The 54,513-nt window shown below is 64.7% G+C and carries 54 protein-coding genes and 3 pseudogenes (1 of these 57 running past the window's edge); 33 read left to right on the forward strand and 24 right to left on the reverse strand.

The annotated features are described in order from the left end of the window. Positions 1 to 113 precede the first annotated feature (113 nt). Positions 114 to 605, forward strand: coding sequence for a hypothetical protein (locus IVA93_RS03530; protein ID WP_085361101.1), 492 nt, complete (start codon positions 114 to 116; stop codon positions 603 to 605). 47 nt (positions 606 to 652) lie between these two features. On the opposite strand, the gene IVA93_RS03535 is transcribed toward IVA93_RS03530, so the two are convergent. Next, positions 653 to 1,201 (reverse strand): TetR/AcrR family transcriptional regulator, encoded by a 549-nt coding sequence (locus tag IVA93_RS03535; protein WP_018453212.1) that lies wholly within the window; start codon positions 1,199 to 1,201, stop codon positions 653 to 655. Between the two features lie 109 nt (positions 1,202 to 1,310). Between IVA93_RS03535 and IVA93_RS03540 the strand changes: the two genes are divergently transcribed. The 3 genes from IVA93_RS03540 to IVA93_RS03550 all read left to right on the forward strand — a co-directional run bounded on the left by IVA93_RS03540 (position 1,311) and on the right by IVA93_RS03550 (position 2,977). Next, complete coding sequence (locus IVA93_RS03540) at positions 1,311 to 1,739, forward strand: acyl-CoA thioesterase (protein ID WP_018453213.1); 429 nt, start codon at positions 1,311 to 1,313, stop codon at positions 1,737 to 1,739. A 3-nt stretch (positions 1,740 to 1,742) separates the two neighbouring features. Beyond that, complete coding sequence (locus IVA93_RS03545) at positions 1,743 to 2,219, forward strand: PaaI family thioesterase (protein WP_018453214.1); 477 nt, start codon at positions 1,743 to 1,745, stop codon at positions 2,217 to 2,219. Positions 2,220 to 2,317: 98 nt separating this feature from the next. Beyond that, positions 2,318 to 2,977, forward strand: coding sequence for a DsbA family protein (locus IVA93_RS03550; protein ID WP_026232486.1), 660 nt, complete (start codon positions 2,318 to 2,320; stop codon positions 2,975 to 2,977). Between the two features lie 77 nt (positions 2,978 to 3,054). On the opposite strand, the gene IVA93_RS03555 is transcribed toward IVA93_RS03550, so the two are convergent. The 3 genes from IVA93_RS03555 to IVA93_RS03565 all read right to left on the reverse strand — a co-directional run bounded on the left by IVA93_RS03555 (position 3,055) and on the right by IVA93_RS03565 (position 5,414). Continuing rightward, entirely contained in the window at positions 3,055 to 3,261 is a 207-nt protein-coding gene (locus IVA93_RS03555) for a hypothetical protein (RefSeq protein WP_018453216.1), read from the reverse strand. 82 nt (positions 3,262 to 3,343) lie between these two features. Next, entirely contained in the window at positions 3,344 to 4,414 is a 1,071-nt protein-coding gene (locus IVA93_RS03560; protein ID WP_018453217.1) for an alpha/beta hydrolase family protein, read from the reverse strand. Positions 4,415 to 4,442: 28 nt separating this feature from the next. Next, complete coding sequence (locus tag IVA93_RS03565; protein ID WP_018453218.1) at positions 4,443 to 5,414, reverse strand: S1C family serine protease; 972 nt, start codon at positions 5,412 to 5,414, stop codon at positions 4,443 to 4,445. Between the two features lie 283 nt (positions 5,415 to 5,697). Here IVA93_RS03565 and IVA93_RS03570 point away from each other — a divergent pair, with 283 nt between their 5' ends. From IVA93_RS03570 to IVA93_RS03595, 6 genes are all read left to right on the forward strand, one after another. Next, positions 5,698 to 7,116, forward strand: a complete 1,419-nt coding sequence (locus IVA93_RS03570) for a M20 family metallopeptidase (RefSeq protein WP_018453219.1) — start codon at positions 5,698 to 5,700, stop codon at positions 7,114 to 7,116. A 261-nt stretch (positions 7,117 to 7,377) separates the two neighbouring features. Next, positions 7,378 to 9,168 (forward strand): peptide ABC transporter substrate-binding protein, encoded by a 1,791-nt coding sequence (locus IVA93_RS03575; protein ID WP_026232487.1) that lies wholly within the window; start codon positions 7,378 to 7,380, stop codon positions 9,166 to 9,168. Positions 9,169 to 9,196: 28 nt separating this feature from the next. Beyond that, positions 9,197 to 10,156 carry an ABC transporter permease gene (locus IVA93_RS03580; protein ID WP_007597394.1) on the forward strand — a complete coding sequence of 320 codons (960 nt, stop codon included), beginning with the start codon at positions 9,197 to 9,199 and terminating at the stop codon, positions 10,154 to 10,156. After that, the gene (locus tag IVA93_RS03585; RefSeq protein WP_007597392.1) at positions 10,122 to 11,039 is read left to right on the forward strand and encodes an ABC transporter permease; all 918 of its coding nucleotides are present in this window, start codon (positions 10,122 to 10,124) and stop codon (positions 11,037 to 11,039) included. Before IVA93_RS03580 ends, IVA93_RS03585 begins: the two co-directional genes overlap by 35 nt. Continuing rightward, a complete protein-coding gene (locus IVA93_RS03590; protein WP_018453221.1) occupies positions 11,039 to 12,034 on the forward strand; it encodes an ABC transporter ATP-binding protein in 996 nt (331 codons plus the stop codon). Before IVA93_RS03585 ends, IVA93_RS03590 begins: the two co-directional genes overlap by 1 nt. Then, the gene (locus IVA93_RS03595; protein ID WP_007597389.1) at positions 12,031 to 12,999 is read left to right on the forward strand and encodes an ABC transporter ATP-binding protein; all 969 of its coding nucleotides are present in this window, start codon (positions 12,031 to 12,033) and stop codon (positions 12,997 to 12,999) included. Before IVA93_RS03590 ends, IVA93_RS03595 begins: the two co-directional genes overlap by 4 nt. 24 nt (positions 13,000 to 13,023) lie before the next feature. On the opposite strand, the pseudogene IVA93_RS03600 reads toward IVA93_RS03595, so the two are convergent. From IVA93_RS03600 to IVA93_RS03610, 3 genes and pseudogenes are all read right to left on the reverse strand, one after another. Next, positions 13,024 to 13,671, reverse strand: a pseudogene (locus IVA93_RS03600) (HAD family hydrolase). A 65-nt stretch (positions 13,672 to 13,736) separates the two neighbouring features. Beyond that, positions 13,737 to 15,641, reverse strand: coding sequence for a sensor domain-containing diguanylate cyclase (locus IVA93_RS03605; RefSeq protein ID WP_018453223.1), 1,905 nt, complete (start codon positions 15,639 to 15,641; stop codon positions 13,737 to 13,739). A 158-nt stretch (positions 15,642 to 15,799) separates the two neighbouring features. Beyond that, a complete protein-coding gene (locus IVA93_RS03610) occupies positions 15,800 to 16,021 on the reverse strand; it encodes a dodecin (protein WP_018453224.1) in 222 nt (73 codons plus the stop codon). Positions 16,022 to 16,323: 302 nt separating this feature from the next. Between IVA93_RS03610 and IVA93_RS03615 the strand changes: the two genes are divergently transcribed. Continuing rightward, entirely contained in the window at positions 16,324 to 17,325 is a 1,002-nt protein-coding gene (locus IVA93_RS03615; protein ID WP_018453225.1) for a glycoside hydrolase family 16 protein, read from the forward strand. 72 nt (positions 17,326 to 17,397) lie between these two features. Here the strand turns inward: IVA93_RS03615 and IVA93_RS03620 are convergent, their stop codons facing one another. The 8 genes and pseudogenes from IVA93_RS03620 to IVA93_RS03655 all read right to left on the reverse strand — a co-directional run bounded on the left by IVA93_RS03620 (position 17,398) and on the right by IVA93_RS03655 (position 26,099). Beyond that, the gene (locus IVA93_RS03620; protein WP_007597381.1) at positions 17,398 to 17,955 is read right to left on the reverse strand and encodes an HNH endonuclease; all 558 of its coding nucleotides are present in this window, start codon (positions 17,953 to 17,955) and stop codon (positions 17,398 to 17,400) included. Between the two features lie 214 nt (positions 17,956 to 18,169). Then, the gene (locus tag IVA93_RS03625) at positions 18,170 to 19,147 is read right to left on the reverse strand and encodes a peptidyl-alpha-hydroxyglycine alpha-amidating lyase family protein (protein ID WP_018453226.1); all 978 of its coding nucleotides are present in this window, start codon (positions 19,145 to 19,147) and stop codon (positions 18,170 to 18,172) included. A gap of 52 nt (positions 19,148 to 19,199) precedes the next feature. Further along, positions 19,200 to 20,980: pseudogene (locus IVA93_RS03630) on the reverse strand (flavin-containing monooxygenase). Between the two features lie 253 nt (positions 20,981 to 21,233). Beyond that, entirely contained in the window at positions 21,234 to 21,863 is a 630-nt protein-coding gene (locus tag IVA93_RS03635; protein ID WP_018453227.1) for a general stress protein, read from the reverse strand. Positions 21,864 to 21,875: 12 nt separating this feature from the next. Further along, a complete protein-coding gene (locus IVA93_RS03640; protein ID WP_026232489.1) occupies positions 21,876 to 22,196 on the reverse strand; it encodes a hypothetical protein in 321 nt (106 codons plus the stop codon). Between the two features lie 179 nt (positions 22,197 to 22,375). Further along, the gene (locus tag IVA93_RS03645) at positions 22,376 to 23,884 is read right to left on the reverse strand and encodes an acyl-CoA synthetase (protein ID WP_018453229.1); all 1,509 of its coding nucleotides are present in this window, start codon (positions 23,882 to 23,884) and stop codon (positions 22,376 to 22,378) included. Positions 23,885 to 23,906: 22 nt separating this feature from the next. Then, positions 23,907 to 25,091, reverse strand: coding sequence for an ABC transporter substrate-binding protein (locus IVA93_RS03650; protein WP_018453230.1), 1,185 nt, complete (start codon positions 25,089 to 25,091; stop codon positions 23,907 to 23,909). A 33-nt stretch (positions 25,092 to 25,124) separates the two neighbouring features. Further along, positions 25,125 to 26,099 (reverse strand): NAD(P)H-dependent flavin oxidoreductase, encoded by a 975-nt coding sequence (locus tag IVA93_RS03655; protein ID WP_018453231.1) that lies wholly within the window; start codon positions 26,097 to 26,099, stop codon positions 25,125 to 25,127. Positions 26,100 to 26,276: 177 nt separating this feature from the next. On the opposite strand from IVA93_RS03655, the gene IVA93_RS03660 reads away from it, so the two are divergent. After that, positions 26,277 to 27,164, forward strand: coding sequence for a LysR family transcriptional regulator (locus IVA93_RS03660; protein ID WP_018453232.1), 888 nt, complete (start codon positions 26,277 to 26,279; stop codon positions 27,162 to 27,164). Between the two features lie 98 nt (positions 27,165 to 27,262). Here IVA93_RS03660 and IVA93_RS03665 read toward each other — a convergent pair whose 3' ends face one another. Further along, a complete protein-coding gene (locus tag IVA93_RS03665) occupies positions 27,263 to 27,916 on the reverse strand; it encodes a DNA-3-methyladenine glycosylase family protein (protein ID WP_085361089.1) in 654 nt (217 codons plus the stop codon). Between the two features lie 223 nt (positions 27,917 to 28,139). Between IVA93_RS03665 and gluQRS the strand changes: the two are divergent. Both gluQRS and IVA93_RS03675 read left to right on the forward strand, forming a co-directional pair. Next, a pseudogene (gene gluQRS / locus IVA93_RS03670) lies at positions 28,140 to 29,010 on the forward strand (tRNA glutamyl-Q(34) synthetase GluQRS). A gap of 104 nt (positions 29,011 to 29,114) precedes the next feature. Then, on the forward strand, positions 29,115 to 30,416 hold the full coding sequence (locus IVA93_RS03675) for an ATP-binding protein (protein ID WP_026232491.1): 1,302 nt from the start codon (positions 29,115 to 29,117) through the stop codon (positions 30,414 to 30,416). On the opposite strand, the gene IVA93_RS03680 is transcribed toward IVA93_RS03675, so the two are convergent. Then, a complete protein-coding gene (locus IVA93_RS03680; RefSeq protein ID WP_026232492.1) occupies positions 30,343 to 31,236 on the reverse strand; it encodes a YihY/virulence factor BrkB family protein in 894 nt (297 codons plus the stop codon). The genes IVA93_RS03675 and IVA93_RS03680 overlap by 74 nt on opposite strands. Before the next feature lie 204 nt (positions 31,237 to 31,440). On the opposite strand from IVA93_RS03680, the gene IVA93_RS03685 reads away from it, so the two are divergent. The 6 genes from IVA93_RS03685 to IVA93_RS03710 all read left to right on the forward strand — a co-directional run bounded on the left by IVA93_RS03685 (position 31,441) and on the right by IVA93_RS03710 (position 35,444). Beyond that, the gene (locus IVA93_RS03685) at positions 31,441 to 31,635 is read left to right on the forward strand and encodes a twin transmembrane helix small protein (RefSeq protein WP_018453237.1); all 195 of its coding nucleotides are present in this window, start codon (positions 31,441 to 31,443) and stop codon (positions 31,633 to 31,635) included. A 1-nt stretch (position 31,636) separates the two neighbouring features. Further along, positions 31,637 to 32,209 carry a cob(I)yrinic acid a,c-diamide adenosyltransferase gene (locus tag IVA93_RS03690; RefSeq protein ID WP_018453238.1) on the forward strand — a complete coding sequence of 191 codons (573 nt, stop codon included), beginning with the start codon at positions 31,637 to 31,639 and terminating at the stop codon, positions 32,207 to 32,209. 124 nt (positions 32,210 to 32,333) lie between these two features. Then, positions 32,334 to 33,083: an electron transfer flavoprotein subunit beta/FixA family protein gene (locus tag IVA93_RS03695; RefSeq protein ID WP_018453239.1), complete on the forward strand. Its 750-nt coding sequence runs from the start codon at positions 32,334 to 32,336 to the stop codon at positions 33,081 to 33,083. Next, positions 33,083 to 34,027 (forward strand): electron transfer flavoprotein subunit alpha/FixB family protein, encoded by a 945-nt coding sequence (locus IVA93_RS03700; protein ID WP_018453240.1) that lies wholly within the window; start codon positions 33,083 to 33,085, stop codon positions 34,025 to 34,027. The genes IVA93_RS03695 and IVA93_RS03700 overlap by 1 nt, the downstream gene beginning before the upstream one ends. A 192-nt stretch (positions 34,028 to 34,219) precedes the next feature. Next, positions 34,220 to 35,101 carry a 3-hydroxybutyryl-CoA dehydrogenase gene (locus IVA93_RS03705; protein WP_018453241.1) on the forward strand — a complete coding sequence of 294 codons (882 nt, stop codon included), beginning with the start codon at positions 34,220 to 34,222 and terminating at the stop codon, positions 35,099 to 35,101. 148 nt (positions 35,102 to 35,249) lie between these two features. Then, positions 35,250 to 35,444: a hypothetical protein gene (locus IVA93_RS03710; protein ID WP_007615312.1), complete on the forward strand. Its 195-nt coding sequence runs from the start codon at positions 35,250 to 35,252 to the stop codon at positions 35,442 to 35,444. An 11-nt stretch (positions 35,445 to 35,455) separates the two neighbouring features. Here IVA93_RS03710 and tlpA read toward each other — a convergent pair whose 3' ends face one another. After that, entirely contained in the window at positions 35,456 to 36,145 is a 690-nt protein-coding gene (tlpA, locus tag IVA93_RS03715; RefSeq protein ID WP_026232493.1) for a thiol:disulfide interchange protein TlpA, read from the reverse strand. Positions 36,146 to 36,251: 106 nt separating this feature from the next. Here tlpA and argH point away from each other — a divergent pair, with 106 nt between their 5' ends. The 3 genes from argH to lysA all read left to right on the forward strand — a co-directional run bounded on the left by argH (position 36,252) and on the right by lysA (position 39,323). Next, entirely contained in the window at positions 36,252 to 37,649 is a 1,398-nt protein-coding gene (argH, locus tag IVA93_RS03720; RefSeq protein WP_018453243.1) for an argininosuccinate lyase, read from the forward strand. A gap of 94 nt (positions 37,650 to 37,743) precedes the next feature. Then, positions 37,744 to 38,034 carry an LPS translocon maturation chaperone LptM gene (gene lptM / locus IVA93_RS03725; protein ID WP_007615309.1) on the forward strand — a complete coding sequence of 97 codons (291 nt, stop codon included), beginning with the start codon at positions 37,744 to 37,746 and terminating at the stop codon, positions 38,032 to 38,034. A gap of 23 nt (positions 38,035 to 38,057) precedes the next feature. Further along, positions 38,058 to 39,323 (forward strand): diaminopimelate decarboxylase, encoded by a 1,266-nt coding sequence (gene lysA, locus IVA93_RS03730; protein ID WP_018453245.1) that lies wholly within the window; start codon positions 38,058 to 38,060, stop codon positions 39,321 to 39,323. A gap of 56 nt (positions 39,324 to 39,379) precedes the next feature. Here the strand turns inward: lysA and IVA93_RS03735 are convergent, their stop codons facing one another. Then, positions 39,380 to 39,898 (reverse strand): SRPBCC family protein, encoded by a 519-nt coding sequence (locus IVA93_RS03735; RefSeq protein ID WP_026232494.1) that lies wholly within the window; start codon positions 39,896 to 39,898, stop codon positions 39,380 to 39,382. Positions 39,899 to 40,080: 182 nt separating this feature from the next. Between IVA93_RS03735 and IVA93_RS03740 the strand changes: the two genes are divergently transcribed. Then, positions 40,081 to 40,779 (forward strand): winged helix-turn-helix transcriptional regulator, encoded by a 699-nt coding sequence (locus IVA93_RS03740; protein ID WP_018453247.1) that lies wholly within the window; start codon positions 40,081 to 40,083, stop codon positions 40,777 to 40,779. A 131-nt stretch (positions 40,780 to 40,910) separates the two neighbouring features. After that, positions 40,911 to 41,237: a DUF1330 domain-containing protein gene (locus tag IVA93_RS03745; protein ID WP_018453248.1), complete on the forward strand. Its 327-nt coding sequence runs from the start codon at positions 40,911 to 40,913 to the stop codon at positions 41,235 to 41,237. 400 nt (positions 41,238 to 41,637) lie between these two features. On the opposite strand, the gene IVA93_RS03750 is transcribed toward IVA93_RS03745, so the two are convergent. Together IVA93_RS03750 and IVA93_RS03755 are read right to left on the reverse strand one after the other, a co-directional pair. Then, a complete protein-coding gene (locus tag IVA93_RS03750) occupies positions 41,638 to 42,534 on the reverse strand; it encodes an NAD(P)-dependent oxidoreductase (RefSeq protein WP_018453250.1) in 897 nt (298 codons plus the stop codon). A 217-nt stretch (positions 42,535 to 42,751) separates the two neighbouring features. Beyond that, complete coding sequence (locus IVA93_RS03755) at positions 42,752 to 43,135, reverse strand: carboxymuconolactone decarboxylase family protein (protein WP_007597318.1); 384 nt, start codon at positions 43,133 to 43,135, stop codon at positions 42,752 to 42,754. A 166-nt stretch (positions 43,136 to 43,301) separates the two neighbouring features. Between IVA93_RS03755 and IVA93_RS03760 the strand changes: the two genes are divergently transcribed. Together IVA93_RS03760 and IVA93_RS03765 are read left to right on the forward strand one after the other, a co-directional pair. Further along, the gene (locus IVA93_RS03760; protein WP_018453251.1) at positions 43,302 to 45,248 is read left to right on the forward strand and encodes a TIGR02302 family protein; all 1,947 of its coding nucleotides are present in this window, start codon (positions 43,302 to 43,304) and stop codon (positions 45,246 to 45,248) included. Continuing rightward, positions 45,236 to 46,399: a DUF4175 family protein gene (locus IVA93_RS03765; protein ID WP_085350740.1), complete on the forward strand. Its 1,164-nt coding sequence runs from the start codon at positions 45,236 to 45,238 to the stop codon at positions 46,397 to 46,399. The genes IVA93_RS03760 and IVA93_RS03765 overlap by 13 nt, the downstream gene beginning before the upstream one ends. 135 nt (positions 46,400 to 46,534) lie before the next feature. Here the strand turns inward: IVA93_RS03765 and IVA93_RS03770 are convergent, their stop codons facing one another. After that, the gene (locus IVA93_RS03770) at positions 46,535 to 46,909 is read right to left on the reverse strand and encodes a response regulator (protein ID WP_018453253.1); all 375 of its coding nucleotides are present in this window, start codon (positions 46,907 to 46,909) and stop codon (positions 46,535 to 46,537) included. A 59-nt stretch (positions 46,910 to 46,968) separates the two neighbouring features. Beyond that, positions 46,969 to 47,841, reverse strand: coding sequence for an MJ0042-type zinc finger domain-containing protein (locus tag IVA93_RS03775; protein WP_026232495.1), 873 nt, complete (start codon positions 47,839 to 47,841; stop codon positions 46,969 to 46,971). Positions 47,842 to 48,032: 191 nt separating this feature from the next. On the opposite strand from IVA93_RS03775, the gene ftsE reads away from it, so the two are divergent. From ftsE to IVA93_RS03795, 4 genes are all read left to right on the forward strand, one after another. Next, a complete protein-coding gene (ftsE, locus tag IVA93_RS03780) occupies positions 48,033 to 48,692 on the forward strand; it encodes a cell division ATP-binding protein FtsE (RefSeq protein WP_008135325.1) in 660 nt (219 codons plus the stop codon). Then, positions 48,685 to 49,653: a cell division protein FtsX gene (locus IVA93_RS03785; protein ID WP_007597308.1), complete on the forward strand. Its 969-nt coding sequence runs from the start codon at positions 48,685 to 48,687 to the stop codon at positions 49,651 to 49,653. Before ftsE ends, IVA93_RS03785 begins: the two co-directional genes overlap by 8 nt. Positions 49,654 to 49,930: 277 nt before the next feature. Beyond that, positions 49,931 to 50,635 carry a YdcF family protein gene (locus IVA93_RS03790; protein WP_018453256.1) on the forward strand — a complete coding sequence of 235 codons (705 nt, stop codon included), beginning with the start codon at positions 49,931 to 49,933 and terminating at the stop codon, positions 50,633 to 50,635. A 33-nt stretch (positions 50,636 to 50,668) separates the two neighbouring features. Continuing rightward, positions 50,669 to 51,442: a lysophospholipid acyltransferase family protein gene (locus tag IVA93_RS03795; protein ID WP_085361285.1), complete on the forward strand. Its 774-nt coding sequence runs from the start codon at positions 50,669 to 50,671 to the stop codon at positions 51,440 to 51,442. Here IVA93_RS03795 and IVA93_RS03800 read toward each other — a convergent pair. Beyond that, positions 51,439 to 52,050: a gamma-glutamylcyclotransferase gene (locus IVA93_RS03800; protein WP_018453258.1), complete on the reverse strand. Its 612-nt coding sequence runs from the start codon at positions 52,048 to 52,050 to the stop codon at positions 51,439 to 51,441. The genes IVA93_RS03795 and IVA93_RS03800 overlap by 4 nt on opposite strands. Before the next feature lie 110 nt (positions 52,051 to 52,160). On the opposite strand from IVA93_RS03800, the gene IVA93_RS03805 reads away from it, so the two are divergent. Together IVA93_RS03805 and IVA93_RS03810 are read left to right on the forward strand one after the other, a co-directional pair. After that, a complete protein-coding gene (locus tag IVA93_RS03805; protein WP_247789703.1) occupies positions 52,161 to 53,345 on the forward strand; it encodes a DUF2125 domain-containing protein in 1,185 nt (394 codons plus the stop codon). A 242-nt stretch (positions 53,346 to 53,587) separates the two neighbouring features. Further along, positions 53,588 to 54,513, forward strand: partial view of a GDSL-type esterase/lipase family protein gene (locus IVA93_RS03810; RefSeq protein WP_247299294.1) — the 5' portion only. 418 nt of this gene lie beyond the right edge of the window; the window shows 926 of its 1,344 coding nt (coding positions 1–926); its start codon is at positions 53,588 to 53,590; the stop codon falls past the right edge of the window.

Here is a 54,513-nt window from a genome sequence, read left to right on the forward strand (position 1 = left end):
TCACTATATTTTGGCGGCAGCAGCCATCGCTTCCTTGTCGCGGGCGGGCGGCACGCTAGGATAGCAATCCTCGGTTCACTTCCCTCGGGGGAAGATCAAGGAGGAGACCAAGGATGACCATTCAATCAAAGTTGCTATGTGCAGTTGCGCTGTCGGGCTTTGCCGCGCTGGTGGCAAGTGCGCCGGCGCAGGCGCTGACCTCGCAGGAGTGCAGCGCGAAATACCAGGCCGCCAAGAAGGACGGGTCGCTCGGCACCACGAAGTGGAATGACTTCCGCAAGGCCCAGTGCGGCGCGGACGCGACGCCAGCGGCTGCGCCGACCGCGGCCGCTCCTGCTGCGCCCGCCGCTCCCGCCGAGCCGAAGCAGGCGAAGAAGGAGGCCGCCCCGGCTGCTGCCCCGACCCTGCCGGCCGGCCCCGCGATCTATCCGAACGCGGTCGATCCGAAATACGCCAAGGAGACCCCCGGCAAGGGGCGCCTGCACACCTGCGTCGACCAGTACAACGCCAACAAGGCCACCAACGGCAATGGCGGCATGAAGTGGATCGAGAAGGGCGGCGGCTATTACAGCGAATGCAACAAGAAGCTGAAGGGCGCCGCCTGACGCTTCAAGACGACGCAGAGGCCGGAGCCAAGCTCCGGCCTCTTGCTTTAATCCAGGAGCTTCTCGGCCGATTTTGCCACGAGCTGCGATCGCTTGCGCGGGCCGCGCTCGACGAACAGCAGGCTCTGGCCGAAGATGAAGCAGTAGAACAGGAAGGCCTGCGCTTCGGCTGCCTCGGTATCGAGGCCGGTCGCGCGATAGAGTTCGGCGACGTGCTTCAGCCGCGCGGCGTCCACGTTCGCCACCGCTGCCGCGGCGCCCTCGTCCGAGCGAGCCCATTGCCGGATCGCAAGCTCGATTGCCATCCCGTCCGGATTGAGCCGCTCCGAATAGAGCTGGATCACCGCCCGCAGCCGTTCACGGGGCTCTTGGCCATCGAGACTCGTTTGCTGCGCGATCGCCGTTGAGCGCCCCTCGCGCCAGCGTTCCAGCATGGCACCGAGCAGTGCGGCACGGTCGGCGAAGCGGCGGTAGAAGCCGCCCTTGGTGACGCCCAGATTCTTGGCGAGCACCTCGACCCGAACCCCCTCGACTCCCGATCGGGCGAGCTCGGTGAGCCCTGCCTCGACCCAGACATCGCCTTTGCCGTCACTCATGCAGGCAGCCTCGCCGATTCTTGATACGGTGCCGTATTGCTAACGCGGGAGGAGGTTGATACGCTACCGTATCGACAATCAAAGGCAGAAAAGGCCAGGGAGAATTGCGATGGAGCAGGAGGCGACCTATCGCGGCACGGTCTATCCATGGCAGTGCGATCACGTCGGCCATATGAACATCATGTGGTATGTCGGCAAATTCGACGAGGCCAACTGGAATCTGTTCGCTCGCCTCGGGCTGACGCCGAGCTATCTGCGCGGCTCCGGCCGCGGCATGGCCGCCGTGCAGCAGAACATCACCTATAAGCGCGAGCTGCGCGCCGGCGACATCGTCGAGATCCGCAGCCATCTGCTTGAGATCCGCGACAAATCGATCCGCTTCCGGCACGACATGACCAATGCCGAGACCGGCGAGATCGCCGCGTTCTGCGAGATCACGGGCGTGCACATGGACCGGAGCCAGCGCAAATCGGTGCCGTTCACGGATGCCATCCGCGAGGTGGCCTTGAGGCACCTCGCCGAGAAGGCGGAGGCCTGAGCCATGGCTGCATATGAGCCGAAGAACCCGGGCTATCGCGCGGCTGGCATCGCCATGTTCGACGGCCAGCCGGCGATGCACACGCTCGGTATCGTGATCGTCCGCCTTGCGCCGGGCGAGGCTGAATTAGCCATGCTGCATTCGCCGGCCCTCACACAGCAGAACGGCTTTGTCCACGCCGGCATCATTACCGCAGGCCTCGACAATGCCTGTGGTGTCGCCGCCTTCACCCTGATGCCGCGCGAGGCCGATATCCTCACCGTCGAGTTCAAGACTACGCTGCTCGCGCCGGCACGGGGCGAGCGTTTCGTCTTCAAGGCAGAGGTGGTCAAGCCCGGCCGCACGCTGACCTTTTGCGAGGCCAGGGCGTTTGCCGAGCACGAGGGCAAGGTCACGTTGATCGCCACGATGACCGGCACGCTGATGGCAATGCTGCCCCGCGTTGCCGCTTCCCAAGCGCCGGCCCCGATACCGGCATAGCGTGGCGATGACATCGGCGCCGCGACACTCTATATGACCTGTAACAATTCCCAGTCTCGGACCGTATCCACGGAAATGGGACCGAAATGGAACGAGATATGGCTGGATTCAGGAATAAGAGCCTTGTGCCGACGCGGCGCGCGGCGCTGACGCTGATTGGAGCGGGCGCCCTTGTCGCCGGTGGGATCACCGCGGCGCGGGCGGCAACCGACGAAGACGAGGTGCTGACCGAAGCCAAGGTGCTGCGCGATCCCGACGTTCCCGTGGCCGGCAATCCCGACGGGAATATCAGCATCATCGAATGGTCCGACTATAACTGCCCCTATTGCCGCAAGCTCGAGCCCGAGTTGCGTCAGGTCATCCAGGACGACGGCAAGGTCCGGCTGGTGATGAAGGACTGGCCGATTCTCGGTCCGGTTTCGGTCACGGCCGCGCGGACCGCGCTGGCGGCGAAATTCCAGGACAAATACCACCAGGCCCATGACGCCATGATGGGCGTCAGCTCGCGCCTGACGGAGCCGCGCATCAACGAACTGCTCGCGGCGGCCGGCGTCGACATGGATCGGTTGAAGCGCGATCTCGCCGATCACGCCAAGGACATCGACGCCGTGCTCAAGCGCAACAACGAGCAGGCCGAAGCCTTCGGTTTCCGCGGCACGCCGTCCTTCATCGTCGGCAAATACCGCGTGCCCGGCGTGCTCAGCATGAACGAGTTCGAGCAGGTCATCGCCGACGCCCGCAAGGCCAAGATGAACTGAGCCGAGCGATATTCACCGCGCAATACGAAGGCGCCGCCGCGGACCCGCGACGGCGCCTCATTCATGATACCACATCGTTACTTGGAGGAGATGCGGACCCAGTCCTTGTGCGCGCGATCGCGCAGCGCGTCCCAATCGGCTTTGGCGACATCCCAGTTTACGATGGTGCGATTGGTCGTCGCGACCTCGCCATGAGCAACCGACGACGTCTGCATGGAGTCATAGACATACACGCCGCAGGCAAGCAGCAGCGCGCCCAAAATCATTCCAAGAAACATCCGCATGGCGAAACCTCCGATGACGGGCGATAACGTCGGCCCGGATCGATTGTTCCGCGGTAGTAGGGCGCAGGGAAGGAGAGGTTGTTCATTCTCCATTCAGCCACTGCACCAGCTCCGCGTTGATCTCGCGAGGATAGGTGTGGCTGAGGTCGTCGATCTCGCGATAGGTGACGTCGGCGCCGGCGGCGGCGAGGGCCGCCTGCGTCTGCCGCGCGGTCTGCACCGGAAACATCCAGTCGAGCTTGCCGTGCGCGATGAAGATCGGCAGGCGCTGCAGACGCGCAGCGTCAGCCATTTCGACCCTCAGCGGATGGAAGGTCGCCGACACCGGCGCGAGATGCGTGAAGGGCGAGGCGCCGTCGAGGCCGGTGACATAGCAGAAGGTGCCGCCGTCGCTCATGCCGGTGAGCAGCATGCGCGAGGCGTCGATGGTCCAGCGGCTGCGCACGGTTTCGAGAATGCGCATGAGGTTGGGCGTGTCGGAATCGTCACCCATCAGCGCCCAGGTTGGGCCGGTCGCGGTCGGCGCCACCAGGATCGCACCAAGACTGCGGGCATCGCGCAGCCAGCTCCACAGGAAACCGCGGCCGTTGCCGCTGCCGCCGTGCAACGCCATCACCAGCGGCATGGCGCGATCGGGCGTATAATATTCGGGCACGTAGACCGAAAAGCCACCGCGGCTGCCGGGCTCGTTGTGATCGTGGATGATGCCGGTGTGCGCGTCCGCGCCGGCTTCGAGCCGCGACAACAGGTCGGCATTCTCGCGATTCGCTGCGTTGAGGAAGAAACTGCTGACCGGCGGAAACCGCACGGCCAGCGGATAGAGTGCCTCCTGCGCGCGCGGCACATGACGTAGTGCGCGGAAGACCGCGACGAGGTCGCCATTGCCACGTTCGACCTCGCGCAGGCCGGCAAAGGCGGCGAGCGTCTCGTCGCAGGCACGATCGAGCCGCTCGCGCAGTCCGGTGAACTCCTCCGGCCATTCTCGGATTGCCGCGCGCGCCGTTTGCAACGCCTCGTCGGGAGCGCCAATCGCATTCATCACGGAGCCGAAGGCCGGCGGGTGCAGGTTGCGCTGAAAAAAGGCGAGCGCCTCCAGCGCATTGAGCAGCGGCGGCAGCACGGCCACGATATCGTCAACGACGGCCTCGCTCATCGTCGCTTCCTTGCGTCAGTTCTGATCGTCAGTGCAGCTTCGGCGCCTTCAAGAGCTTGTAGCGATCGGTCGAGGTCACCGTGACGTCGAAGGTGACGCCTTCATGATGTACCGTCAGCGGCACGTCGACGCCGGCAGCGCCGAGGCCCCACAGCTTCTTGTAGAAGCCGGTTTGGCTCGTGACCTTCTCGCCGTCGACCGCGAGGATGACGTCGCCGGTCTTGAGCTCGGCACGGGCGGCGGGACCATTGGCGGAGATCCCGATCACAACCACGCGGTTGTCGATCTCGGTCGAAAACAGTCCGAGCCACGGCCGTGCCGGCTTGTTGACGCGGCCGAATTTGCGCAGATCGTCCAGGATCGGTTTCAACAGGTCGATCGGCACGATCATGTTGACGTGCTCGGCCTTGGCCTCGCGCTCGCGTTCGAGCTGCAGCGAGCCGATGCCGATCAGCTCGCCGCGCTCGTTGAGGAGCGCCGTGCCGCCCCAATTCGGGTGCGCGGGATGGGTGAAGATGGCCTCGTCCAGCAGATATTCCCAGTAGCCGGCGAATTCCTGCTTGGCCACGATCTGGCTCGCGACCGAACGCGTGCGTCCGCCGGCGCCGCCGACCACGACGCGGTCGCCGAGCCGGGTCTCGGCCGAGATCCCGAGCGGCAAGGGGGCGACATCGAGCTGGCCGAGCGCCTGCACCAGGCCAAAGCCGGTGACGGCATCGAAGCCGAGCACATGTCCCTCCACTACGCGCCCGTCTCCGACATGCAGCCACACCGACTCTGCTTCGGTGATGAGGTAGCCGATGGTGAGCACCAGCCCGTCGTCGATCACGACGCCGTTGCCGGCGCGTTCAGTCCCCAGTGTCTCGGCGCTGAAGGCGTCCGGCGGGATGATGGCATGCAGGCCGACGACGGAGGCGAGCGCGCGGTCGAGATCGAAACCGTAATCGCTCGCACGCGGCTGATTGGCCGGTGGCACTCTCCATTCGGTCAGGGCGGGCATGGAGTTCTCCTGGCTGAGAGCATCGCTCCGCCGATTAGCGGAACGACGCGCGAAGCACGGATAATTTAGGCCGGAGGAGGCCGTCTTGAAAGCCTCGTTCCCCAACTATTCCCGAGGCACCGGATGAAATCTTTGAAAGGCGCGGGAAGGCTTGATGCACGGTCGGTCGAGCGGGCCTCCGGCATTGGCCGCATGGCTGCTGTCCGGCGAGGTGCTAGGCGCGGTACAATGAAGCTGCTAACCATTGCCGCTTCGTTTGACCGAGGGATCACGGGGCCGAAGCATGGACAACCGCAGCGACATCTGGCGTGGCATCGACACGATCAAGGCACGTTTCATCGACCTCAGCGACAAGGTCTGGGGCATGCCCGAAGTCTGCTACACCGAGGCGCGATCCGCCGCCGAGCATCTCGCCGAGTTGCGTCATCAGGGTTTCCGCATCACCGAGCAGGTCGCGGGCATTCCGACCGCGGTGATGGGCGAATGGGGCGAGGGCGGACCGGTCATTGCCTTCATGGGGGAATATGACGCGCTCCCGGGCCTGAGCCAGGAGGCCGGCGTCGCGGAGCATCGTCCGGTCGAGACTGGCGGCCACGGCCATGGCTGCGGTCACAATCTGCTGGGTTCCGCAGCTCTCCTCGCCGCGACGGCGGTGAAGGACTGGCTTGCCGAGAACAAGGTGCCGGGCCGCGTGCGCTATTACGGCTGCCCCGCGGAGGAGGGCGGCGCGGCAAAAGCCTTCATGGTGCGCTCCGGTGCATTCGAAGACGCCGACATCGCCATCACCTGGCATCCGCACAGCTTCTGGGAAGTCGCGGTGACGCCGTCACTCGCCAACACCCGCGCCGATTTCATCTTCACCGGCCGTACCTCGCATGCGGCGGCCTCGCCGCATCTCGGCCGCTCCGCGCTCGACGCCGTGGAGCTGATGAATGTCGGCGTGAACTATATGCGCGAGCACATGCCGAGCGACGCGCGCGTGCACTACGCGCTGCTCGACACCGGCGGCATCGCCCCGAACGTGGTGCAGGCGCATGCGCGCGTGCGCTATTCGATCCGCGCCCGTGATCTGCCCGGCATGAACGAGCTGGTCGGACGCGTGAGCAAGATCGCGGACGGCGCGGCGCTGATGACCGAGACCAAGGTCGAGATGAAGATCATCTCCGCGGTCTCCAACATCCTGCCGAACACGCCGCTGGAGCAGGCGCTGCATCGGGTCATGGAAGAGCTCGGACCGCCGCATTTCGACGACGTAGACAAGGGCTTTGCCACGGAGATCCGCGCAACGCTGAGCGACAAGGACATCGAGTCGGTCTATTACGCGATCGGCATGGAGCCGACCGACCGGCCGCTGGCTGACTTCCTGGTGCCACTGGATGCCAAGCGCAATCCGCTGGTCGGCTCGACCGACGTCGGCGACGTGAGCTGGGTGGTGCCGACCGTGCAGGTCCACGCACCCACGGTTGCAATCGGTACGCCCTTCCACACCTGGCAGGTGGTCGCGCAGGGCAAGAGCGCGCATGCGCACAAGGCCATGGTGCAGGCCGCCAAGGCGATGGCCGGCATCGGTATCAAGGCGCTGACGGACCCGGAGCTGATCAAGGCTGCCACGGCTGACCTCCAGAAGCGGACAGCCAAGACGCCTTACGTCTGTCCGCTGCCAGACCACGTCGCGCCGCCGCTCGACATGTCCGTGGCGTAGAATTTCGCCTCGATACTTCGTCTGATGCGGCGATCAAATTTTCTGCAGTGCAGCGCGGAATTCAGCGTGTTTTGATGCTGGATTGCCGATCGGATGGGCTGCGGAATATGGTTTTGCCCAACAGACAGTCAGAAGACCGTTTGCATACACACGGTCGCAGTTGACGCGCACCCCATTCGGTGTGCCATCTACCGCCAGCCAAGCCCGGTGGTCGCCTCGCGCGACCGCCTGCATCCATACGGGAACCAGACGGGGACAACCATGCTGGATAAACAACTGCGTTCGATGATCGGTGACGTGAAGGACGGGCGGATGGATCGCCGCGGCTTCATTCAGCGTCTTGCCGCCGTGGGTCTCACCGCGCCTTTGGCCAACCAGATTCTCGCCCTTGGCGGCGTCGCCATGGCCGAGGGCGCCTCGACCTACAAGCCGACCAAGCGCGGCGGCGGTGGCGCGCTCAAGCTGCTGTGGTGGCAGGGGCCGACCCTGCTCAATCCGCATTTCGCCACCGGCACCAAGGACCAGGACGGCGCGCGTCTGTTCTACGAGCCGCTCGCCTGTTGGGATCCCGACGGCAACATGAAGCTGGTCCTGGCCGCCGAAATTCCCTCGATCCAGAACGGTGGCCTCGCCGCCGACGGCAAGTCGGTGACCTGGAAACTCAAGCCCGGCGTCAAATGGCATGACGGCACGCCGTTCACGGCCGACGACGTCGTCTTCAACTGGGAATATGCCAAGGATCCGGCGACCTCCGCACTGACCATCGCGACGCTCCGCGACATCACCGTCGAGAAGGTGGACGACCTCACGGTCCGCATCCTGTTCAACAAGCCGACGCCGTTCTGGGCCGACGCTTTTGTCGGGGCTCCCAATACCATCATCCCGAAACATCTGTTCAAGGACTATATGGGGTCCAAGTCGCGGGAGGCGCCGACCAACCTCTCGCCGGTCGGTACCGGCCCCTACAAGTTCGTCGAGTTCAAGCCGGGCGATCTTGTCCGCGGCGTGATCAATCCCGATTATCACATGGCCAACCGCCCCTATTTCGATTCGATCGAGATGAAGGGCGGCGGCGACGCCGTCTCTGCCGCGCGCGCGGTGATCCAGACTGGCGAATATGATTTCGGCTGGAACATTCAGGTCGAGGACGACGTGCTGCTGCGCCTGGAGAAGGGCGGCAAGGGAAAAACCGTCTACGCCGTCGGCGGCGACACCGAATTCATCGCGCTGAACTTCACCGATCCCAACACCGAGGTCGATGGCGAACGCTCCTCGATAAAGACCAAGCACCCGCTGTTTTCTGATCCAGCGGTGCGCAAGGCGCTCTCGCTGCTGATCGATCGCGAATCGGTCAAGAAGGCCATCTACGGCCGCGCCGGCCGCACCACCGCCAACTTCCTCAACGGGCCCGAAAAATTCGTGTCCAAGAACACCTCGTGGGAGTTCAGCGTCGAGAAGGCCTCGAAGATCCTCGACGACGCCGGCTGGAAGCCGGGCGCCGACGGCATCCGCGAGAAGGACGGCAAGAAGCTGAAGCTCCTCTACCAGACCGCGATCAACGGGCCGCGCCAGAAGACGCAGGCCATCGTCAAGCAGGCCTGCCAGAAGGCGGGTATCGACGTCGAGCTGAAATCGGTCGTCGCCTCCGTGTTCTTCTCCTCCGACGTCGGCAATCCCGACACCTATTCCAAGTTCTACGCCGACATGGAGATGTTCCAGATCCCGCTGAGCCAGCCCGATCCGTCGCAGCACATGCGTCGTTACCTTTCGAACCTCGTCGCCACCAAGGAGAACAAGTGGCAGGGCACCAACTTCCCGCGCTGGGTCAACAAGGAGTACGACGCGACCATCCTGGCCGCCGACGGCGAAATGGATCCGGTCAAGCGCGCGGCGCTCTACATCAAGGCCAATGATCTCATGTACCACGACATCGTTTTCATCCCGGTGCAGCACCGTCTGAAGGTCGAGGCGGCCGCCAACAATCTGCGCCCGGTCGTTTCCGGCTGGGCCAACGAGACCGACAATTTGTTCGACTGGTACCGCGAAGAATGATCACGCACGCCTAGAGCGGTCCTTCTTCATGAGCCAGTATGTCCTGCGTCGCCTCCTGATCGCGATTCCGAGCCTGCTCGGAATTTCGCTCGTGCTGTTCGTCGTGCTCGCACTCGCCCCGGGCGATCCCTTCTCCGAGCTAGCGACCAATCCGAACGTGCCGCCCGAAGTCGCTCTCGCGCTTCGGGCGAAGTTCGGCCTCGACGATCCGATCTACCTTCGTTACCTGCACTGGCTCAACGCCATGCTGCACGGCGACTGGGGTTTCTCCTTCGTCAGCCGGATGAACGTGGACACGCTCATTCTCCAGCGACTGCCAACGACGCTGTACGTGATCGGCTCGGCGCAGATCCTTGCGCTCCTGATCGCGATCCCGGTCGGGGTCTACGCCGCGACGAAACCTTATTCGCTGTTCGACCAGGTCGCCAACACGCTCGCCTTTGTCGGCTTCTCGCTGCCGACCTTCTTCACCGGCATCCTGTTCATCCTGATCTTCTCGGTCACGCTGGACTGGCTGCCTTTCGTCTACACGACCGACATCAAGGGCACGGGGATTCACTGGGTGCTGGAGATGATCCGTCAGGCGATCATGCCGGTGGCGGTGCTCGGCCTGTTCCAGGCTGCGTCGATGACGCGTTTCGTGCGCTCGGCGATGCTCGACGTGATCCGGCTCGACTACGTCACCACCGCGCGCGCCAAGGGCATCGGCCAGAGGCGGGTGATCATCAAGCATGTGATGCGCAACGCGATGATCCCGGTCGTCACGTTGATTGCGTTGCAAATCCCGGCGGTGTTCGGCGGCGCCATCGTCACCGAGCAGATCTTCCGCATCCCCGGCATCGGCTCGCTGCTGATCTCCTCCATCCTTTCCAACGACACGCCGGTGGTGATGGCCGTCACCTTCGTCTTTGCGTGCCTGGTCGTGCTGTTCAATCTCATCGCGGACGTTCTTTATGGCTGGCTTGACCCTCGCATCTCCCTCCGCTGAGCGGCGCGTCTACTCGCCCTGGCGCGAGACGTGGCGGCGCTATAGCCGCCACAAGCTTGCCGTGGTCAGCGCGTTCCTGCTCCTCGTTCTGATCCTGGCGGTGGTGGTCGGCCCCTTTATCTGGCGGGTCAAGATCGACGACATCGACATCGTGGCGGGCATGCAGGGGCCGTCGCTGGCCCATCCCTTTGGCACCGACGATCTCGGGCAGGATATCCTCGCCCGCATGATCTATGGCGGGCGCATCTCGCTCGCGGTCGGTCTCGCCGCGATGCTGGTCTCGGTCTTTGTCGGTGTGCTGATCGGCGCGCTCGCCGGCATGTCGCGCGGCGCGCTCGGCCATGGGCTGATGTGGCTCACCGATCTCTTTTTGTCGCTGCCGCAATTGCCCCTGCTGCTGCTGCTGATCTATCTCTTCCGCGACGGGCTGAAGGCAGCGTTCGGCCCCGAGGGCGGCATTTTCATCCTGATCGTGCTCGTGATCGGTGGCTTGCGCTGGATGCCGGTCGCCCGCCTCGTTCGCGCCCAGTTCCTGTCGATCCGCGAGAAGGAATTCGTCGAAGCCGCGCGCGCTCTCGGAGCCAGCCCGGTACGGCAGGTGGTGCGCCATATCCTGCCCAATGCGCTCGGTCCGGTGATCATCGCCGGCACCATCGACGTGGCCGCAGCCATCATCGCGGAATCGACGCTGTCCTTCCTCGGCCTCGGCTTCCCGCCGGATACGCCGACCTGGGGCCGGCTGCTTTATGACGCGAAAGACTTTCTCGACATCGGCCCGCACTGGGCGCTGTTCCCGGGCGGCGCGATCTTCATCGCAGTGGTCGCCATCAATTTTATCGGCGACGGCCTGCGTGACGCGCTCGATGCGCGGCGGGTGATCTGATGGCGCTGCTGCTCGAGATCAAGGGACTGAAAACCCACTTCTCCACCGACGACGGCATCCTCCAGGCGGTCGACGGTGTCGACATCTCCATCAACCGCGGCGAGACGCTCTGCGTCGTCGGCGAATCCGGTTGCGGCAAGACCGTCACCGCGATGTCGATCCTGAAGCTGATCGCGATGCCGCCGGGCCGCATCGCGGCAGGCGAGATCATCTTCGAGGGCCGCGATCTCGTGCCGCTGACGAGCAGTCAGCTCGACGAGATCCGCGCCAAGGAGATCGGCTTCATCTTCCAGGAGCCGATGACCTCGCTCAATCCGGTGCTGACCATCGGCGAGCAGATCGCCGAAAGCCTGCGCCGCCATGAGAATGTCACCAGGAAACAGGCGCTCGATCGCACCATCGAGATGCTCAAGCTGGTGCAGATTCCCAACGCCGAAGGCCGCGTGCACAACTATCCGCATCAGTTCTCCGGCGGCATGCGCCAGCGTGTGATGATCGCGATGGCTCTCGCCTGCAAGCCGAAACTGATCATCGCCGACGAGCCCACCACGGCCCTCGACGTCACTATTCAGGCGCAGATCCTCGACCTGCTCCAGGACATGAAGGAACGCTTCGGCATGGCGGTGATGCTGATCACCCATGCCATGGGCGTCGTCGCCGAGACCGCGCAACGCGTCGTCGTGATGTATGCCGGCAAGGTGGTGGAGGAGGCGCCCGTCGACGACCTCTTTGGCAATCCCGGCCATCCCTATACCCAGGGACTGATCCGCTCGATCCCGCGCATCGATCTCGCCAGCGAGCACAAGGTGCGGCTGGAGGCGATCGGCGGCTCGGTGCCGATCCTGATCAATCCGCCGGTCGGCTGCCGCTTCGCTCCGCGCTGCCGCCACGCCATGAGCGTCTGCACCGAGAGGGAGCCGCTGCTGCGCGAGATCGCGCCCGGCCACCGTATGGCCTGTCATCTGGGAGATACGCAGTTGGGAGGCGCAGCATGACCGAGCCCCTGCTCCGCGTCAGCGGCCTGAAGAAATATTTTCCCGTGCATGGCGGCCTGTTGTCGCGCCAGGTCGGCAGCGTTTATGCCGTCGATGGGGTCTCGTTCTCGGTCAACCGCGGCGAGACGCTCGGCCTCGTCGGCGAATCCGGCTGCGGAAAGTCGACGACGGGACGCTGCGTGCTGCGCCTGATCGAACCGACCGACGGCGAGGTCGTGTTCGACGGTCAGGATGTCCGCCAGCTCGGCGGCAACGATTTGCGCGCGATGCGGCGGAACATGCAGCTTGTGTTCCAGGACCCGTTCGCCTCCCTCAATCCGCGCATGACGGTCGGCGCCATCCTCGGCGAAGCCCTCGTCATCCATAAGCTCGGCTCATCCGCCAAGGAGCGTGAGGATCGCGTCGCGAGCCTGCTGGTGAAGGTCGGGCTCAAGGCCGAGCACATGCGCCGCTATCCGCATGAATTCTCCGGCGGTCAGCGCCAGCGCATCGTGATCGCGCGTGCGCTCGCGGTCGAGCCGAAACTGATCGTCTGCGACGAACCGGTGTCTGCGCTCGACGTCTCGATCCAGGCGCAGGTCATCAACTTGCTGGAAGATCTCCAGGCGGAGCTGAACCTCACCTATCTCTTCGTTGCGCACGATTTGTCGGTGGTCGAGCACATCTCCGACCGGGTCGCGGTGATGTATCTTGGCCGTATCGTCGAGCTCGCCAAGGCCAGCGACCTCTACCGCAATCCGCAGCATCCCTACACGAGGGCGCTGTTATCGGCGGTGCCGGTGCCCGATCCCAAGCTCAAGCGCGAGCGCATCCGCCTCAAGGGCGACGTTCCGAGCCCGATGAAGCCGCCGTCGGGCTGCCACTTCCACACCCGCTGTCCTATCGCCCAGCCGCGTTGCGCGGAAAGCGCACCGGAGCTGAAGGAGGGAGCAGGCGGGCACTTTGTGGCGTGCCATCTCGCCTGACGCCGGGAAAAGCGGATCGCGCATTCATGCGTGAAGCAGGCCGTGCTCCGACAGGGCCCGCCTGAAAGCCTCAACCGAGGTGTGGTGATGCGCGAACAGGCCCGCCTCTCGCGCACCGGCGACATTGGCCATGAGATCGTCGACGAACAGGACGTTCTCCGGTTTGACGTCGAGCTCCGACAGACAGAGGCGGAAGCAGCGCGGGTCCGGCTTCGCCGTCTTGAACCGGGCCGAGGCGTAGATTCGCGAGCCGAACAGCGGTGGCAATTCCGGCAGCAGCGCTGCGATATGGTCGGCGACCAGCGTCGTGTTGTTGGTCAGGACGGCAATGTCGACGGTTTGACGCAAGCTGCCGACAATCTCCAGCATGGCACGATCGGCCTGCATTGAACGGCGTCGCGCCTCGATCCACTCGTCCAGTGACAGCGGATAGCCGATGCGGTCGCCGAAACCCCGCAAATAGTCCGCGGCATCGAGTGTGCAGGAATCGCCGAGCAGCTCGAAGCCGCTGTCCCAGATCGCCTTGTGGACGGATTCGCTCGTGGTCCCCGCAACCTTCGCCAGCCATGCGACACGCTTTGCCGTGTCCTAGTCGCAGAGGACATTGTCCATGTCGAAGAGGACGAGTTTGATTTGACCGGTCACCGCAGCACTCTCGGATTGGCCGAACATCCGGCCGTGATCCAAGCCATACCGCGCTGGAGCGCAGGCAACAAATCGGGCCAGCGGTCGATCCGTCACGCGCTCCTGGCGGGCCAGGGAACGACCTGTCCCGACATCACCAGCCGGTCACGGCCGTTGTCCTTGGCGGCGTAGAGCGCGCGGTCGGCGGCGCCGACCAGCGTGCTGCAGTCCGCCGTGGTTTGGGACGGCAGACTCGTCGCGCCGCCAACGCTTGCGGTCACCAGGCGCGAGGGGGGACTTTGCGCATGCGGCATGGCGAGATCGTGCAGAGCCTTGCGAATCCCTTCGCCGACCTCGGCGCAGCCCTCGGGACCGGTGTTCGGCAACAGCACGGCGAATTCTTCGCCACCGTAGCGCGCCGCGACGTCGGCCTGGCGCTTGGTGTGGGTTGATAGGATCCGGCCCAGCGCGCGCAGGCATCCGTCGCCCGCCAGATGCCCGTATTGGTCGTTGAACTTCTTGAAATGATCGACATCGATCAGCAGGAGCGAGAGCTGCGTGCCATCGCGCCGGGCCCGGGCCCATTCCTCGGCGAGGCGCTCGTCGAACGCGCGCCGGTTGACGAGTCCGGTGAGGCCGTCGGTCGTTGCAAGCGAGGCGAGCTTGTCCTGAAGATCCTTCTGCTCGGTGATGTCGCGCACCACCGCGACGACGCCGTCGATCTCACCGCTGTCCGACGCCAGGGTCACGTGCAACGCCGCCTCCGCCCAAATCTCGCCCTTGTCGCGATGACGGTGGCGATAGACGAACCGCGTCTCCTCGGCCTCGCCATTCTTAAGCGCGGCGATAGCCTGCTCGACCCGCTCCATGTCGTCGGCGTGAATGCCGGCCAGGGCCGAGGTGGATAGCAGCTCGTCGGAGGACCAGCCCGTGATGCGTACGCACGAGGGGGAAACGTAGAGCAGCCGGTTGTCCAGCCCGATCCGGGTCACCATGTCGCTGGATTGCTCGGCCAACAGGCGGAAGTTTGCTTCGTTGACGACGAGGGCCTGGGCCGTGCGCTGCCGCTGTACGAGCTGACGGACCAGGTAGAAGCCGATCACCGCGATCAGCAGCACAAGGCCGAGGACGAAGGTGGTGCGCGCAGCCGCGGCTTGCCGCCACGGCGCCAGCACGTCGTCCCGCGACTTGCTCGCCAGCACCATTAGGGGATAGCGGCTGCTGCGTTGGTAATAGCTCAGCCGCTGGACGCCATCGAGCGGCGACTTGAAATAGTAGACTGCTGCGGCGGGGCGACTTTCCCATCCCTTGAACAAGGGCGCATTGGACAGGTCGCGTCCGACAAAGGCGCCACTGTCGTCGCGGCTGCGCGCCAGCATGATGCCGCTATCGTTGAGCAGCGATGCCGAGCCGTTCGTACCGATGTCGAACCGCTCGTAGAACTTGACGAAATAGCCGACGTCGATCGTGAGCAGGGCAACGCCGGCGAAGCCGCCGTCGGCATCGTTGATCCGGCGGGACGCGGTGACGACCCATTGGCCCCCGGCTCGACTCTTCACGGGCGGTCCGATCAGCGTGCCCATCTCCGGCGAGTGCCGATGACGCTGGAAATATTCGCGGTCGCTGTTGTTGAGCTTGGAGAAGTCGAGCCGCTCGGTCGTGGCAAGCCACTGCCCGCTCGCGTCATAAACGAAGATGCCGCGGATCCGGTCCGATGATTTTCGTGTCGGCAGATAGGCCTGAAGCTTGGTGATCGTGTCCGGACCCGTCCCGTCGATTTCGAGCCGGTGGACCAGGCCTACGAGGATTGTATCAACGAGTTCGAAGGTGTCGTCCGCGTGCTGGATCAGCGAATGCGCCAGATTGGCGACGTCGATCTCGGCGTTCTTGAGATCGGCATTGCGTGTTTCCCATTCACGCCAGGCGCTCAAGCCGAGGATGGCGAAGCAGGTCAGGATGACGAAACCCGCTGCCCAGAGCGGAAGGCGCGTCTTTCCGAGTTCGCGGCCCGTGGTCATCAGGCTTGCTCCATTTCGGCGCAAACCTCTCACTTTGGCCTTAACGGGCTGTTGCAACTTCCGTGCGGATTGTGCGCTTCCGGTCGGAACAATCCTCGACAATTGACGGGCTATCGTCGAGCTAACCAGGCTGACCCCGCGCGCCGGGCCTTTCTGCCTCACTCATCCAGCGTGAAGCCGACCCGCAGCGTCACCTGGTAGTGGCGCACGGCACCGTTCTCGATATGGCCGCGCGTTTGCACCACCTCGAACCATTTCATCTCGCGAACGGTCTTTGCGGCCCGGCTGACCGCGTTCTTGATCGCATCCTCGATCGACGTCTCGGACGATCCGACCAGTTCCAGGATCTTGTAGACGTGATCCGTCTCGCTTGTGGCCATGACTATTCTCCCCTCGTGCTGTGGCGGGACCGGATATGTCTGTCGCGGACAACTGGCGCCCGCGCGACATCCGGCCTCGACTCTGAACGGATGCCGGCGCCCCGAGTTCCGTCCCGGCAGGAGCCTGCCGCTCGCCTTCCGAGCGCTGCCTAGGCGTCCCAATTTTTCTAAGTGCACGAAAATCTGGATCGCGTGTGCAAGCGGCGCTCCTGAATTGGCGCGCGGTCGCCGGCCCGCTCTTGCCGGTTCCGATATGAGTAAGCTAACCTTGGCCTTTCCTCTGGCGTCTTCGAAGTGCGGTGATGATCGAGCGTTGGACGAGGGGCGCTCTGGCTGCGATCGGTCTCTGCGTTGTGCCCGCGCCGGCCATCGCGCAGGACGATCTCGACGGTGCCCCGATGAGCATGTCGCTGCAGGTCACGACCGATCCCTCCACCATCGAGTGCCGTCGGCTGGAGAAGGTCAATCCGGCCTCGCTGGTCTTCTTGCCGCTACGCCGGACCTTCAACGAGGATTTTGACGAGCATCCGCTGGCAAACGGACGCTGGGTGCCGCATTACGCCGGCGGCGCGGCCTGGCCGGAGGCGCGTTACTGGGGCGGCGACGGCTCCGACTTCAAGCGCAAGACCAGCGCCAATGGCGAGCAACAGATCTATGTCGATCCGCGCTATGCGGGGCGCAACGCGGCGCCGCTCGGGCTCGATCCGTTCAAGGTCAAGGACGGCGTGCTGTCGATCGTCGCCAGCCGTACCCCGCCGGGGTTGAAGCCGGTGCTGTTCGACAACGAGTACATCTCCGGGATACTGACGACCCAGGGCACGTTCGCGCAGAAGCACGGCTATTTCGAGATCCGCGCCAAGGTGCCGGTCGGGCACGCAGTGTGGCCGGCGTTCTGGATGCTGGCGGATGACGGTGGCTGGCCGCCGGAGGTGGACGTGCTGGAAGGCCGCGGCGAAAAGCCGGGCGATCTCGTGATGACGACGCATTGGCGGATTCCCTCGACCCAGAAGATTCAGTCCTGCGGCTTCGACTTCGCGGTCGGCGACGCGTCGAGCGCATTCCACACTTACGGTGTGCTGTGGGAGGAGGATCGCCTGGTCTATTTCATCGACCGCAGACCGGTGTCCGACATCAAGGTGCCGATCGGTTTCGACGATCCCATGTACATGATCGTCAATCTCGCGATCGGATCCAAATTCTTTCTCGGCGTCGGTCCGGTCGACGCGGAGTCGCCGCCTACCGTCGCATTCGAGATCGACCGGATTTCCGTCTATCAGATCGATCTGGAGCAGGCGCGCAGATAGAAGCTCGCTGATCTCTCCCGGCGTTGGGCGGCGCGAGTCAACGATGGATTGCCGAGGGCCTGCACGCCGACGTTACGGATCCAGCTCCGTATCCCAGTAGAGATAATCCAGCCAACTGTCGTGCAGATAGTTCGGCGGGAACAGGCGGCCGTTACGGTGGAGCTGGTGCACGGTCGGCGCGAAGGCGTGCTGGCGTGGAAACATCTTGGCCTGCACCGGCGTCAGGTTGCCCTTGCGCAAATTGCAGGGGGAGCACGCCGCGACCACGTTCTCCCAGGTGGTCTGGCCGCCTTTGCTGCGCGGGATGATGTGGTCGAAGGTGAGGTCTTCGGGCGAGCCGCAATATTGGCAGGCGAAACGATCGCGCAGGAAGACGTTAAATCGGGTGAAGGCAGGGTGGGTGGTCGGCTTGACGAAGGATTTGAGCGAGACGACGCTCGGCAGCTGCATTTGCAGCGTGGGGCTATGGACCGCCTGATCGTAATGCGCGACGATGTTGACGCGGTCGAGGAATACCGCCTTGATCGCGTCCTGCCACGACCACAAAGACAGTGGGTAGTAACTCAGCGGCCGGAAGTCCGCATTCAGCACCAACACCGGCCAATGGCCTTGCGAGACATGTGCGTTCAAGTAACGCTCCTGGCCTCCAATGTACGCTGCGAAGCAGCACGTAACTGACATACTACATGCAGCGTGACGGGATTGTGAAGCCCGTTGAGCGACTTATTCCGGCACAAGCAATGCGGCCGGGGGGTGGCAAAGCGCGCAAAACGCTGTGATTTCCAAGTCCGAGGCCGTTGAGGCAGCGTCATCCTGACAGCGCGACGTGGATGTGCCGAGGCAGCTACTCCCGCACGCGCTCCAGCTTCTGCAAACATCGCGTCGCGCGCACCACGGCCGGCATCTCCTCGTCCGGAAAGCTGGTCTTCCAGTCGGTGACGCCGACCTCGCCGACATAGATGTCGCCCCTGGAATCCAGTGCGATGCCGTGCGGCGCCAGGAACTTGCCGCTCGCAACGCCCGGGCCTTCCTCGCCACCGAGCCGCGCGATGCGGTTGCCCTTGGCGTCCACGATCGAGAGCCGCGGGCCGAGATTGGGCACCTTGCGGTTGACGGCCAGGCCAGGGCCGAGTTCCCCGATGACGAAGGTCGGGCTCTTAGCCCCACCGCAACAGCATAGCGCACAAGGGCGGTGCAGATTGTTCCACTGCGTCTCGTACTTGCCGTTGCCGTCGAACACCTGCACGCGGTGGTTCTCGCGGTCGGCGACATAGACAAAGCCGTCGGCGTCGGTGGCGATGTTGTGCACGATGTTGAACTGGCCGGGATCGGTGCCGGGTTCGCCCCAGCTTGTCATCAGCTTGCCGCCGGGCGTGAATTTGTGCACGCGCGCATTGCCATAGCCGTCGGAGACGTAGATTTCACCCTTCGGCGACAGCGCGGTGTGGGTGCAGCGGTGGAAGGGATCGCCGCTCATGAACGGCGACGGTTTCTCGGGGATGCCGATCGTCAGCAGCACCTTGCCGTCGGTGGTGCACTTGCGCACGGTGTGGTCGCCGTCATCGGTGCAATAGAGATTGTCGTCGGCATCGATGTGCAGGCCGTGGGCGCGCGAGAACAGGCCTTCGCCCCAACTTCGCAAGAAATTGCCCTCGCGGTCCAGCACGACCATCGGATGGGCCCCGCGGTTGAAGACGTAGACGCGGTCCTTGCTGTCGACCGCGACCGAGGCGACGTCGGTGAGCTGCCATCCGTCCGGCAGCTTTGCGAAGTTTTCAACGACGCGGTAGCGGTGCTCGCCGGTGCCGAGAATGGCTGGCATGAATTCTCCTCTTGTTCGTTATCGTGGTGCGACACTGCTTCTACGGTGTTGTTCAAGCGGTGCTCGCCGCTGCCGCTCCAGCCTGCCCCAAAATCCCTTCCTCGATCGCCTTGATCTGCAGCGCCAGATATTTCGAGTTGATCCGGCATTGCGCGAGGCTGCCGGCGATGAACCAGAGGCCGGGCTGCCTGGTGCGCGTATACATGTTACGCAGCTCGAGGCCGTCGCCAAAGCCCCAGATCGGGCCGACCCGGTCGGCGACGGCGTCGCCGAACAGTTTCTGCACCAGATATTCCTGTGTCTTGTAACCGGTCGAGAGCACGATCAGGTCGGCCGAAAGGGTTGTGCCGTCCTTCATGCGAACGCCCTCGGTGACGAAGCTCTCGATGTCGGAAAACTGCCTGAGCTTGATCGCGCCCTCGATGATGAGGTTGGAGCAGCCGACATTGAAATAATAGCCGCCGCCACGGGTGAGATATTTGAACTGCCAGCCGGTGCCGGCCTCGCCGAAATCGAGCTTGAAGCCGACGCGCCGCAACCCGTCGAGCAGTTCCTTGTCGAGCTCCTTCGACTGCTCCGTCAGCATCACATGGGTCTTTTTCGCGAGCGGTGTCGGCATCGAGGTCGCGATCAGATCGTTGTCCTCGAGCGTGCCCTCATTGTAGGTCGCATAAGCGAGTTGGGCCGACGGCTCGATATTGGTGACGAGCGTAGGTGAACGCTGCACCAGCGTCACTTCGGCACCACTGGAGTGAAGATCCTGCGCGATGTCGTGGCCGCTATTGCCGGTGCCGATGACGATGGCGCGTTTTCCTGTCCAGGTCTCGCCGTCCTCGTAGCGGCTCGAATGCAGCAGCGTGCCCTTGAAGTTATCCAGGGTCGGAATGACAGGCACATTGGCGATGCCGCTGACGCCGGTCGCCATCACCACATGGCGCGGGTGCATGATACGCTCACTGCCGTCGGTGTGCCGCAGTGTGACGGTCCAGTGGTCTTTCGCATCGTCGTAGGCGCCGCCCTCGAATTCGGTTCCGGTCCAGAAGTTCAGCTCCATCGCCTCGACGTAAGCTTCGAACCAGTTGGCGAGCTTGTCCTTGGGGATATAGGTCGGCCAGCTCGGCGGAAACGGCATGTAGGGCAAATGATTGACCTGCACCTGGTTATGCAGGGTCAGCGCGTGGTAGCGCTTGCGCCAATTGTCCCCGATCCGTGCCTCGCGATCGACGATCAGGGTGTCGATGTTCAACTGTTTCAGCCGCGCCGCGATCGCGAGCCCGGCCTGGCCGCCGCCGACCACCAGCACGGCGGGATCGCGATCGGCGTACAGCCGTTGCGCAAGTCCAGCCAGTTCGGTCCACGGAAGTCGCGCGAATAGGCCTGGCCGCGCGGCCGCGAGGTGCCGAGCTGCTCCTCGAAGCCCTTGAGCTCGTCGAGCGCGGTGAGGAGCGTCCACGCTTTCAGGCGGTCGCCGTCGGTGGCGTCGGGCACAAGCCTGACGATGCCGCTGCCGCGCCCCAGTGCGGTTTCGAAATTGAAGATCACCTCGATAGTGTTGGTCCCGGCACGCGTCACCCAGCGCGGTGGCGCTCGGTTCGGCGCAATCTTGAAGCTGCCCGGCGCAGCCTTTGCCGCGAGCGTTGTCAGCTCCCGCTTGATCGAGTCGCCGCCGCCGATCGTTTGCAGGTTCCAGCTTAGTGCCAGCACATCGCGCCAATAGCTGTCGGCGAGGAAAAGACGATCCAGCGCAGCGCTATCGGCTGCGCCCAGCGTTAGCTCGACCTCATCGAGCCAGGCTTGCGCGGATGCGACAATGTCCTTGGTCCTGTCCAGCATGCGCGACCTCGTGCCGTCTCCGCGGCGTTTCCTCTACGGTCGAAAGCTATACTGTTTCGCAGACGGCCAATAGCCGATTACCCGAGCAGTGAGAACATGTGGCCCTGCTTCAGCGGAATGCGCTCGTTGAGAGAGACCTGCGGCACCCTCGTGGTGTTCGAGGAGGGGCACGCGAAAAAGGCTCCACCTTGGTGGAGCCTCCCTCGCGCTCTTGGGATTCACTGCCGCTGGCGTGGCGGCGAGCGGAACATCCCTACCTCACCCGCGTGCCGGCGCCGTACAGCTCACGCTCACGGCCGACATCGTCGGGTGACAACGGCGGGCTTGCGGCATCGAAGCCGTTCCAGCCGGATTTTTGCCAGGCGGCGCTCCGTTCCTGCAGGTTCACGGCCTTCTCGTGCAGAAGGGCATCGAGACGTGTGCTGTCCTGGTCGGGTACCCGCGCCGATACCAGCGTTCCGCCGCGACGGACGCCCTCCGCGTAGCGCGACGCATCATCCTTGGAGACGCCGGCTTCGGTCAGCGCGCCAACGATGCCGCCCGTCGCGGCGCCGGCCGCGGCACCAACTGCGGTCGAAGCCAGCCATCCGGCGGCAACCACCGGTCCGAGTCCCGGAATGGCCAGCAGGCCGAGTCCGGCAAGCAGGCCGGCCGCGCTTCCGAGGCCTGCGCCGATGCCGGCACCCGTGCCGGCACCTTCGGCGCGATCGTCGACGCCGTCGCGATCACGGTCAACCTTGCCGGTGGAGGAGCCGTACCAGTTATCGGAATTGTTCGCGACGATGCTGATGTCGGAGTGCGGCACGCCCGCGGCCTCCAGACGCCTGACCGCACGTTCCGCATCCGAATAGGTGTCATAGAGTCGAGAAATAGTGGTCGTCATGTTTCATCCTCCTTACTTGGCGGGGTTCACGTTGCCTTGGAAATCGACGCTCACGTCCGCCTTGGTCCCGGCCTTGTCGGCCTTGCCGCGCCAGACGCCGTTGTCGTCCTTTTGCAGTCCGGAAACATTGGAATAACCCGCGCCCTCGATCTTCGACTTCGCCTGGCCCTCGGTGAAGCTGTTGCGGCCCGCGACCGGTGCGTTGGAGTTGTTGTGATCAGAGCTGTTGACGGCGTTGTTGCCCGGCCCGCTCTGCGCAGGCTGTGACTGTGCACTGACAGGCGCTGATCCGAGCAGCAGCAGAGCTGCGGCGAGCATGGTGAGACGAGACATTTTTTATTCTCCGGCTGTTGATTGTGCCGGTCGACAACAGGCGAGATTCGAATTGGTTGCTCTTCCATTTGCGACGGAAGCGCGCGTCTTCAATCTGCCGAATATTGGAGAGGCGCAGGAACGATTGCCACTCGTTCCCGTTTATGCGGTCCCGCACTCTCGGACGGCGTTGCCTGTCCTCACATCGTCCAATAGGGCTCCCGCAGCTTGCGCTTGAGAATCTTTCCCGTGGCCTCGCGCGGCAGCGCGTCACGGAATTCGACGTCCTTTGGCACCTTGAAATTGGCAAGCCGCCCGCGCAGGAACGATCGGACGGCGTCGGCCGAGAGCTCGGCATCCGATTCAGGCTCGACAAAGGCGCACAGCCGTTCGCCGAATTCCGCGTCGGGGATGCCGAACACGGCACAGTCGCGCACGCCGGGCATTCCGATCAGCACGTTCTCGATCTCGGCGGGATAGATGTTGACGCCGCCGGAGATCACCATGTCGCGCTTGCGATCGCACAGGAACAGATAGCCGTCCGCGTCGAGATAACCGACGTCGCCGACGCTGACCAGGCCGTCACGGCCGGCTTCGGCCCTTGCCTGCGACCTGCCGTGATAGTCGAAATCGGGCACTGACGTCTGGCGCATGTAGATTTCGCCGACTTCGTTTGCACCGCACGGGCTGCCGTCATCGCGGAAGATCCTGACGATGCCGCCTTCGATGGGGCGGCCGACCGTGCCAGGCTTCTTCAGTGCTTCCTCGGCCGAGTGCCACACCGGGATCCCGGTCTCGGTGGAGCCGAAATATTCGTTGATGACCGGTCCCCACCAGTCGATCATGGCGCGCTTGACGTCCGGCGGGCAGGGGGCGGCGCCGTGCACGACGAAACGCAGCGACGACAGGTCGTAGCGCTGCCTGACCGCTTCGGGCAACCGCAGCAGCCGGACGAACATGGTCGGTACCATGTGAATGTGCGTGACGCGGTGGCGCTCGATCAGCGCCAGCAGCTCCTCGGCATCGAACCGCGCCTGGAGGATGATGGTGCAAGCGCTGCGGAACGCCAGCATGCCGTAGGAATGCGGCGCCGAGTGATACATCGGGCCGTTGATCAGCACGATTTGGTCTTCCCGCGGCTTGATGCCATAGGCGATCCCGCCCACGCGTTCGGAGGCGGCCGCCTGTTCGGGCTGCATCGGCATGCGCCGCACGCCCTTCGGCATGCCCGTGGTGCCGGATGTATAAATCATCGCTGCGGCCCGCCGCGGCGGCTCCTGCGCTTGCGGATGGTCGTCGCGCCAGCGGTCCCAATCGGTCAGTCCCACCGGGATCTCGGTCAGTTCCCCAGGGATCGAAAAGGTCGCTGCGAGTTCGGGCGGCGTCGCGACGACCAGGAGAAGGACATCCGCCGGTACGCCGTCGCGGATCTGCGGCAGCAAATCCGCGTGGCAGACCAGGATCTTCGCCCCGCTGTCGGCCAGGATGTAACGGACCTCCTCGGCCTTCAAATGCCAGTTGATCGGCACCACCGGACTGCCCAGCGCGGCCGAGGCCGCAACCACCTCGAACAGAGCGAAATCGTTGCGCAGCATCATCGCGACCGGCGCGGCCTCGGCAAGCCCCAGGGCGCGGAAGCCGCTCATCGCCCGCCTGATCCGAGCCCGGATGTCGTCATAGCTGATCTGGCGTTCGCCGCTGATGATCATGGCGTCTCCTCATCCCGCTCGTCTAGCGATCATCCAGCACGTCGCCGAAGCCGACCCAGCTCTTGCCATTGAAGCGCCGGAGCTGAAGCTGCTGGAACGGCAGATAGTCGTCGGGGCCGGTCGTAACCGCCATTCCCGGCAGCAGCAGCGGCAGCTTCACATCCTTCAACGAGGCCGCCTGGCGCATGATGTTGTCGCGGCTGATATCATCCTTGCACCCCTTCAGCACCGTCATCAGCAGCGTGGCATAGTGATAGCCCGCGGCGTAGTTGGAGTTGGAGAGGTCCGCGGCCGGCATGTAGCGCTTCATGAAGGCGAAGTATTCCTTCACGCCGGGATCGTCGACCCATTGCGGGTCCATCGTGTCCTTCTGATTGCTCGACGAGATCAGGCCGACCGCGTTGTCGAGCCCTGCCGGTTCCAGGAAAGAGATCGACGACGCCGAGGTCGGCACGAAGAACAGCTCCGGCTTCCAGCCGATCTCGGCCACGCCCTTGACCATTTGCGAGGTGAACTTGCCGAGCACGACGCCGAACAGCACGTTGGCGCCCGAGGCCTTCAAGGTCGAGAGTTGCGAGCTGATCGTCGGCGCGCTGGTCTCGTAGCTCGCTTCCGCGATGATCATGCTTGCGGCCTTAGGCCCGAGCGCTCGCTTGAAGCCGGCGACATAGTCGCGGCCGAAATCGTCGTTCTGCGAGAGGATCGCGATCCTGGCGTTGGGCTTGGCCTGCAAAATGTATTTGGCATAGACCACGCCCTCGGATTCGTAGGCCGCCATGCCCGGCATGGTCCACGGGTTCTTCTGCGGATCGGCCCATTTGGTGGCGCCGGAGAGCACGAACAGCTGCGGCACTTTCTTGGCGTTGAGATAGCGCTGCACGGCGCTGTTGGTGGCGGTGCCGAGCGAGCCGAACATCATCAGCACCTCTTCTTGCTCCACCAGCTTGCGGGTCTGCTCGACGGTCTTCGGCGGCGAATAGGCGTCGTCCAGCGTGATGAACTTGACCTTGCGGCCGTTGATGCCGCCTTCGGCATTGACCTTCTCGAAGAACGCTTCCTGCGTCCGTCCGATCGCGCCGAAGCCGGAGGCCGGGCCGCTGTAGGGCAGGGTCTGCCCGATGCGGATCTCGTCGCTGCCTTCGGCATGGGCGCTGCCGCCGGCGAGCATCAGCAACGACATCCCGATCAGTGCGGCTGCCAGCTTCATGGTGTCCTCCCGTTTTATTGTCGGTCCGAGACGTCAGGCGCTGACGCGCATCAGGAAATCCTGTCGGGCCTGGTCGAATTCCCGTTTCATCCGGTCGACGAGCTCGGCGACCGGCGGCGCGTCGGCGATCTGGCCGATACCCTGGCCCGAGCCCCAGATGTCGCGCCACGCCTTGGACTTCATGTTGCCGCCGGAGCCGAAATTCATCTTCGTCTTGTCGGCCGCCGGCAGATTGTCCGGATCGAGCCCGGCCGCGGCGATCGAAGGCCCGAGATAGTTGCCGTGCACGCCGGTGAAGAGGTTGGTGTAGACGATGTCATGCGCGGTGTGCTGCGTCAGCGCCGACTTGTAGGCTTCGTCAGCGTTGGCTTCCTTCGTCGCGATGAAGCGCGTGCCCATATAGGCGAGGTCGGCGCCCAGCGTCAGCGCGGAGGCGATCGCGAAGCCGTCGCTGATTGCGCCCGACAGCAGGATCGCACCGTCGAACCATTGTTTGACCTCGCGTACCAGTGCGAAAGGCGAGAGCGTTCCTGCATGTCCTCCAGCGCCGGCGCAGACCAGGATCAGACCGTCGACGCCCTGCTCGGCGGCCTTGCGCGCGTGCTTGACGTTGATGACGTCGTGGAACACGAGGCCGCCGTACGAGTGTGCGGCCTCGACGAGCTCGGCGGGCGGTCGCAGCGAGGTGATGATGATGGGCGCCCTGTGCTTCACACAGGTCTCCATGTCCTTCATCAGCCGGTCGTTGGAGGCGTGGCAGATCTGGTTGACGGCGTAGGGTGCGACCTTCTTGCCGGGATTGCGCGACTTGTATTCGCCGAGTTCGTCCTCGATGCGGCTCAGCCATTCGTCGAGCTTTTCCACCGGACGGGCATTGAGTGCCGGAAACGAGCCGACCACGCCGGCCTTGCACTGGGCGATCACCAGCTCAGGGCCGGAGACGAGGAAGAGCGGCGAGCCGACCACGGGCAGCTCGAGCGAATCCTTCAAGAGAGCGGGCAGCGCCATGATGTCCTCCCGGAAACGCAGCCCGCCGGCAGGCGGATGACGAGGCGTTTCCTTCTTTGATTGTCGCGGGCGAGTTGCCGCCCATGTTTCATTTGACGTCATTATAGGGGTTGGAGTGGGGCCTCTTATCGTTCAATATTGAACGGACGACTTTTCAGATTTGAACAGAGGCCGCTCATGGACTGGGACCTTTGCAAGACCTTCCTCGCGGTCGCCGATACCGGCAGCTTCACCGGCGCGGCGCGCCGGCTGCACAGCAGCCATCCCACCGTCAGCCGCAAGATTGCGGCGCTGGAAGCCCAGCTCGGCACCAGGCTGGTGGCGCGTGCCGCCGACGGCCTTGCGCTGACGGCGGATGGACGGACGCTGCGCGAGCACGCCGAGGTAATGGCGGCGGCCGCGCTGCGGGCGGAGACGGCAGTCTCGGCCGGAGGGCATAAGGCGCGCGGGACCGTCAAGCTATCGATCGGCGCAACGCTGGCCTCGCATTGGCTGATGCCGCGCCTGCCTGCGTTCCTGCGCGCGCACGATCACGTCCAGCTCGAGATCATCACCCATCCGTTTCCGGCGAGCGTGCGCCGGCGCGAGGCGGACGTGGTGTTGCGGCCCTTCGACAGCGGCGAGGAAAATCTGGTCGGCCGCAAGATCGGCCGTCTCGGCACGGGATTCTACGCCTCGCGCGGCTACGCCGGCGGGCGGTCCTTGCCGGAACGGCGCGGCGAGTGGAAGGGGCACAGCGTCATCGGTTTCGCCGATCAGACCTCCAATCTCCAGCTTGCGCGCTGGAGCGACGTCGTCACGCGTCAGGCCTGGGTGGTGATGCGCTGCTCGTCCCAGGGCGACATGCTGGCGGCGGTCCGCGCCGGACTCGGAATCTCCGCCCTGTCGTGCTTTGTCGCCGAAAGCTATCCCGATCTTGTGCGTGTCGCGCCGCAGAAGCTCGCCAGCGTGGCGGACCTGTGGCTGCTCGCCCATCCCGACCTCGTCGAACTGCCGGCGGTGCGGGCCGTCATCGACTTCGTCGCCGATTGCGCCCGGACCGATCGCGTCGGGCTGCGGGGCTAGAGCGTGTTCGAGCGAAGTGGACACCGGTTCGCGTCAAGAAAACGCGTCAAAACAAAACACTAGAGCCCCGTTCCGATTCCATCGGAACGGAACTAGCTCTAGGTTGATCCCGCGATGACGCCTTCGCGTTTTTTCACCGCGCGATAATAGCTCCACCACAGATGTGCCGCCGCTCCGCGCAGGGGGCGCCAGGGTTCGGCGAGCGGCGCCATCTGCTTCTCCGTTGGCCGCGCCTGCAAGCCGAGCCCGATGCGGATGCCTTCCTGCACGGCGAGGTCGCCGGCCGGCCAGGCGTCGCCATGGCCGAGGCAGAACAGCAGATAGACGTCCGCGGTCCAGGGTCCGATGCCGGGCAGTGCGATCAACGTGTGATGCGCGGCATCAGCGTCTTCTTCCGCGAGCACGTCGAGGTTCAGCCGTTCTGCGGTGATCTCGCGCGCGAGATGTTTCAGCGTCTTGATCTTGGCGGCGGACAGGCCGAGCCGCCCCAGCCGGTCGGTGCGGGCGCGGCGGACAGCCTCGTGGTCGAACGGATCGAACGCGGCGGACAACCGTCCCCAGATCGCCGCGGCGCTCGCAGTCGAGAGCTGTTGCCCGCAGACGATGTGGGCAAGCCCCGCAAAACCCGGCTCGCGCCGCCGCAACGCCGGCATGCCGGCAGTCGCCAGCACTGGCTTCAGGCGCGGATCGCGCTTGACCAGCGCGTGGACGGCCTCTTCGAGATCGGATTGGGTTTCGAGGTGGATGGTCATGGCAATCGTCAACTCTCTCCGGCGTCATGGCCGGGCTTCCACCCGGCCATCCACGTCTTTCCAACGTGCATCATTGTTAGCACGGCTGGTGATCATCGCATTCTCGGGGACCTTGACACGATCGGTGCGCCGCTCCGAAGAACGTGGATGGCCGGGACACAGGCGAGCGGAAGCGACGCCATCCGTCTAGACGGCTATGCCCGGCCATGATGAGTTCCGAAGCATGTCGCCACCCGTTTTCCGATTTGCCCCCAGCCCGAATGGCTACCTGCATCTCGGCCACGCTTATTCCGCGCTGCTCAATTCCGACCGCGCGCGCGAGACCGGTGGGCGGCTGTTGCTGCGGATCGAGGACATCGACGCGACGCGTTGCCGGCCGGAATATGAGACAGCGATCTACGAAGACCTCGCCTGGCTCGGCATCGCCTGGGAGACGCCGGTGCGGCGGCAGTCGGAGCATCTCGATGCGTATCGGACGGCGCTGGACAGGCTCTTGGCGCTCGGCCTGGTCTATCCAGCCTTCGAAAGCCGCGCCGAGATCGCAAGGCTGGTTAAGGCGCGTGAAGCGGATGGGCCGTGGCCGCGCGATCCCGACGGCGTGCCGCTCTATCCCGGCGCCGCCAGATCGCTGTCCGCGGACGAGCGCGACCGCCTCATCGACACCGGTGCGCCTTACGCGCTTCGGCTCGACATGGCAGCCGCCTGCCGCCGCGCTGTGGGCCTGAGCTGGAACGAACTGGGCGAGGGGCCGGATGGTGAGCGTGGCGTCGTCCCGGCGCGGCCAGAAGCCTGGGGCGACGTCATTGTGGCCCGCAAGAAGACGCCGACGAGCTACCATCTGTCCGTTGTTGTCGACGATGCGCTCCAGGACATCAGCGAGATCGTGCGGGGCCAGGACCTGTTCCACGCCACTTCGGTCCACCGTCTGCTTCAGGTTCTGCTCCACCTGCCCGAACCCGTCTACCGCCACCACGGGCTACTTCGCGACGAGCGCGGCCGGAAGCTGTCGAAATCAACCAGCTCGACCGGCCTTCGTGAACTGCGCCGGCGGCGCCACGCCGGCCGGTATCCGCCGGTTGGTGGGATTAGGTTAAGTTTCTCTGGGGGTTAGCCAAACGGCGCCGTGACTCCGGGTGTTCCGCCGTGCCATGCTCGCCTGACAGCGCGGGGTTCGAAGGGGATACTTCGAAGGGGAGTTATGGCGGCGAAAACGCGCGCAGCGCGCACTACGGGGACGTCCAAGCGAGTGGCTCGGAAGCGCTCCGGGCCGACTGCCCGGTTGCGCAAGCGCAGCACCAAGCGGGTCGAGCTGGACGTCGTCCAAGCCGCGCTTGCCGCCTTTGCCCATGAGGTCCGCACCCCCCTGACCGGCATTCTCGCGATCAGCGACCTGCTCGCGACTTCGGATCTCGGGGAACGGGAAAGACGCTGGGCCGACACGATCAAGGCCGGGGCCGAGCATCTGGCGAACCTTGCCACCCTGTTCGTCGATGCCGCCCGAAGTGGCAAGGGGACCGGGAAGGGGGTCGGGGGTGGAAGCTCGCTGCGGCAGGATTTGTTCGACCTGCGGACGCTCGCCCGCAACGCCGGCGATTCGCTGGCCGGTCGCGCCGCGGCCAAGGGTCTCCAGGCTGAGGTCGATATCTCGGAGAAGCTGCCGGGGCTGGTGGTCGGTGATCCCGTCCGCCTGCGCGCCGCGCTCGAGAACCTGATCGACAATGCCGTGAAATTCACCGAGCACGGCGGCGTGGCGCTCACGGTCGCGCCTTGGCGTTCCGTCAAGAGCAAGGACAAGACCAAGAGCAAAGGCAAAGCAAAGGGCAAAGGCAGCGTCGGTGTCGCCTTCGCGGTGTCCGACAGCGGCATCGGCCTCACCATGGCCGAGATCAAACGGCTGTTCCGGCCGTTTACCCAAGCCAATGTCACCATTGCCTCGCGCTTCGGCGGCGCCGGACTGGGCCTGTCGTCGGTGAAGCAACTGGCGCGGGCGATGGGCGGCGACATCACGGTCGCGCCTCGGCCCGGCGGTGGCGCCACCTTCACATTGACGGTGTCGGTGTGTGCCACGGGATCGGGCAAGTCCCGCAAGTCGAAGGGCGAAGCCGAGATGGATGCGGTTCCGGCGCTGCGCTTGCTCAGCGTCGAGGACAATCCGTTCGGCCGCGTTGTGCTCAACACCATCCTGACCGAACTCGGTCATCATGCCGAGTTCATCGGGCGCGGCGAGGACGCGGTGAACCGGCTCGCGCAGGGCGCCTTCGACGCGGTGCTGATGGATATGGTGCTGCCGGGCATCAATGGCGTCGAGGCGATCAGGCGGATCCGCACCATGGCGACGCCGCTGGCTCAGATCCCCATCATCGGGGTGTCAGGTCGGGGCGAAGATGAAGTCGCCTCACGCGAGGCCGGCGCCGACGCCTTTCTGGTCAAGCCTGTGTCTCCGCGGGCGCTAGCGACTGCGCTGCTTGCAGCGACACGCCGTGAGGAAGCCGCGACTTGATGATCGCGGCGTTGAGCTCGCCGCCGTAAACGAAGATCGCGGCGATGAAATACAGGAACACCAGCGCGATGATCACCGAGGCGAGCCCCGCATACATCGTCACGTAATTATTGGCGAAGCGCGCCAGATATTGCCCGAACACGATGCCCGAGATCAGCGACGCCACGATGGTGAAGACGATGCCGGGCAGGATCTGGAGGAACCGGCGCCGTCCCGCCGGCAGCCAGGTATGCAGGATCATCAGCGCCACCACCAACGCGCCAACGGTGATGCCGTAGCGCAGCCAGGTGAGGATCCTCTCGTTGGATTCAACGAACAGCGGGATGTGCGCACGCGCGGCCTCGATGAGCAGCGGCCCGAGCACGATCAGGAATGCCATGGCGAGCGCGGTGAAGGCCGCAATCAGCGTGTAGGCGATCGATTCCAGCCGTAGCCAGTACCAGGGCCGCATCTCCACGACCGCATAGGCGCGGTTCAGTGCGACCCGCAGCGCCTCGACGCCGTTGGAGGCGAAGTAGACCGACAGCACCGCGCCGATGGTGAATAGGCCGGTGCGGGTCGTGGTCAGCACGTCGTGGACTTCCCCCGAGATCGAATCCGCGACCTGCTTGGGCCAGACCTGGAGCATGAGGCTCGCAGCCTGATCGGCGAGTTCCTTGGAGCCGAAGAAGCCGGCGAGCGATGTCAGGACGATCAGGAACGGGAATAGCGCCATCAGCGTCGACAGCGCGATGTGGCTCGCGATCGCCCAGCCGTCATCGGCGAGGAACGTGTAGAACGCGTCCATTACGACAAGGTAGATGGTGCGGATTGCCTTCACGCACCACCTGCACTGCTGTTGCTGCTTCCGCTTCCCGCGCGCGGGAAACGCATTCCGACCTCTCCCCGCAGGCGGGGATAGGTCAAGAGGATAGGCAATTGGCGCAAATCCAGATTCATCCAGCTAGCTTCTGATATTATTGGCTTAAAAGCCAGATCGGGAACGCCATGGCGGACCGGCGCGGAGGGTGTTATTTACCCTCGAATGGCATCTCTCCTGAGTACTTTCATCCTGCCGATTGCGGTCGGCGCCGTGGCGTTGGTGCTGCTGCTCGGTCTCATCAACATGATGCGCGGCGGCTCGCCCAACACCTCGCAGAAGCTGATGCGCTGGCGCGTGCTGCTTCAGTTCGTGGCGATCGTCATCGCGATGGCCGCCGTGTGGGCGATGGGGCGTTAACATGGTCGTGCTCAACCGCATCTATACGAAAACCGGTGACGACGGCACGACAGCGCTCGGCTCGGGCGAGCGCCGGCCGAAATACGATCTGCGCATCGAGGCCTATGGGACTGTCGACGAGACCAATGCTGCGATCGGCGTGGTCCGGCTTCACACCGGGGATGCGCCCGAGCTCGACGCGATGCTTGGCCGCATCCAGAACGATCTGTTCGACCTCGGCGCGGACCTCGCGGTGCCCGAACGTGAGGGCAAGGCGGAGCGGCTGCGGGTGGTGGCAAGCCAGGTCGAGCGGCTCGAGCGCGACATCGACGCGCTCAACGACAAGCTGGCACCTCTGACCTCCTTCGTGCTGCCGGGCGGCACGCCAGCCGCCGCCTACCTCCATGTCGCCCGTACGATTTGCCGCAGGGCGGAACGCGTGATGGTGGAACTGGCGGCCCGGCCGGAAGAACCTGTTGGTGCCGCTGGCATCCAGTATATGAACCGCCTGTCGGACTTCCTGTTCGTGGCCAGCCGCGCGGTCAACGAAGACGGCGCCGGCGACGTGCTCTGGGTTCCGGGCCAGAATCGCTGACCCATTGGGCCGCGCATTTCTGGGCGCCAAAATTAGACCCCTTCGCGCGTTGACCGGGCCGGATCAGGCCTTTAGGTTCCGCGCCAGTTGATAACCCCCTCCCAGATTGAGTGAAAGAGGATCGATGAAGGTCTTGGTGCCGGTAAAGCGGGTGGTCGATTACAACGTCAAGGTCCGCGTCAAGAGCGATGGATCGGGTGTTGAACTCGCCAACGTCAAAATGTCGATGAACCCGTTCGACGAAATTGCGGTCGAAGAAGCGCTGCGCCTGAAGGAAGCCGGCAAGGCGACCGAAGTCGTGGTGGTCTCGATCGGACCGGCGCAGGCGTCGGAAACGATCCGCACCGGTCTCGCCATGGGCGCCGATCGCGGCATCCTGGTGAAGGCCGAGGGTGCGGTCGAGCCGCTCGCGGTCGCCAAGATCCTGAAGAAGATTGCGGACGAAGAGCAGCCGGGCCTCATCATTCTCGGCAAGCAGGCGATCGACGACGACAGCAATCAGACCGGCCAGATGCTGGCCGCGCTGCTCGGCTGGTCGCAGGCGACCTTCGCCTCGAAGCTCGAGGTCGAAGGCAGCGACTTCAAGGTCACCCGCGAAGTCGACGGCGGCTTGCAGACCGTGAAGCTGAAGGGACCGGCGATCGTCACCACCGATCTCCGTCTCAACGAGCCGCGCTACGCCTCGCTGCCGAACATCATGAAGGCCAAAAAGAAGCCGATTGCGGACAAGACTGCCGCCGATTATGGCGTCGATCTCACCGCGCGCCTCGAGGTTCTCAAGACGACCGAGCCGGCGGGCCGCAAGGCGGGCGTCAAGGTCAAGGACGTCGCCGAGCTGGTGTCGAAACTCAAGAACGAAGCCGGGGTGCTCTGATGACGACGCTTCTGATTGCCGAACACGACAATGCGTCGCTCAAGGATGCGACCAACAAGGCCCTGACCGCGGCGGCCGCGCTCGGCGCGGACGTCGAGGTTCTGGTGGCCGGCGAGAACGCCAAGGCCGCGGCGGACGCCGCCGCAAAGCTCGCCGGTGTGAAGAAGGTGCTGCTCGCCGACGGCGCGCTTTACGCGCACGATCTGGCCGAGCCACTGGCCGCGCTGATCGTCTCGCTGGCGCCGTCCTATGACGCCATCGTCGCGCCCGCGACCTCGCGCTTCAAGAACGTGATGCCGCGCGTCGCGGCCCTGCTCGACGTCATGCAGGTCTCGGAGATCACCAAGGTGATCGCCCCCGACACCTATGAGCGCCCGATCTACGCCGGCAACGCCGTCCAGACGGTGAAGTCGAAGGACGCCAAGAAGGTCATCACGGTGCGCACCTCCACCTTCGCCGCAGCGGGTGAAGGCGGCAGCGCGTCGGTCGAGAGCGTCGCGGCGGCGGCCGATCCGGGCCTGTCGTCCTTTGTCGGCGAGGAGGTCGCGAAGAGTGACCGTCCCGAGCTGACCTCGGCCAAGATCATCGTCTCCGGTGGCCGCGCCATGCAGAGCCGCGAGAACTTCGCAAAGTACATCGAGCCGCTCGCCGATAAACTTGGCGCCGGTGTCGGCGCTTCGCGTGCGGCGGTGGATGCGGGCTATGCGCCGAACGACTGGCAGGTCGGCCAGACCGGCAAGGTCGTGGCCCCCGAGCTCTATGTCGCGGTCGGCATTTCCGGCGCGATCCAGCATCTGGCCGGCATGAAGGACTCCAAAGTGATCGTCGCGATCAACAAGGACGAGGACGCGCCGATCTTCCAGGTCGCTGATTACGGCCTGGTCGCCGACCTCTACCAAGCGGTTCCGGAGCTGACGGCCGAACTCGGCAAGCTCGGCAAGTAAAACGCGCTAAACACCGGCCGGAGCTATAAACTCCGGCCGGTGTTGCTTTTTGAGGCGTTTTCTTTGGCGCGGGACACGCCTTCGAAGCGATCCAATCTAGGTTTCGAGGCCGGGTTCTGATTAAATCAGACCTCCCGGCTCAGGGGGATAGGCAGGCGCGGTTGATAGCGCGCCGTTCCGGTGGATGACATTATGGCGGCAGTAATCAAGAAGGTCGGCGTGATCGGCGCGGGGCAGATGGGCAATGGCATCGCGCATGTCGCTGCGTTGGCCGGCTTCGACGTGGTGCTCAACGATATTTCGACCGACCGCCTCAAGTCAGGCATGGCCACGATCAACGGCAATTTGACGCGCCAGGTCTCCAAGAAGGCCGTCAGCGAGGACGACAAAGCCAAGGCGATGGCGCGTATCGTAGCCGGCGAGAAGCTGGACGATCTCGCGGACTGCGATCTCGTGATCGAGACCGCCGTCGAGAAGGAAGAGGTCAAGCGCAAGATTTTTCACGATCTCTGCGCTGTGTTGAAGCCCGAGGCGATCGTCGCTTCCGATACTTCCTCGATCTCGATCACGCGGCTGGCCGCCGCCACTGACCGGCCCGAACGCTTCATCGGCATTCACTTTATGAATCCGGTGCCGTTGATGGAACTGGTGGAGTTGATCCGCGGCATCGCCACCGACGACCAGACCTTCGAGGCGTCAAAGGAATTCGTAGGCAAGCTCGGCAAACAGGTCGCGGTCTCCGAGGATTTCCCGGCCTTCATCGTCAACCGCATCCTGCTGCCGATGATCAACGAGGCGATTTACACGCTGTACGAAGGCGTGGGCAACGTCGAGGCGATCGACGCGGCGATGAAGCTCGGCGCGCACCATCCGATGGGCCCGCTGGAGCTCGCTGATTTCATCGGCCTCGATACCTGCCTGTCGATCATGCAGGTGCTGCATGAGGGCCTCGCCGACTCCAAGTACCGCCCGTGCCCGCTGCTGGTGAAATACGTCGAGGCGGGCTGGCTCGGTCGCAAGACCCAGCGCGGTTTTTACGACTACCGCGGCGCCAAGCCGATTCCGACGAGATAAGGGGTTTCGTGCCGGGACATTGCGCAGCGCGTTAGCGATACGCAGCAGAGCCGGGAGACGGAGAAAGCCTACCTTACGGCGACTCGCGACAATTCATGTCCCGTTAACCGCCCGCCTCTAGGTTACCGCCGGTACGAGGGTTTGCGTAATGGACATGATGGCGATGGTCAGCAGCATGCTGGCCTCTCAGCAAGGCGCGCTGCAGTCGAATATCTCGGCGACGCTGATGAAGCAGAACGCGGATGCGGAGAAATCCACCGTCCTGACGCTGCTCGGCGCCGGACAGCCCTCGCTTGCCAATGTCGGCGCTGGCGTCGGCAGCAACCTCAACGTCACCGCCTAAAACATCATCGCTTAGAACGACGCTGCGGCTTTGCCCGTCGCAGCCCGGATCAGCTTGAGCGCATCCTCGCTCGCCCATTCCGCCGGCCCCGCGATCGTCGCGATCTCGCAGCCTTGAGGATCGACCAGCACCGAGGTGGGCATGCCCAAGGCCCGGCCTATCGCCTTAAGATCCTGAAAAACCTTGGCTTTCTGATCGCTGAAATAGCCGAGCCTGATGAGATTGGCCTCTTTCAGAAACGTCTTGGGCTTCTCGGGGTCGCGGGTGTCGATATTGATCGCCACCACCTCGAAATTCGGGCCCGAAAGTTTGCCCTGGAGCTCGTCCAACGCCGGCATTTCCTTGCGGCAGGGCACGCACCAGGTGGCCCAGAGGTTCACCAGCAGCGTCTTGCCGCGGAAATCCGACAGCTTCTTCGGCCTGCCGTCGGCGTCCTCGAAGGCCAGGTCCGGCAGCTTTAGCGGTGCGGTCGCCATGGTCAGCGCCGCCACCTCGCCATGGGCAAGCGGCGCGATCTTCTGTGCGGTGTTCACCGCGGCCCGGCAGGCGGGATCGCCGGAGGGGGCCCGGCCCAGGCCCAGCCCGTACAGCGCGGCAAAGCCAGCCAGGCCCCCGACCACCACGGTGGCGATGACCACGGGGATACGGCGCGTGGCCGACCGTGCTGTCCTTTGGTCGAGCCTGTCGTTGGGGTCGAGCATATCGTTTGTCATCCGGTCGCAGATATGGCTATCAGAGGCCTCTTAATACGGCTGGCAGCCGTCAGCAAACGTGCGGCGGCCACAGGCAAGGCGTGAGCAGGGGATCATGAGCAACAAGATGTGGGGCGGCCGGTTCTCGGAACGTCCCGACGAGATCATGGAAGAGATCAACGTCTCCATCGACGTCGATCGTCACCTCTTTGCCCAGGACATTGCCGCGTCCAAGGCCCACGCCGCGATGCTGGCCGCGCAGGGCATCATCACGGACTCTGATGCGAAAAATATCGGCAAGGGTCTAGACACGATTTTGTCAGAGATCGGCAAGGGCGCCTTCGAATTCAAGCGCGCGCTCGAGGACATTCACATGAATGTCGAGAGCCGCCTGTCCGAGCTGATCGGCCCTGCCGCCGGCCGCTTGCACACCGCGCGCTCGCGTAACGACCAGGTCGCGACCGATTTCCGTCTCTATGTCCGCGATGTCCTCGATGAGACCGACGCCTCGCTCGCCGCGTTCCAGCAGGCGCTGGTCGAGCGCGCGCTGGAGCACGCCGGAACGGTCATGCCGGGCTTCACGCATCTGCAGACCGCGCAGCCGGTGACCTTCGGCCACCATCTGCTCGCCTATGTCGAGATGGCCGCGCGCGATCGCGGCCGTTTCCAGGACGCGCGCAAGCGGCTGAATGAGTCCCCGCTCGGAGCTGCAGCGCTCGCCGGTACCTCGTTCCCGATCGACCGTCACGCCACGGCGAAGGCGCTCGGTTTTGACCGTCCGATGGCGAACTCGCTCGATGCGGTCTCCGATCGCGACTTCGTGCTGGAGACGCTGTCGGCGGCCTCGATCTGCGCCGTGCACATGTCGCGCTTTGCCGAGGAGATCGTGATCTGGACCTCGCCGCTGGTCGGCATGATCCGCCTCAGCGACAAGTTCACCACGGGATCCTCGATCATGCCGCAGAAGCGCAATCCTGACGCCGCCGAGCTGGTGCGCGCCAAGACCGGCCGCGTCATCGGCGCGCTCAATGGGCTGCTGATCGTCATGAAGGGCCTGCCGCTCGCCTATCAAAAGGACATGCAAGAGGACAAGCAGGGCGCCATGGAAGGCTTCGCCGCGCTGTCGCTCGCGATCCGCGCCATGACCGGCATGGTCCGAGATCTCGTGCCTGATGAAGCGAAGATGAAGCTTGCTGCAGGCGAGGGCTACGCCACCGCGACCGATCTTGCCGACTGGCTGGTGCGGACGCTGAAGATGCCGTTCCGCGAGGCCCATCACGTCACCGGCCGCATCGTCGCGAAAGCCGCCGAGGGCGGCGTGGCGCTGCACGAGCTGCCGCTGAGGGAGATGCAGGCAATCGAAGCGAAGATCACGAAAGACGTGCTTGGCGTGCTCTCGGTCGAATCGTCGGTGAAGAGCCGGACCAGTTTCGGCGGTACCGCGCCGAAGAACGTGGCATCGCAGGCCAAGGCCTGGCTGAAGCGGCTGGAAAAAGAGCGAAAATTGGGCTGAGGAGCAAAATTTCGCTTATGTTTCATGGTCATCCGGGTCTCGCCAGAGCGCGCCAATCTCTGTATGGTGCGCCGCGCGTAGTGGGGATTTCGTCGTGACGTCAAAGTTTCGCCCGGCCGGCTCGGGGTGGGCCATCATTGTCTTGAGCCTGACGGCGCTCGCGCTTGCCGGCTGTGGCCGCAAGGGCCCGCTGGATCTGCCGCCGACCGCCTCCAGCGCGTCAACGGCCAACGTCGCGCCGCCGACCGATACCGAGACCGAAGCCCAGAAGACGCCGAGCGTGTTCAACCCCACCTATGGCGCGGACGCCGCACCGGCGGCGACCAAGGGCAGGAAGAAACCGTTTATCCTCGACCCGCTCCTGGACGAAAGACCCAGCCGATAGGCTGGGGCAACTGAGCCAACGCCATGAATCATTTTGACTATCGCAACGGCGTGCTGCACGCCGAGGCGGTGAACCTGTCCGAGCTGGCTGCAACCGTCGGCACGCCGTTCTATTGCTATTCGACCGCGACGCTCGAGCGGCACTATCGCGTTTTCACCGACGCCTTCGCGGGCGAGAAGGTGCTGGTCTGCTACGCCATGAAGGCAAATTCCAACCAGTCGGTGCTGCGCACGCTGGCCAGGCTCGGCGCCGGCGCGGACGTGGTGTCCGGCGGCGAATTGAAGCGCGCGCTGGCCGCCGGCATTCCAGCAAGCAAGATCCTGTTCTCCGGCGTCGGCAAGACGGAAGCCGAGCTGCGCGCTGCGCTGGCGGCCGACATCCTCTGCCTCAATGTCGAATCCGAGCCCGAGCTCGAGCTGCTGTCGCGCCTTGCGACCGAGACCGGGAAGACCGCGCGGATCTCGATCCGTGTCAATCCTGACGTCGATGCCGGCACGCATGCGAAGATTTCGACCGGCAAGTCCGAGAACAAGTTCGGCATCCCGATCGCGCATGCCCGCGAGGTCTATGCCCGCGCCGCGAAGCTGCCGGGCATCGAGGTCACAGGCACCGACGTGCATATCGGCAGCCAGATCACCGACCTCTCCAAGATGGAGATCGCGTTCCGCATCCTCTCCGAATTCGTGCAGACGCTGCGTGCCGACGGCCACAACATCTCGCATGTCGATTTCGGCGGCGGTCTCGGCATTCCCTATTACATGGACCGCGAGGCGCCGCCGGCGCCCGACGCCTATGCCGCGATGGTCAAGCGCGTCAGCCACAATCTCGGCTGCACGCTGATGTTCGAACCGGGCCGCATGATCGTCGGCAATGCCGGCATCCTGGTCGCCAAGGTGATCTATGTGAAGCACGGTGACGGCAAGAATTTCGTCATCATCGACGCCGCCATGAACGATCTGATCCGCCCGACGCTGTACGAGGCCCATCACGACATTCTGCCGGTGACGCAGCCTGCGACGGGGGCCGCGACCATCATGGCCGACGTCGTCGGCCCGGTCTGCGAGACCGGCGACTATCTCGCACTCGATCGCACGCTACCGACGCCAAAGCCCGGCGACCTCATCGCCATCATGACCGCCGGCGCCTACGGCGCAGTGCAGGCCGGCACCTACAATACGCGGCCGCTGGTGCCCGAAGTGCTGGTGAAGGGCGACCAGTACGCGGTCGTGCGTCCGCGCATCGAGGTCGAGCAATTGATCGCGATGGATACGCCGGCGCCGTGGCTATGAGGCTGTGATTGTCCACGATGAGCGCAGCTAGCGCTGCGCCCATCGCTGCATTGACCCTACTTCTTGAACCGGTCCCTGATTGCGGCGAGGCCGGAATCATAGACGCCGCCGAGGGCATCGACCGCTTCCTTCTCCCGCCCCGGGTCGGGCGTGTAGATGCCGGTCCATGTCACCACCGATGCGCCTTCACCCTTTGCCGTGACCTTGATGGTCGACTTGTACTGGCTCACCGGCAGTGGGCTCGACAGGAACGCGTAGGAATAGCTGTAGTCTTTGTCGTTCCGCGCAGTCTGCGTCTCCACGAACGAGGCCTTGCCGTCCCTGGTGACGAGCGTCCGGGTTGGCGGCGACTTGCCGTCCGCAATGCACTGCCCCACCGGCGGCAGCCAATCCTTGATCGCGCAGAACGGCCCGATGACGGACCACACCTCGGCCGCAGCACTGCTGACCTCGATGCTCCTCGTCAGATTGGCTGCGGACGCCGGCATGACGCCGACGCCCAGGCCGAGGGTGCAAATCGCGGCGCTGCGAACCGAAACGAGCAATCTGGAAGCCGTTGAATCGTATTTCTTCATGGTAATCTCCTGTGTCCGGCGGGCCGCGATTGCGGCGGCCGGCTTGCCAATGCCGGTCGAATAGACGCTCACCACGGTCCGCGGCCAGTTCAGAGAATGAATCGCTGCTGATACAGAAACTGAACTAGGAAGCCGCGCGCCGCGGCCCTAAGGTTGCGCCTTCGCTTGTCACGGAGGCCCGCATGACCATCGGCAGCTACAGGCAGTTCTGTCCGGTCGCGATGGCGGCCGAGATATTGTGCACGCGCTGGACCGTCGTGCTGCTACGTGAACTCGTCGCCGGCTCGACCCGGTTCAACGAGTTGCGCCGCGGCGTTCCCCGCATGTCGCCTGCGCTGCTTTCCCAGCGCCTCAAGGAACTCGAAGCTGCAGGCATCATCATCCGCCAGCCGTCGGCTTCCGAGCGCGGCGTGATCGAGTATCAGCTGACCGCTTCCGGACGCGAACTCGGCCCCATCGTCGAGGCGTTCGGCATCTGGGGCCAGCGCCGCATCGAGTCGGATCTGTCGCTTCAGCATCTCGATGTCCAGCTGTTGATGTGGGACATGCGGCGGAATTTGAACACGACGCCGATGCCGACCCGCCGCAGCGTGCTGCAGTTCGCGTATCCGGAATTACCTTCGACGCAGCGATTGTGGTGGCTGATCGTCGATCCCGACGACAGTGTCGACCTCTGCTCGATTGATCCCGGTTTCGACGTTGACCTTTACGTGTCGGTTGATCTGCGCACCATGACGGCGATCTGGATGGGACTCGATTCCGTGCGGGCGGCCGCCGCAAGCCGGCGGATGCTGCTCACCGGCGATCGGCAGCTTGCCGCGGCCATGCAAAGTTGGCTCGGCCTTAGCCCGTTCGCCAAGGAACGCAAGCTGGCGAGCTGATCCAGGGCGGCGCAATTCAGTATTTGTATCGCCCCGCTACAGTTCCCGTACTGGCAAGTCCGCGCCGTGTTCTGGCACCAAGTGATGCCCGCCCTTCAACGCGGAGCTGAACTCGAGCCAGGAGACACGACATGACAGCGTATCTGATCGCGGACATCAAAGTGACTGACGGAAAGTGGGTGCCGGACTACGCCGCGTCCGTCCACGAGCTGGTGCACAAGCATGGCGGCAAGTATCTTTCCCGCAGCGGCAATGTGAAAACTCTTGAAGGTGCCCCTCTCGACACATCGCTGATCGCGATCATGTCTTTTCCCACGGCGAAAGCGGCGGAGTCCTTCGTTACTGATCCCGCCTACGGCCGATTCGCGGCAGCGCGCAGGGGCGGCAGCGAGAGCCGCTTCCAGTTGATCGACGATACGGACTTGGCCGGCACGATCCCCTATCTCGCCAAGGCTTGAACTGCGTCTTCGTCAAAAACCCGGCCGCAGGCGCAGACGTGCCCGGCCAACACAGGAGATCGAATGAACGATTCACTCGCCGGCGCCGGCCTGCTTCGCATGCTTTTAGTAGCTTGCAGCGTGGCCTTCGTGCTCGGACTCTCCGGCGTCGCGTCGGCCCGGGTCACACGGTGCGACATTACGTGGGTCAGCTGCAACAATACCTCTGCGAAATGCTCGAGCGAGAGACGGTGCATGCGCAGGTGCGACGAGAAGTATATCAAATGCAGCGGGGGCTCGGCCTCCCTGCAACTGGAGCAGCCGATCGACCTTCCGGAACTTGGCAGACGCCGCTCGTAGCAGATCGATCCAAGGAGGACAGCGCAGCGCCGGTCGTCGGCGCTGCGCTGTCGTGTTGGCGCTAGCCGGGTGGCCTGCCGCCCACCACAACGCCCGCCCTCTTCTCGATCGGCTTGATCGCCGCGGTGAAATCGGACTCGGCGCCTTCCGTGCTGATGACCGTCTCCCACAACCGGCAGACCGCCTCCGCGACCTCCATCGACAGGCCGAGCTGCTTCATCTCCTCCAGCGCCAGCCGCACGTCCTTCACCATCAATCCCGTGGCGAAGCCGAAGTCGAAGCTGCGCGGCAGCACCGAGCGCGGAAACTTGTCGCGGCTCGCGGTGTTCATGCCGGAGCCGGCATTGATGACGTCGATCATCACGGCGGGATCGAGCCCCGCCTTGACGCCCATCACCACCGCTTCCGAGGTCGCCACGATCGCGGTGGCCGACAAGAAGTTGTTGGCGAGCTTCATGGTCTGCGCCGCGCCGGGCTTCTCGCCAATGAAGAACACTTTCCCGATGACGTCGAGCGCGGGCTTGAGCAGCTCGAACTCGGTCTTCGGCCCCGAGACCATTACCGCGAGAGTGCCTTTCTCGGCGCCGCCGACGCCGCCGGAAACTGGGCAATCGATCTGCACGATGTCATGCTTGGCGAGCAGGCCGTGAATCTTCACCGCCATCGCTGAGCCGACGGTGGAGAGATCGACGAAGCGTTTGACGCGGCTTCCCTCGATCACGCCGTTCGGCCCCGTCGCAACCGCGAGCGAAGCCTGCAGCGAAGGCAGGCTCGCCATGACGGTCTCGACCTGGTCGGCGACGTCCTTCGGCGACGTCGCCGCAGTGGCGCCGCGCGCCACCAGCTTGTCGACGACCTCCTGGCGCGTGTCGAATACGACGAGCCGGTGGCCGGCCTCGATCAGCCGCCGTGCCATCGGGAAACCCATATTTCCGAGGCCGATGAATCCGATGTCCATGGTGTTTCCTTGTGGTGATTATTCGTTGTTGTTGATCGGCCCGTATCCATCCTCGGTGTCTTCCTGGCGAAAGCCAGGACCCATTACCCCAGGGAGACGTTTTGGCGCGAAGTGGCAACTCCGAGTGCCCGTAACCACACCTGCCAGTGGCTATGGGTCCGGCTTTCGCCAGGACGACATGGGGACGTCGCGTCCCCGTCCTTCACGCCGGCACCCCTCACGCCTTGCCGTCGATCTCCGCGAACACCTCGCGCGCGATTCGAAAACTGTCAACCGCGGCCGGCATGCCGCCATAGATTGCGACCTGCATCAGGATCTCGCGGATCTCGTCGCGGCTGACGCCGTTGGTGAGTGCACCCTTCAGATGCGCGCGGAATTCGTGCTGACGATTGAGGATCGCGATCATCGCGATGTTGAGCATGCTGCGGGTCTTGCGCGGCAGCTCCTCGCGGCCCCACACCGTGCCCCAGCAATATTCGTTGAGCATCTCCTGGAACGGACGGTTGAAGTCGTCGACGGTCTTCAGGGCGTTGTTGACATAGGCCTCGCCCAACACTGCTTTGCGGACTTCCAGGCCCTTGTCGTGCATCTTCTTGTCCATGGTGTTTCCTTTGTTTTCCTTGGCTGTCGGCGCGGAAATTACGGGGTTGCGGCGGGCCAGTCACGTCCTCGTGTTATGCGGGAAAAGGGGTGTCTCCCGTACAGGAACGGATGCCTCAGTGCTGCCGTTGTGGTACGCTTCTCTACCGGGCAACCTGGAGAGTTGATTGAACGGCGTCACCCCCGACCCGTCAGACCCGATCCGCGATGGCGACGCTCTGTCGCGGCTGAAGCTGGCGCAAGCCCTGCAGCGGGCCACTTATGCCATCGCGTGGGAGCGTGCCTGGCCAAATTTGGCGCGGCTTCTCACCGTCGTCGGTCTGTTCCTGGTGGTGTCCTGGGCCGGCCTCTGGCTGGCGCTGCCGTCCATTGCCCGCGCCATCGGTCTCGTCGTTTTCGCCGGCGTCGCGATTGTCACCCTGTTCCCGTTGAGTCGCTTCCGCTGGCCGAGCCGCGAGGAGGCGCTGGCCCGACTCGACCGCGGCTCCGGCATCCGTCACCGGCCGGCCACCACGCTGACGGACACGCTGAGCTCGCAGGACCCGGTTGCGCAGGCCTTGTGGCGGGCGCAGCGTGAGCGCACGCTGGCTTCGATCAAGCGCATCCGCGCCGGTCTGCCGAAGCCCCGGCTCGCTCTGCATGATCCCTGGGCGCTGCGCGCGCTGGTCATGGTGATGCTGGTTGCGACCTTCTTCGCTGCCGGCGACGAGCGTGCGATGCGGCTCGGGGCCGCCTTCCACTGGAACGGCGTGCTGGCCCCGACGAATGTTCGCGTCGATGCCTGGGTCACGCCGCCGCTCTACACCGGCAAGCCGCCGGTCATTCTGTCGGCCGCGAACAAGGAGGCCGCCGCGCTGCCGGCCAGCGGTCCGCTTGCCGTTCCCGCCGGCTCGACCCTGATCGTTCGCTCCTCCGGCGGCAGCCTTGATGTTGTCGTCTCCGGCGGCCTCAAGGAAGTAGCGCCCACCGAAGCCGCGCCCAAGGGCACCAACGAGAAGCATTTTGCCATCAGCGGCGACGGCACCGCGCATGTCCGCGCGCCCTCCGGCCAGCCGCAATGGGCGTTTGCGGCAACGCCGGACCGCGCGCCGACGATCGCGCTGGCCAAGGATCCCGAGCGCCAGGCCCGTGGCGGACTCCAGCTCACCTACAAGATCGAGGACGATTACGGCGTCACCGGCGCCGATGCGCAAATCGGCCTGCGTGCCGCCGATACCAAAGATGGTGTCAAGGATGGCAGCAAGGAGGCCGACACCAAGGCCGCCGCGCGGCCGCTATTCCAGCCGCCGCAATTCCCGCTCGTGCTGCCGAATGCGCGCACCCGCAACGGCGTCGGTCAGACGGTGAAGGACCTCAGCGAGGATCCCTATGCCGGTGCCGATGTCACGCTGACCCTCACCGCCAAGGACGAGGCCGGCAACGAGGCCAAGAGCGAGCCCTTCAACATGCGCCTGCCCGAGCGGCTGTTCACCAACTTGCTCGCGCGCGCGCTGGTCGAGCAGCGCCGCATCCTGGCGCTCGACGCCAACAAGAATTCGGATGTCTACGCCGCCCTCGACGCGCTGATGATCGCACCCGAATTGTTCACGCCGGATGCGGGCTGCTATCTCGGCCTGCGCAGTCTGGCGCTGCAGCTGGAAGCCGCCCGCACCGACGACGCGCTGCGCGATGTAGTGGGAAGCATGTGGGCGTTCGCGGTCACCATCGAGGACGACGGTGTCGCCGGCAGCGTCAACGCCGCGCTGCGCTCGGCTCAGGACGCGCTCAAGCGGGCGCTGGAACGCGGCGCCAGCGAGGACGAGATCAAAGCGCTGACGCAAAAGCTTCGCGAGGCGATGGCCGGCAAGGTGCGCGATCTCGCCCGGCGCGCCGAGCAGAATCCGCTTGGACCCCGGCAGCCTTTCCCGGCAGAGGTTCAGCTCATCCTCGACAAGGCGGTCGAGCTGCGACAGAAGACCCAGCATGCCAAGCCCGAGCAGCTCGAAGAGCTGGCGCAGCAGCAGGACGTCTTGCGCCAGCAGCTGCAGGCCTATCGGAAGTCGGCGAACAGCCGGGCGAAGGGGGGCGAGGACGGCGCCAATCAGTTTACGCGGGACCGGAAATGCGGAAGCTAGCGCGCGTGCCAGTCGTGAAGGCGATCTCGATCGCCTGTCTTGCCCTCCTCCTGGGAGGCTTCCCCGCTGCCGTCTCGGCCCAGCAGGACCAGGATCCCGATGCGCTGCTCGATAGCGCGGAAAAGGCGATGCAGGAGTCCGGCGACAGCCTCAGGCAAAAGGAGTCCGGACGGAGCCTGAACAATCAATCCGATGCGATTCAGAAGCTCGAGGACTACAAGCGCGCGACGGAAAAGAGCCAATCCTCCAATCGCGATCGTTCCGTCATCACGCAGCGCGATCTCGACGAGCTGTTGAAGCAGATCGAGAAGGCCGCGAAGGAAGGCAATCGCGAGGCGGCCCAGCGCCTGCTCGAGCAGCTCGCGCAGATCATGGAAAACCTCCAGATGGCGCAGCCCGGGCAATCCGGCGACAGCGACATGGAGCAGGCGCTCAACGAGCTCAGCGACATGATCCGCAAGCAGCAGCAATTGCGCGACAAGACTTTCAAGCAGGGGCAGGATTCCCGGCGTGAGCGCTCGCGCGGCAAGCAGCAGGGCGACCAGTCGATGTCGGATCTCCAGCAGGATCAGCAGTCGCTGCGCGACCGCCTGAAGAAGCTGCAGGACGAGCTCGCCAAGCGCGGCCTCACGCAGAAGGGGCAAAAGGGCCAGAAGAGCCAGGGCCAGAAGGGGCAAAAGGGTCAGCAGGGCGAGCAGGGACAGCCGGGCCAGGATGGCGATCAGGACGGTGACCAGGGCGATGACGACGGCAGTCTGGACGCCGCCGACGGGGCCATGGGCGATGCCGGCTCGCAGCTCGGCGAAGGCAATTCGGATGGTGCCGTGGACTCGCAGGGGAAAGCTCTCGAGGCCTTGCGCAAGGGCGCGCAGAAGATGGCCGAGGCGATGCAGCAGGGCGATGGCGACGGGCAGGGCGATGGCCCCGGCAACCGGCCCGGTCGTCAGCAGAGCGGCGGCAATCAGACCGATCCGCTCGGTCGCCCACTTCACGGCCGCGATCTGAGCGACGACTACACGGTCAAGATCCCCGGCGAGATCGACGCCCAGCGCGTCCGCCGCATCCTCGAGGAGCTCCGCCGCCGCTTGGGGGACAGCTCGCGCCCGCAGATCGAGCTCGATTACATCGAGCGGCTGCTGAAGGATTTTTGAGTTCTCTGTCATTGCCCGGCTTGACCGGGCGATCCAGTACTCCGACACGGTTGTGATTCAATCGAGAGGCTGCGGCTACTGGATGCCCCGGTCAAGCCGGGGCATGACAGCGGAATACGTGGCGCCCCGACGCCGCTACCCCTTCTTCGCCGCCAGCGCGTCCGCCACCGCCGTGCGGATGTCGGCGACCGAGAACGGCTTGGTCACGACGTCATGCACCAGCGCATTGAGGTTCGAGGCGCGCTCGCGCTGGTCGGCAAAGCCGGTCATCAGCAGAATGGTCAAATCGGGGAAATCGCGTGCGACGGAAAGCGCCAGCGCGATGCCGTCCATCACCGGCATCTGGATGTCGGTGAGCAGCAGGTCGAACCTGCCGTCCGCGCGCGTGAGGATCTCCAGCGCCTCGGCGCCGTCTTGCGCGGTGACGATCTCGTGGCCGTCCATGGCGATGGCGCGCGCCACCAGCTGGCGCATCGAATCCTCGTCGTCGGCGATCAGGATCTTGGACATGAGACCAACCTTGGGATCAATCTCGCCACCAACTTTGCCTGCGAGACCTGCGAAATCGATTATACGCTGCCGCCGGCGATGTCGCGCCGGTTGAAGAAGCGAACGTCGATATTGCGGCCCTCCGGCGGCGGCGAGGCCAGGCGCGAGCGGAAGAAGGCGCGCTCGCCGGGCTGTAATACGGTCTGTTCCAGAACGGCGTTCCAGGCGTAGATTTCCGCGCCTTGCGCGTCGCGCACTGCGAAGCGCAAGCGGGGAATGTCGAGCGGCTTCTTGCCCTGTCCCACGATCACGCCCTCGATCACCAGCACCTGCTTACCGTCTACTGTCTCGCTGGAGAGCTTGACGTCCTTGAAGGCGAGTGCGCGCAGGTTAACTTCGAGGCCGACCATCCTGTAGAAGGCTGCCGTCTGCGGCAGCAGCCGCACCATGTCTCCGCGCCAGATCACCAGCGCCAGGACCAGCGCGCCCATGGCGGCGCAGGCGGTCGGCAGGCCGAAATGGGATTTTCGCGGGGCCGCCGGACGGCGCACTCGCGCGCCGCGGCGACGGCCGAACAGGCCACGGAACCAGGACTGGTGCTGTTCGCCGCCGACTTCCTCCTCAACGGATCGGGCGGCCGCGGACCATTCGTCCTCGGTGTCGGCGGCTTCCTGGTCCGGCCAGTCGCTGGCGATCGAGGGGCTGTCAACGACAGGCGCGTCAGCGGCTCCGTCGTCCTGGGCATAGGAGTTCCATTGCTCGGCGAGATCGGCCTGGTCGTCGGCCCGGCTGGCCGCGGCCATGGCCGGCACAGATGCCTCCTCGATGGCATCCTCGGCATGGGCGACCCACGTTTCCTTGCAACGGGAACAGCGCACGGTCCGGCCGTTCGCCCCAAGGCTCGCGGGCTTGATGGCGTAGGATGTCGTACAATGAGGGCAGACGATATGCATGGACGAGCCTTGATGCATGGACAAGTCTTGATCGTGACACGGTCGTGGAGAACCGAGACGGAAAGATGCTACCAATTATGCTACAGGACGACCGTTAACGAACCGGAAACCATAACGGCCGCAAAACCCGCGGATCGCGTGTGGCGGAGCACAGCCGTGCGGCCCGCGGCCTCTCTCGAACGGAGCTGAGCTTGGTTCGGTTCGAAAATGTCGGATTGCGTTACGGCCTGGGGCCCGAGGTCCTGCGCGACCTCAACTTCCAGATCCCGGCGCATTCCTTCCAGTTCCTCACCGGCCCGTCCGGCGCCGGCAAGACCTCGTTGCTGCGCCTGTTGTTCCTCTCGCATCGCCCGACGCGGGGGCTCGTCAACTTGTTCGGTCACGACATCTCGCAGCTCGGCAAGGACGAGATCGCAGACTTGCGCAAGCGCATCGGCATCGTGCTCCAGGATTTCCGCCTGCTCGATCACATGACGACCTATGAAAACGTGGCGCTGCCGTTCCGCGTGATGGGCCGCAGCGAATCGAGCTACCGCAAGGAGGTCATCGATCTCCTGAAATGGGTTGGGCTCGGCGAGCGCATGGACGCGCTGCCGCCGATCCTGTCCGGCGGCGAAAAGCAGCGCGCGGCAATCGCGCGCGCCGTGATCTCGCGGCCGCAGCTGCTGCTGGCCGACGAGCCAACCGGCAGCGTCGATCCGACGCTCGGCCGCCGCCTGCTGCGGCTGTTCATCGAGCTCAACAAGTCAGGCACCGCCGTCATCATCGCCACCCACGATATCGCCCTGATGGACCAGTACGAGGCGCGACGCTTCGTGCTGCACCAGGGACGGCTGCACGTCTATGAATAGGCCCGACGAGCGCGGCGTGCTGGTCGATCTCGGGCAGGAGGGGCCGCCGCTTCCGGCCCGGGCGCGCAATATGTCGCCGATCGTGCCGCGCGCCTCGATCCACGGCCGCGCGCTGGTCGCCGTTGTCGCCATCATGACCTTCCTGGCCTCGATGACGACCGGCACGGTGCTGCTGGTGAGCGCCTCCGCCGCCGAATGGCAGTCGGATGTCGCGAGCGAGATCACCATTCAGGTCCGGCCGCAGACGGGCCGCGATCTCGAACGCGACACCGCGGCGGTGACCGAGGCCATGCGCGCGCAAGCCGGCATCGTCGAGGTCAAGCCGTTCACGAAGGACGAGAGCGGCAAGCTACTCGAGCCCTGGCTCGGCACCGGGCTGTCGATGGACGATCTGCCGGTCCCGCGCATGATCATCGCGCGCGTGCAGCCCGGCACGGCGCTCGATCTCGGCGCCTTGCGCGCCCGCGTGACCCAGGTGGCGCCAAGCGCCAGCGTCGACGATCACCGCGCCTGGATCGAGCGCATGCGCTCGATGACCAACGCCACCGTGCTCGCCGGTCTCGGCATCCTCGCGCTCGTCATCGTCGCCACCATCATCTCGGTGTCGTTCGCAACCCGCGGCGCCATGGCGGCGAACCGTCCGATCGTCGAGGTGCTGCATTTCGTCGGCGCCGGCGACCGCTACATCGCCAACCGCTTCCTGCGTCATTTCCTCAGGCTGGGGCTGGAGGGCGGCGTGATCGGCGGCGGCGCCGCCATGCTGGTGTTCGGCTTCTCCGAGTCGATTGCAGGCTGGTTTTCGGGCACTCCCGTCGGCGACCAGTTCGCCGCGCTGCTCGGCACCTTCTCGCTGCGGCCATCCGGCTACATCGTGCTCGCGGTGCAGGCCGTGCTGATCGGCGCCATCACCGCGGTCGCCTCGCGCCAGACGCTGTTCGCGACGCTGAATGATGTCGATTGAGATGGTTTTCTTCCTTCTCCCCTTGTGGGAGAAGGTGGCGCGAAGCGCCGGATGAGGGGTTCTATCCACGTGCACGAACGTCGAGGCGAGTTCGCGGAGACATACCCCTCACCCGTCTCGCCGCTATCGCGGCGAGCCACCCTCTCCCACAAGGGGAGAGGGGAAAGCTGGTTCGCGGCCCCAGCGCTTCGCCACATAGTTTGAGGCCGACAAACCGGACTCCACTTCGCCTCAAAACGTCCTAAAATCACCTCTGGGAAGGGATCACCGACATCGCATGAGCGCGCCGACCGCCGATCGATCGCCGAAACTGCCGCGCGGGTGGCTGCGCGCGGCCGTGATGTCGACGATTGCGCTCGCCTTCGTCGGCGCGGCGGCGGGCTTTATTGCGTTTCTGTCGCAATTGCGCGGCGCCGAGATCGCGCCGGACCGCAAGGCGGACGGCATCGTGGTGCTCACCGGCGGCTCCTCGCGGGTGTCGGATGCGATGGAGCTGCTCGCTGCCGGCTACGGCAGGAGGCTCCTGATCTCCGGCGTACACCCGACCTCGACGGCGAGCGACATCTCCCGGACGCTGCCGGAGAACCAGTCTTTCATGCGTTGCTGCGTCGATCTCGACCGCACCGCGGTCTCGACCCGCGGCAATGCCGCGGAAGCGCGGCGCTGGGCCGCGGGACGCGGCTTCAAATCGCTGATCGTGGTCACCTCGAACTATCATATGCCGCGCGCGCTGGTGGAATTCTCGCATGCGATGCCGGAGGCGACACTGATCCCGTTCGTGGTGGTCGGCGACAAATGGCGCGACGAGCCGTGGTGGACCTCGGCGTCCACTTTGCGGCTGCTGCTGTCGGAATATGTCAAGTATATCGCGGCGGAGGTCAGGGTGCGGCTGGAGGATTTCGGGATTGACCTTTCGCCCGAGATGTCGGAGCAGCCTTCCGGGCTGCAGGCGAAGCGGCCCGCCACCGCACAGGCCAATTGATCGGCAACTGATCGGCAATTGATCGGATCCTCGATGTTCTTGATTTTCCTGCGATCGCTCGTGTTCAACGTGCTGTTCTACACCGTGCTGGTGTGCCTCGCGATCGTGGCGCTGCCGACCTTCGCATTGCCGCCGCGCGCCATGCTCACGGTCGCGCAATGGTGGGCAAAGGCGACGCTGTTTCTGATGCGGGCTGTCTGCAACATCAAGGTGGAATTCCGCGGCCTCGAAAAGATCCCGAGGGGACCATTGGTCGTTGTGGCGAAGCACCAGTCGTTCTGGGAGACGTTCGTCTTGCCGGGCTTCTTCGACCGTCCGATTTTCATCCTCAAGCGTCAGCTCATGCAGATCCCGGTGTTCGGCCAGTTCCTGGTCAAGACCGGGATGATCGCGATCGACCGCAATGCCGGCGTCAAGGCGCTGCTGGACATGACGCGGCGGGCGCGGGAGGCGGTGCGCAGCGGCGGGCAGCTCGTGATCTTTCCCGAAGGCACGCGCCGCGCCCCGGGCGCGCCACCGGACTACAAGAGCGGCTTCGCGCAGATCTATTCGTCCTGCGGCGCGCCGTGCCTGCCGATCGCGCTCAATTCCGGCCTGTTCTGGCCGCGCCGCACCTTCATGCGCTATCCCGGCACGCTGGTGGTGGAATTCCTCGATCCGCTGCCGCCGGGCTTGCCCAAGGACGAGTATCTCTCCCGTGTGCAAACGGTGATCGAAGACGCGACCGGTCGCCTCGTCGAAGCGGGCCGCAAGGAGCAGGAGCAGCTGATCGGCTCGGCGCCGAGCTATGCGCCGTTGGAGAGCTAGCGGTTTTCCCGATCGTCCGCCGGAGCCGGCGCGTGCGGAGAATGCGCATCACCATGCAGCATCATGGCAAGCTGATGCAGCTGCGCATCGCGAAAGCCTTCGGCCTCGATCGCCTTCACCGTCGCAGTCACGTAGTCGCGGTTGGCGCCGGACTGGCCGTGGCCCTGGAGCACGTGGCGATGCTGGTCGGTGAGCGACAGCCGACCGGCATATTGCACATGGCCGCGGTCGACGACATAGGCGAGCGCGGAGACGCGCTGCCGCGCATCGTTCTCCAGCCACACCGAGCGCATGACTTCGCGATAGACCGACGTCACCTGCTCGCGCGCGCGCAGATAGGCGACGACGTCGGCGCGGTTCTTTTCGGCGACGCGGAAGGCGATGCCGCGGCAGGCGCCGCCGCGGTCGAGGCCGAGCACCAGACCCGGCTTCTCCGGCGTGCCACGGTGGACGAAGGAATAGACACAGAGCGCGCGGTGCTCGCCGACCAGCCGCGCGGGGACGCGCTCCTCGAATTCGAAACCCGGCCGCCACATCAGCGAGCCGTAGCCGAACACCCAGAGGTCGCCTTTGGCTGTGGTGACGGAGGGGAGGGTGATTTCCGACATTTCGGGCACGGCTACCAGAACCGCGCTCCCAAGCGAAGCGAATTCTCCGCCTTTCGGAGCACGCCAACCTCGCTTACATTTGACAAAATCAGGGGTCAAAGGGTCGCCGCATGTCCGATATGACCGTTGCCGCACGCCGGCGCTCCCGCTGGGGCCTTTTCATCGCCCCTGTCATCCTCCTGATCCTCGCGGTGGCGTGGAGCTGCTTCTGGTTCTATGCGGCGTCGCAGGCCGAAATCGCCGCCGATGCCTGGCGCGCGCAGGAGGCCAAATCCGGCCGCGTCTATGATTGCGCCAAGCGCTCGATCGCGGGCTTCCCCTTCCGCTTCGAGGTCCGGTGTTCGGGCGCCAGCGTCGCCCTGGTGTCGCAGAACGCCAGCAAGACGCCGTTCACGGCGAAGCTCGACAACATCCTGGTCGTCGCCCAAGTCTACGATCCCAAGCGCGTCATCGCCGAATTTACCGCACCCGCGACGCTCACTGACGGCGTCACGCAGAGCACCTTCGTGGTGAACTGGAGCAAGGGTCGCAGCAGTGTGGTCGGCCTGCCCGCCGTGCCGGAGCGCGCTTCCATCGTGTTCGAGGAGCCGACCGTCAGTCGTGTCGACGGCAGCATGCAGGTGCCGCTCGCGCGCGCAAAACAGGTCGAGCTGCATGGACGCCTTGCGGATGGATCTCCGTCCGATCATCCCGTGATCGAGACCGTGCTCCAGATCGCGCAGGGCAGCGTCCAGGGCGTTCATCCGCTGCTCGCCGAGCCGTTCGAGGCCGACACGCGGGCGAAGATCACCGGACTGTCCGATCTCACGCCAAAGCCGTGGCCGCAGCGCTTCCGCGAGATCCAGGCCGCCGGCGGCCATATCGAGATCGTGCAGTCCCGCATCCAGCAGGGCGAGATGATCGCGGTTGCGGCCGGCACGCTCGGGCTCTCGGCAAACGGCCGCCTCGATGGCGAATTGCAGATGACCGTGACGGGCCTGGAGCGCGTGATCCCCGCGCTCGGCATCGAGAAGATGCTGCAGGAGGGGGTGCCGCAGGCGACCCTCGATCGCGTCGCGCCCGGCGTGAAGTCGCAGGACCTCAACAATCTGTTCGGTGCGCTCGACCGTGCCGTTCCCGGCCTCGGCAAGGTCATCAAGCAGAACGCCAATGCAGGCGTTGCCGCCGGCATCAATTCGATCGGCACCGAGAGCACGCTGGAAGGCAAGAAGGCTCGCAGCTTCCCGCTGAAGTTCGTCGACGGCGCCGTGCTGCTCGGCCCGGTCAAGGTCGGCCAGATCCCGCCGCTGTATTAGGTCGTGAATTCATAAACCTGCCGGGCGGACAGCTCGGTCCGTCTGATGCGTTCGAAACTGTGAACAGATCGTTTCTGCGAAGAGCTTCTTGTCGGCGCCGGTGACGCAACCTGCGAGGTCCTCTCCTGCGTCGGGCGAGGAGTGCGACAGTGCGTCTGGACAGGTAGCGTTCTGCCGCCCTATTGAAGACCAACTGACGGCTCTAAGGCCGCGCCCAAATTATCTGGGGTTCGGGGGAAACAATGCGCGCGTTGAATTGTCTCGTGGCAGCATCGCTGCTCGTTGCCTCGCTTCAGACCGCAACCGCAAAGGATAGCGAACATTGGGTGGTGTCCTGGACGGGCGCGGTTCAGGGCCCATACCCCGTCGGCAATCCGTCAGCCCAGCCCGAACAGAAATTCGCGTTTCCCGAGCCTGCGGCCGGTGCGCGGGACCAGACCTTTCGCCTGATCGTGCGGCCGGATATCTGGGGCCGTCAGGCCCGCATCCGGCTCAGCAACGCCTTCGGCACCAAACCCGTCACGTTTGACGGCGTTTACGTCGGCCTGCAGTCGGGCAGTGCCGCGTTGATCCGCGGCTCCAACATTCCGGTTACGTTCGCCGGCACGGCTTCCGTTACGGTGTCGCCGGGGAATTCGGTCTGGAGCGATGCGATCGCGCTGCCGTTTGCAAAGCGGCCCGATGACCTCGCCGGCCGCCGGCTTGCGGTCAGTTTTCATGTCGCCGGCCAGAGCGGCCCGATGACCTGGCACGCCAAAGCGCTGACCACCTCCTATGTCAGTGCGCCCGGCGCCGGCGCGAAGGGCGCCCTGGAAGACGAGGCTTCCTTCCCCTATGCGACTGCGTCATGGTTCTTCCTCGATGCGATCGAGATGACTGCGCCTGCCGATGCCTTCGCCATCATGGCGTTTGGGGATTCGATTACCGACGGGACCGCCTCAACCATGAATGGCGACGATCGCTGGCCCAACGTGCTGTCGCGTCGCCTGAAGGCAGTCTACGGCAACAAGGTTGCCGTAGTGAATGGCGGCATCGGTGGCAACCAAATCGCAGGCCCGGCCGAATATGGTCCCGACAAACCGTACGCGGGCGGCCCCGCTTCGGGCCAGCGGCTCGAGCGTGACGTGCTGTCGCTGTCCGGCATATCGAGCCTGATCTGGCTGGAAGG

Origin of the sequence: Bradyrhizobium sp. 155 (assembly GCF_023101105.1) — a bacterium.
Lineage (GTDB): Bacteria > Pseudomonadota > Alphaproteobacteria > Rhizobiales > Xanthobacteraceae > Bradyrhizobium > Bradyrhizobium canariense_D.

What these genes read in the sequence shown, in the direction of transcription:
- IVA93_RS03610 (WP_018453224.1), bottom strand. Translation starts at nt 16,021, where the DNA reads ATGGCCACAAGCGAGACGGATCACGTCTACAAGATCCTGGAACTGGTC.
- IVA93_RS03575 (WP_026232487.1), top strand. Translation starts at nt 7,378, where the DNA reads ATGCTGGATAAACAACTGCGTTCGATGATCGGTGACGTGAAGGACGGG.
- IVA93_RS03755 (WP_007597318.1), bottom strand. Translation starts at nt 43,135, where the DNA reads ATGGACAAGAAGATGCACGACAAGGGCCTGGAAGTCCGCAAAGCAGTG.
- IVA93_RS03660 (WP_018453232.1), top strand. Translation starts at nt 26,277, where the DNA reads ATGGACTGGGACCTTTGCAAGACCTTCCTCGCGGTCGCCGATACCGGC.
- IVA93_RS03785 (WP_007597308.1), top strand. Translation starts at nt 48,685, where the DNA reads ATGAATAGGCCCGACGAGCGCGGCGTGCTGGTCGATCTCGGGCAGGAG.
- IVA93_RS03605 (WP_018453223.1), bottom strand. Translation starts at nt 15,641, where the DNA reads ATGACCACGGGCCGCGAACTCGGAAAGACGCGCCTTCCGCTCTGGGCA.
- IVA93_RS03645 (WP_018453229.1), bottom strand. Translation starts at nt 23,884, where the DNA reads ATGATCATCAGCGGCGAACGCCAGATCAGCTATGACGACATCCGGGCT.
- IVA93_RS03690 (WP_018453238.1), top strand. Translation starts at nt 31,637, where the DNA reads ATGGTCGTGCTCAACCGCATCTATACGAAAACCGGTGACGACGGCACG.
- IVA93_RS03805 (WP_247789703.1), top strand. Translation starts at nt 52,161, where the DNA reads ATGTCCGATATGACCGTTGCCGCACGCCGGCGCTCCCGCTGGGGCCTT.
- IVA93_RS03570 (WP_018453219.1), top strand. Translation starts at nt 5,698, where the DNA reads ATGGACAACCGCAGCGACATCTGGCGTGGCATCGACACGATCAAGGCA.
- IVA93_RS03710 (WP_007615312.1), top strand. Translation starts at nt 35,250, where the DNA reads ATGGACATGATGGCGATGGTCAGCAGCATGCTGGCCTCTCAGCAAGGC.
- IVA93_RS03735 (WP_026232494.1), bottom strand. Translation starts at nt 39,898, where the DNA reads ATGAAGAAATACGATTCAACGGCTTCCAGATTGCTCGTTTCGGTTCGC.
- IVA93_RS03585 (WP_007597392.1), top strand. Translation starts at nt 10,122, where the DNA reads ATGGCTGGCTTGACCCTCGCATCTCCCTCCGCTGAGCGGCGCGTCTAC.
- lysA (WP_018453245.1), top strand. Translation starts at nt 38,058, where the DNA reads ATGAATCATTTTGACTATCGCAACGGCGTGCTGCACGCCGAGGCGGTG.
- IVA93_RS03640 (WP_026232489.1), bottom strand. Translation starts at nt 22,196, where the DNA reads ATGTCTCGTCTCACCATGCTCGCCGCAGCTCTGCTGCTGCTCGGATCA.
- IVA93_RS03705 (WP_018453241.1), top strand. Translation starts at nt 34,220, where the DNA reads ATGGCGGCAGTAATCAAGAAGGTCGGCGTGATCGGCGCGGGGCAGATG.
- argH (WP_018453243.1), top strand. Translation starts at nt 36,252, where the DNA reads ATGAGCAACAAGATGTGGGGCGGCCGGTTCTCGGAACGTCCCGACGAG.
- IVA93_RS03685 (WP_018453237.1), top strand. Translation starts at nt 31,441, where the DNA reads ATGGCATCTCTCCTGAGTACTTTCATCCTGCCGATTGCGGTCGGCGCC.
- IVA93_RS03750 (WP_018453250.1), bottom strand. Translation starts at nt 42,534, where the DNA reads ATGGACATCGGATTCATCGGCCTCGGAAATATGGGTTTCCCGATGGCA.
- IVA93_RS03700 (WP_018453240.1), top strand. Translation starts at nt 33,083, where the DNA reads ATGACGACGCTTCTGATTGCCGAACACGACAATGCGTCGCTCAAGGAT.
- IVA93_RS03800 (WP_018453258.1), bottom strand. Translation starts at nt 52,050, where the DNA reads ATGTCGGAAATCACCCTCCCCTCCGTCACCACAGCCAAAGGCGACCTC.
- IVA93_RS03650 (WP_018453230.1), bottom strand. Translation starts at nt 25,091, where the DNA reads ATGAAGCTGGCAGCCGCACTGATCGGGATGTCGTTGCTGATGCTCGCC.
- IVA93_RS03745 (WP_018453248.1), top strand. Translation starts at nt 40,911, where the DNA reads ATGACAGCGTATCTGATCGCGGACATCAAAGTGACTGACGGAAAGTGG.
- IVA93_RS03695 (WP_018453239.1), top strand. Translation starts at nt 32,334, where the DNA reads ATGAAGGTCTTGGTGCCGGTAAAGCGGGTGGTCGATTACAACGTCAAG.
- IVA93_RS03565 (WP_018453218.1), bottom strand. Translation starts at nt 5,414, where the DNA reads ATGCCCGCCCTGACCGAATGGAGAGTGCCACCGGCCAATCAGCCGCGT.
- IVA93_RS03655 (WP_018453231.1), bottom strand. Translation starts at nt 26,099, where the DNA reads ATGGCGCTGCCCGCTCTCTTGAAGGATTCGCTCGAGCTGCCCGTGGTC.
- IVA93_RS03560 (WP_018453217.1), bottom strand. Translation starts at nt 4,414, where the DNA reads ATGAGCGAGGCCGTCGTTGACGATATCGTGGCCGTGCTGCCGCCGCTG.
- IVA93_RS03555 (WP_018453216.1), bottom strand. Translation starts at nt 3,261, where the DNA reads ATGCGGATGTTTCTTGGAATGATTTTGGGCGCGCTGCTGCTTGCCTGC.
- IVA93_RS03775 (WP_026232495.1), bottom strand. Translation starts at nt 47,841, where the DNA reads ATGCATATCGTCTGCCCTCATTGTACGACATCCTACGCCATCAAGCCC.
- IVA93_RS03580 (WP_007597394.1), top strand. Translation starts at nt 9,197, where the DNA reads ATGAGCCAGTATGTCCTGCGTCGCCTCCTGATCGCGATTCCGAGCCTG.
- IVA93_RS03550 (WP_026232486.1), top strand. Translation starts at nt 2,318, where the DNA reads ATGGCTGGATTCAGGAATAAGAGCCTTGTGCCGACGCGGCGCGCGGCG.
- IVA93_RS03675 (WP_026232491.1), top strand. Translation starts at nt 29,115, where the DNA reads ATGGCGGCGAAAACGCGCGCAGCGCGCACTACGGGGACGTCCAAGCGA.
- IVA93_RS03770 (WP_018453253.1), bottom strand. Translation starts at nt 46,909, where the DNA reads ATGTCCAAGATCCTGATCGCCGACGACGAGGATTCGATGCGCCAGCTG.
- IVA93_RS03535 (WP_018453212.1), bottom strand. Translation starts at nt 1,201, where the DNA reads ATGAGTGACGGCAAAGGCGATGTCTGGGTCGAGGCAGGGCTCACCGAG.
- IVA93_RS03790 (WP_018453256.1), top strand. Translation starts at nt 49,931, where the DNA reads ATGAGCGCGCCGACCGCCGATCGATCGCCGAAACTGCCGCGCGGGTGG.
- IVA93_RS03590 (WP_018453221.1), top strand. Translation starts at nt 11,039, where the DNA reads ATGGCGCTGCTGCTCGAGATCAAGGGACTGAAAACCCACTTCTCCACC.
- IVA93_RS03595 (WP_007597389.1), top strand. Translation starts at nt 12,031, where the DNA reads ATGACCGAGCCCCTGCTCCGCGTCAGCGGCCTGAAGAAATATTTTCCC.
- IVA93_RS03740 (WP_018453247.1), top strand. Translation starts at nt 40,081, where the DNA reads ATGACCATCGGCAGCTACAGGCAGTTCTGTCCGGTCGCGATGGCGGCC.
- IVA93_RS03545 (WP_018453214.1), top strand. Translation starts at nt 1,743, where the DNA reads ATGGCTGCATATGAGCCGAAGAACCCGGGCTATCGCGCGGCTGGCATC.
- IVA93_RS03625 (WP_018453226.1), bottom strand. Translation starts at nt 19,147, where the DNA reads ATGCCAGCCATTCTCGGCACCGGCGAGCACCGCTACCGCGTCGTTGAA.
- IVA93_RS03635 (WP_018453227.1), bottom strand. Translation starts at nt 21,863, where the DNA reads ATGACGACCACTATTTCTCGACTCTATGACACCTATTCGGATGCGGAA.
- IVA93_RS03765 (WP_085350740.1), top strand. Translation starts at nt 45,236, where the DNA reads ATGCGGAAGCTAGCGCGCGTGCCAGTCGTGAAGGCGATCTCGATCGCC.
- IVA93_RS03530 (WP_085361101.1), top strand. Translation starts at nt 114, where the DNA reads ATGACCATTCAATCAAAGTTGCTATGTGCAGTTGCGCTGTCGGGCTTT.
- tlpA (WP_026232493.1), bottom strand. Translation starts at nt 36,145, where the DNA reads ATGCTCGACCCCAACGACAGGCTCGACCAAAGGACAGCACGGTCGGCC.
- IVA93_RS03795 (WP_085361285.1), top strand. Translation starts at nt 50,669, where the DNA reads ATGTTCTTGATTTTCCTGCGATCGCTCGTGTTCAACGTGCTGTTCTAC.
- IVA93_RS03665 (WP_085361089.1), bottom strand. Translation starts at nt 27,916, where the DNA reads ATGACCATCCACCTCGAAACCCAATCCGATCTCGAAGAGGCCGTCCAC.
- IVA93_RS03615 (WP_018453225.1), top strand. Translation starts at nt 16,324, where the DNA reads ATGATCGAGCGTTGGACGAGGGGCGCTCTGGCTGCGATCGGTCTCTGC.
- IVA93_RS03540 (WP_018453213.1), top strand. Translation starts at nt 1,311, where the DNA reads ATGGAGCAGGAGGCGACCTATCGCGGCACGGTCTATCCATGGCAGTGC.